The following is a 55,026-nucleotide window of genomic DNA, read 5'->3' on the forward strand; positions in this document are numbered from 1 at the left end:
TCTAATTCTCCGCTTAAAAATTGGCATTCAAAGATTTTGTTTTCACCCACATAGGAAGAAATCATCTTTTTAATTTGTTTATTGGCAAGTAATAGGCCGAGTCCCCAATCATCAACACCACAGTTATTGCTGACAATCGTTAGGTCCTTAACTCCCTTATCTCTTAAAGCTAAAATAGCCTTTTCCGGTATACCGCAAAGACCGAACCCGCCAACAATGATGGTGGCTCCGTCATGAATATCATCGATTGCCTTTTCAAAAGAATCGATTACTTTTCCACTCTTCATTCCGTTCTCCTCCATTAATAAAGATTCACGCATTCGAAAAAAGCGGTGGCCTTTTTCGAATGCGTGATAGCTTAGACAATGCCTGTTAAAGAATAGATGGCAATGATAAAGAACACTGCTAGTGTTTTGATGATGGTAACAGCAAAAATATCACGATAGGATTGCCTATGAGTAAGTCCGGTAACAGCAAGAAGTGTGATAACTGCACCGTTGTGCGGAAGAGTATCCATACCACCGGATGCCATCGATATAACTCTGTGCATCACTTCAGGCGGAATGTTAGCTGCCGCGATCGCTTGATTATATTTTTCAGCCATTGCACTTAAGGCGATTCCCATGCCGCCTGATGCGGAGCCGGTAATCCCAGCGAGTGTGGAAGTAGTTACAGCACCATTTACAAGAGGGTTTGTAAATGTATTAGAGATCCCATCACTAATGGCTGTGAAACCTGGCAATGCAGCGATGACACCGCCGAAGCCATATTCCGCGCCCGTATTCATCGTGGCAAGTAATGAACCCCCGATACTTGTGTTTAACCCCTCTTTAAAGTTTTGCGTGACTCGCTTCCAGTCAAATAAAATAGTAGAAATAATACCAACAACCAATGCCATTTCAACAGCCCAAATCGCCGCAACAGCCCCTACATCTACTACACCAAAGGCTTTTAAACCAATTTGCGAAAAATCAAATCCATTTGGATACCACTTCGGTATATTGGTCACAAATACTTTGTTCATGACCCCAACAAGAATGAGCGGAACGAAGGCGAAAATTTGCCGGGCTATTGATTGATCTGTTGAAAAGTTTGCTGCTGGTTCTTCGTTTTTAGCGAGGTTTTCAGCGGCAGAGGCCGTTTCGGTACCAAATCCAAAATAACCTTCCCCTGCTTTTTCTGCTTTTCTTCTTCTTGACTCTAAATATAAAAGTCCAAGTATTAGGACAAATACTCCGCCAATGATTCCAAGGAGCGGTGCAGCATAAATATCCGTTTTAAAAAAGGCAATCGGAATAACGTTTTGAATTTGCGGCGTCCCCGGTAAGGCATCCATTGTAAATGTAAAGGCACCTAATGCAATCGTTCCAGGAATCAAGCGTTTTGGAATATCTGCTTCCCTGAAAAGATGGGCAGCAAATGGGAAAACGGCAAATACGACAACAAATAAGCTTACTCCACTATAGGTTAGGATGGCTCCCAATAAAACAATGGTCAAAATGGCTCGTTTGGCGCCGATTAATTTTACAATCGTTTTGGCAATCGACTCAGCCAATCCTGACATTTCAACGACCTTGCCAAAAATAGCTCCTAATAAAAAGACAGGAAAATAATTTTTAATAAATCCGACCATCTTCTCCATAAAAACACTAGAAAAGAAAGGCAACACATAGCTAGGCTCGGTTAATAAAACGGCAAATAGTGCACAAATGGGTGCAAATAAAATAACAGAAAAACCCCTGTATGCAACAAACATTAATAGGCCTAGGGCCAAGAATATAACGATTAAATCCATGAAAATCCCCCTTGTTCGATTATTATTGGAAAGCGTTTACAAAACAAATCGAACCTCCTTTACGAAAATTCCCTTGCATTGATTAATAGTTGCAAGTTCTGTGCCATTTTAAAATTATTTGAAAATTAAGGTTTTTATAAGTTTTTTAAGTGAGGGTATTCCGTTTTTGCGGAAAAATTTTAATATGAAGATTCCGGAAAACAGGAAAATTCCGTTTTCACGGAATAATGAGAGGGTATTCTACAATTTTGAAAAGATATTCTACAAATTTAAGGGGGCATTCTACAATTTTGAGAAGACATTCTACAAATTTAAGGGGGTATTCTACAAAATTCAAAGAACATTCTACAATTTTCAGAGAGTATTCTACAATTTCTAATTGTTACTCCCCTTCAATAAAAAAACATGTCCAGTTAATCTGAACATGTTTTACCTATCCGGACTATTTACCATAATTCCGGCTACTTGGGTTAAGCGGTCATAAAACGCTAAACCTGCTGGGTTTTGATCAAGGCCAATTTCCTCAAAGGCTTCCTTCATACAGCGGAGCCAGCACTGTGCTCTTCTAGGAGTCACTTCAAATGGCAAATGACGCTCTCTCATCGCCGGTGGTCCGAATTCCTGGCTGTATAGGGCAGGTCCACCTAAGAATTGCGGCAAGAACATCCGCTGCTTCCACTTGATTTCTTCCATATCCCCTTCAAATAACGGTCTTAATTCCGGATCTGAGTACACCCGTGGATAGAAAGCATCGACTAGTTTATCAATTGTCTCTTGTCCGCCGATTTCACTATAGAGTGTTTTAAATGCGTATTCCATACTCCTTCACATCCCTTTTGGTTTTGCTCCTTGTTCCCATTATTATAATGATAAAATAAATGAAGTTTCGTGATTTATATCACACTTCCATATAAACTTACATAAATTTACACCGTTCTAAAATAGTTTTTTGAAAGGGTTATGGTATTCTAATATAGGTTTAACCGAAAGATAAATTTACATGATATGGTTAGTCATAAGGGGTGCGTTTGAATGAATAAAGCTTGGATATATGTAGCATTAACCTGTTTGTTTGAATTGATGTGGGTGTACGGTTTTAATGTGGCCAAAACCTGGTGGCAGTGGGCGATTATTATTGGAATCATTTTAACTGATTTTCACTTTTTGCCTAAAGCTTGTAAAAGTCTTCCGACCGGAACAGTTTACGCAATATTTTCAGGGGTAGGAACTATTGGAACTGTCATGATGGATGTCTTCTTTTTTGGCGAGAGTTTTAGTGCAGGGAAGCTTTTGTTTGTTGCTATTATTATTTTAGGCGTGATTGGCTTAAATCTGGCTGATAACCAACAGGTAAAAGAGGAATTGAAAGGAGCTGCTTAATTTGGGCTGGTTTTTGGTTGTTTTAGCAGGTGCAAGTGAAATTATCGGAGCAGCTGGTTTAAAATTATATAGTCAACAGAAAACACTCCGCAATGGGGTTCTTTATATTGGGGGCTTCGGTGCTTCCTTTGGCTTCTTGTATTCATCTTTTCACTTTTTGCAGGTTAGTATCGCCTATGCGGTATGGATTGGAATCGGGACCGCCGGAGCAGTTTCAGTTAACATGTTCCTTTTTGGGGAATCCAAAAGCTTGGGGCGAATTATCAGTGTTTTGATGATTATCATTGGTGTCGCAGGATTAAAGGTACTTTCATAAAAATAAGCTGATATGAACAATTTGTTAATATCAGCCTATTTCTCTCAGGTAACCTTATTTAATTTTTCCTAACTCCTCCACAAAAGCCGGCCGCCTTTTATATTTTTCTATCAATTCTCCGATTAATTTATGTGCATGGATAGTTCCACAGGCATTTTTGAATGTTTTAATCACACGGCAGACGTTTCGGTAACTTCGTCTTTCAGAAGCTTCTTCTGATGATTGTTCGATATATTTAATAAACAATGTTATTACCTCATCTAAATTATCCTTTATTAAATGTGGATATAAATCCGTGATTTTAGAGACGTGATGGTTACAATATATTAATAGTTGAGCAGTCAAGTTTTCCTCTTGTAATATGGTAAGGTACACAGAGGGCTGGAAATTCATTCTTTCAAATTCGTCCAAAATATTTTGCAAAATTACTTCCCATTCGTTTTCATCATATAAGTTTTTTAACTTCAAATAGTATTGATATTCATCTTTAAATAAAAGTTCTCTCGCCAGCTGCCTTTGATTTTCAACTTCTCCAAGCAATTCGTACGCTTGATATCGGAATTCTCGCCATTCGTGAACAAGTCCTCGGTAATCTTTATCGGCTTCTTCTCCATCCAAACACAACTGAACAACTTTCTTATATCCGCCTTTCTTAAACTCCATTTCAATCGCTTTTTTACGGAACTCGCTATGATGGATATATTGGTATATAAATCTCTCTGCCTCTTTGACTCCGTCACATCTTTCAATAATGTTAAGCCGCAGAAGCAATACTTGTTCTTGGTTATAATTTGCACTCCAGGAAGATCCCTCTTGTTCATAAAGGGTATCTAACTGTTTTTCCAGTTTTTTTCTCAAGTCCTTATTCGCCACAAAATAGGTGCACGCCTCTAAGAGATTAAAGCGAATATCATTCCAGTCACTATATTGACTTTTTAAAGCTTCTTTTAATACTGCCTCAAAAAGCTTTTTTTGTTCTTTTACATTTAAACGGCTTAAACTCTCTCCTGCCGCTTCATCAATCATTTTTACAGCCCAATGGATGACCGATCCCACAGAACCATTGGAGTCATCCGAATATTTGAGCATTCTAACGACTGGGTTTAATACAGCCAAAGATAGTAAAATGGCACTCTCGAATTCATTGTTTTGTAATTTTCCCTCTGCTTTTTGCAAAGTAAGTTCTGCACCTTTTAAAGCATGATCGACATGCCGCCAATCAATAAATCCGTTTCTTTTGGCACTATTTATATATTCTTGAATGAGCTTTTTACTTGAGGAAATTTCGTCTTGATTTGGTGCATACTTAAACAACAAACTTTTTTCAATGTCAGGGTATTCGTTTGCCAGATTAAGAAGGATAGTAATTAATTCATTTTTGTCTTGATTTAAGAGGACAGACTTTAAATCTTGCTTAATAATTGGAAGTTTCAATTTCTCTCACCCCAAAGTCTTCATTTCTAATCATTGTACCATTTGCTAACATAATAAATAATAAAAAAAGCCAGTCCCTAGCACAGTATTTTGGTACCGTGCAGGGCAGGCTCTAGAAAAATTATAATTGCTCCCCATTTGAAGCTATAACATCTTTATACCAGTAGAAGGATTTTTTCTTTTTTCTTTCCAATGTACCATTACCATAATCATCTTGGTCCACATAAATAAATCCATACCGTTTTGACATTTCTGAGGTGCTTGCACTGATTAAATCAATACAGCTAAAATATTAGTTAATAAAATATTAGCATCTTTTAAATAAGCAAGCAATTTATTTTCTCGTCCAATAGGCTAATCCAAATAAAATGATTGCAAGAACTCCAATCCATCTAAACAGTCCATCCGCATCTCCTGCAAATATAGCTATGCTCGGTAATAATAGAGCAATTCCACTCCATAAAAATGCTTTCCAAGATTTTTTCAAAAGACCCCAAATGAATAATAAAATGGAAGCACCGATTAATAGCCAATAAACAATTCCCACCAAGAAGAAATCCATCTCTTCTCCCCCCGTAAAATTATCTATTTGTCTATTTATCATATGCGCGTTTCATTTTGTCTGAGAATAAGTATCCGTAATAAATAAACACCACATGTTAATCGATTATTTTTGTGGTGTTTATAGCTTATGAAAAAATTTTTTGAATGATGGATTTAGGTTTTTTTCGTAATTTATCAACCGATTTTTGGAACCCATACATTAATACCGATTTTGCAATAAATAAAATCGTCATTTGGTAATGTTTTAATCGAACAAGCGACACAATTCCCAGTTTTCGTAAGAAGGTCATACCTAAAAATGAAAGTAGGACGGCCGTAATTAGATTCACGATTAGATATCGAAAAAAGTTACCAAAGGTCAATTTGAAAATCCATAATGATCCCACAAAAAAAGGACCCAAGAAAAAAGGAATTTCACCCATTACACCTGGAATCAGTTTCTCGTAAAACTGCCACCAGATCCTTTTTTTAGCAAATATACTTTCTACTGTAATCCAAGCACCCATGAAAAGTGCTCCTGGATAAAAGCGCTTTATTGCCCTCTTTCCTAAAAAGGGTACGGACAGCCACGGCAATAACATCATAACCAGCAGTATCATTTTTTTATGTTTCATCTATAGACATTCCTTTTTTATCTTTAATATGCACAAATTGGATGTATATTATTTATGTTTTTTGAGAAAATATCTTGCCTGAAATTTAAGATATTTATAGAACTTCCATTATTTCAATTTTCATAAAAATCGTGTAGGATTGATATGTAATTTTCAAGAATAGAGGGGAGAGAATGTTCATGCTTCAACGACCACAAGAAAGTGAGTATCCAGAGTATTATGTGCCCTATGTAAATTCAGTTCCAGAAGGGGACCTATTAACGCATTTAAAAGAAAATCTTACGAAGATTACGGAGCTTTTTGAAAATATTTCAGAAGAAGATGCAGATTTCCGCTATGCCTCTGGGAAATGGAGCATCAGGGAAGTTCTTGGACATATGACAGATACCGAAAGAATCATGAGCTACCGCTTGCTGCGAATTGGCCGAGGCGATCAGACAGCTTTAGCTGGTTTTGAAGAAAATGATTATGTTGCCGCCTCTCAAATCAACAGGTTACCAGTGAAAAATATCCTTGATGACTTTGTTGCAACTAGAAAAGCTACCATTACCTTGATTGAAAATATGCCGGAGGGGGCGTGGGCCAACGTAGGCAATGCCAATAACACTGAAGTTACTGCCCGGGCTGTCGCCTATATCATTGCCGGACACGAAATCCACCATCGAAAAATTATTAATGATAGATACCTTGCAGCCCTTTAATGGGTGTCATGCACTATTATTAGCCAGAGCCCGTAAGTACCTTTTTTACGTAGAGGTCTTTTTTTTAAAAAATTTTTCCTTTATAACCAAATTTTTATTTACGAACAAATGTTCTTTGTTTTATAATTGAAATATCGGTAATAATAAGAAGTGGGCCTGGATGCTAACCCGGCTGCTCAGTCTCTATGTTATCGTGCATAGAAAGATAAATACTTATAAACTAAAGGAGAGATTATTAATGACTGTAAAATTGATTCCTTATTTAGTGATGGACGGAAATGCAAAAGAAGCAATCCGATTTTACCAAAATGCGTTGGACGCTCAAGTTCTATTTAGTCAATCTTTCGGTGAAATGCCAGAGAATCCGGAATTCCCACTACCTGCAGAAGCAAAGGATCGTGTAAGTCACGCAACGATAAAAGTTGGTGAGACTGAACTTATGTTTTCTGATACTTTCCCGGGGCAACCACATCAAAGCGGAAATCAAGTTACCATTTGTATTTCAACAAATGATGCGGATCAAGCCCGCAAATTTTTTGATGCACTTCAAGATGGCGGTCAAGTGAGTATGCCACTTCAAGAAACTTTCTTTAGTCCGGCTTATGGCAGTTTAACAGACAAGTTTGGTGTTAACTTCCAAATTTTCACTGAAGGTCAGCATCAATAATTTCCTACATAGGAAAAAACAGCTCTGTCTTGATGTAGGGACAGAGCTGTTTTTACTTTAAAGACGATAGTTGGAGATGAATTTTAGAAATTCTTTTTGTTTGGAATGGTCGTATTTCATTATCGCGTATGTGTTTGCTTCAGGCAAATGGATGGTATGGCAATCTACTTCTAGCAGACTTCCCTCTAAAAGTTCCCTTCTTACCGTTGATGTCGGCAGGAAGGAAACACCCAACCCTTCTATAATAAACCGTTTCGTGATATGCACTTGCGAAACTTTCATCATTCGAACATTTGGATATTTACTTTTTACTTCTCGTGAAAGACTTTCCCAATACCCTGGATGATTATGCGTTAATAAATAATTTGTTGATAAAACCTCTTCCTCATCCAGAGGAGGGGCTGTTTCCGCGTCCCTTCCGTCATGGGGAGCAACAAATATGACTCTATCTCTGTATAAGAGCTCACAAATTAGATTTTGGTTTGTGCTTCTTAAACATGACAAACCGAGGTCAACTTCTTCTTTTAATACTGCTTGTTCTATTTCTTCAGACTCTATTATTTTAACGGTAATCTCTACTTCCGGATGCTGTTTGGTATAGCTTTTTAAGACATATGGCAGGATGGTATCCGCAATCAACGGCGAAATGGCGAGTGTTAGTTGTGCCGTATATCCTTGGGTAAAGGAATGTAAATCCTCAAGTCCCCCTTGATAAACCTCTAGCAATCTCTTTGTGTGGACTAAATACCTCCTTCCTGCTTCTGTCAGTTTAATTTTTTTCCCCTCTCGGTCAAATAATTGAATTCCAAGTTCTTTTTCAAGTTGTTTAATATGAACCGTTACCGATGGTTGCGATATATATAAGAGTTCTGATGCCCTTCGAAAGTTTCCACACTCCGCAGCAGTTATGAAGGTGTTGAGCCAATCAAATTCCATGTTCCACCTCTGATTAAATATATTAATCAATCTCTTTAAGAACATTCAATATTCTTAATTATATTTATTTTATAAAATATTACTAAATAAGGGAAGGAGCGATTTCTTTATGGAGGTTCAAAAAGGATTAAAAGGGATTGTTGCTGCTGAAACAATGATTAGCCATGTTGATGGAGAAATTGGTCAGTTAATTTATCGGGGATATGAAATTAGAGAGTTAACAAAAAGTTATTCTTTTGAAGAGGTTGCTTATCTACTTTGGTTTGGTTATCTGCCGGATCCGGAGCAGTTATCTGAGTTGAAAACGGAGATGAAGCGTAATCGAAAACTTCCGAAAAATATGGTGGACATTATCGATTTGCTGCCTCCCAGCATGGATTTAATGAGTGTCATAAGGACGGCTATTTCTTCAGAGGGCGGAAATTTCGAATATGAATGGGAACCAAAGATTTCACAGGCAATTCGGCTTACGTCACTTGTACCGACCATTATCGCCTATCGAAAAAGACAGATTGAGGGCCGATTGTTCGTCCAACCTCGGGATGATCTAGACCATGCTGCAAACTATCTTTATATGCTATCAGGATCAAATCCAATAGTTGCCCATGTAGAAGCACTTGAAACGTATATGATTTTGACTCTTGAACATGGAATGAATGCATCCACTTTTTCTGCCAGAGTTACTGTCTCCACTGAGTCAGATATGGTGTCTGGAGTGACTTCAGCTATCGGAACGATGAAAGGCCCACTACATGGCGGGGCACCATCAGGAGTGATTGAACTTCTAAATGAGATTGCCCTTGTAGGAGATGCCGAAAAGGTGATTAGAGAAAAGCTATTGCATGGGGAAAAATTGATGGGGTTTGGCCATAGAGTCTATAAAACTCGTGATCCTCGAGCTATTGCTTTAAAGACGAAATTACAGGAGTTGGTTGGCGAGGATAAATGGTTCGATCTAGCAATGGAGGTAGAAGAGATTGCTATTAGAGTGTTGTCTGTGCTGAAGCCCGGACGCTCCCTATATACAAATGTAGAATTCTATGCGGCTGCTATCATGAAAGCCATTAACATGGATACAGACCTCTTCACTCCCACCTTTACCGCAAGCCGCATGGTTGGGTGGACCGCTCACATCCTAGAGCAGTCCGAAAATAACAGTATCTTTCGACCACAATCGAAGTATATTGGAGCATTGAAATAACGGTGTCAATAACGGTGTCAGGCACCGTTTGTGGACATATCCTTAACTTTGTACACTCCACACGGACAATACATTAAATTATATTAAAAGCGTGGTGCCCCACGCTCTTTTTTTCTCTTTTCTGTCTATAATATTGTGCCTTTTTATGATTCGCCGATAAAATCGAAAATTCGCCGATAAAGTGGCTAGATTCGCCGATAAAATCGAAAATTCGCCGATAAACTGGTTTAATTCGCCGATAAAAATTTCTGATGCTCTAATATATCATATTAACACTCTAAATCAGTGTAATATTACACTAAATTAGGCGATTAACCATAGTATCATAACAAAAAGTCCTTTTAAATTTCTAGGTACCCAAGTTTTTCGCTGAGGAAGTGCCTCTCTCTGCAAAAAAAGTGCAATTTTTGTTACTAAATCATCAATTTCTATACAATTGGCTTTGAAAAGGACTTTTCAATCTGTTCTTTTATTAAATTATTAGGTTGAGCGTATCCAATTGGTGAATAAATAAGTCCGTTATTAAATTTATTTATTTCTATAGGGTTTTTCGCCATGATTTCATTACCGGATTGATATATATTTTGAATCATTTTGACCATTTCAACCATAGCCCCCACTACACTTCGGTTATGCGTTTTGGTGAAAATAATCTCGTCACCATGTTCTATAAATTTTTCGATAAGAGAAGTATCTAATCCATCAGCCTTTAGGTTTTCTGCTAAGTGGCGGGTTAACAATTCACCAATTTTAGCAAAATCCTTCTTTTTAACACCAGGAATTACCAAACTATAAAGAGTTAGGTCGTTAACTAGAATTAAACATTGGTAGCGTCCAATCTTAAATAGATTCATATGCCAAGCATTAAGGCCGTCGAGTATTTCTACATCGCTATTTGCTTCAACCTGTAATTCTTTTAAAACCTTCTGAGTCGCACCAATAACGAACATTACTTCACCTACTTTTCCAAGATTGAATCATCACAATTATTAACTACAAATGAAAAAATAAACCTAATCAATGGTTGATTAGGTTTTAACCCATTTTAGTTCCTGAAGAAGCTGGCTGATATTTTCTCATTGGCCCATAATCTACAACCTCTTGAAGATAAAGGTTTCCATTTGGACTGGATTTCTTGAGCAGTTCCATTAGGTATGTAATATCGTCCATTGCTCTATGTGTCTGATAATTTGTTATTTGGTGTGCTTCTAAAAGTGTCAGGAGCTTGCCATTTGGGAAACCATAGTTTTTCCAAGGGATATTTCTCATTGTACAATACCACTTCAACTCATTGACTTCCGGATACATATGAAAAAGAAAGCTTCGATCGAAAGAGGCATTATGAGCAAAAACTGAATCAGCCCGGTGGAAATAGGTTTTGATTTTTCCATCCTCGAAGCTCTTCCCCTTTACCATTTCATAGGGAATACCATGAACTCTATAGGCACGGTCATAATTTCTTAGTGCTGATTGCTTAAGCGGCTCCCTCAAAAAAGAGTCTTCCTCAATAATTTCAATTATCTCACCAGTATCAGGTCGATAGGAAAATAGCTTTAAAGCGAGTTCAATAACCTCATCCGTTGTAGGACCTAAACCGGTCGTCTCTACGTCTAATATCAAACCGAATTTCTCTTGTTTCAGCAATTGGATCATTCCTTAACAATTATGTTTATCCTATTATATCAGAGCTTAGCATAGTATCCTATCTCCAAAATGTCCCTTATAAATTGCTCGATAATATTTTAGGCAGACATTCCTTTTAAAAAAGCCCTGATTACGATTGAAAGGCTTTCATCTAAATCCAGCGCCATTTTAAAACCGCCCTTTTGCTCCAAAGAAGAAAATCCATGTAGAATGCTTCTTAAACCTCTGACGGCATGCAGCGCTTGATTCCCTTCAAGTTCAAACGCCTGTAAAACTCGAATAGTCAAATCAACTATTTTCGAGCCAGCTTGCTGGACTTCCTGATCTTCCGGGTCGGGTGCCAATAAGGTCGCTTCATAGATACCTGGATGCTTACGTGCAAAATCGACATATGCCTTACTTAGAGCAAGAACGGCATCAGTGCCCGACACCCCGATAGCTGCCTCGGCTAATTCTTCGTAAAGCATTTCGATTCCGTAGATAGCTAACTTCTTCCTCAGCCCTGGCAGGCCATCAAAATGATTATATAATGAAGGCGGGCGGATATTTAATTTTTTTGCGAGATTTGCCAAGGTAACCTCATGCATACCATATTGGTCTGCCAGTTCCCCTGCAACTTCAAGTATAGTCGGTATTTCGAGTCCAATTTTAGGTCTGGGTGACATCTCTTATGCTCCTTATTTCAATTTCTGCTGAAAATTATTAATAGCCTGTTTCATTACCTTAACGGGACTTTCCACCATTTCACCATGTCCTACGGCAAGTATACTTGGTTCAACCTCCACTAATTTCTTCGCACTTTCTAAAGCTGTCTTTTTACTCCATGTACCAAATGCAGGAAATGGGAACCACGGCTTTATATCGCCTGCCACTGCGATTCCGCCTCTTGTTTGGAAAGCGTCGCCGGTAATTAATGCTTTGGTCCGATTATCTAAAAAAGACATTGAACCTGGTGTATGGCCTGGTGAAGCTATTGCTTTTAAGGAACCCACTTGGTCTCCGTCGTTTAATACTATAGAAGCTCTCGTTTTTAACTTTTTAGGGACGCCACCTTTAATTGGTGTTTGGTCTTCATGCTGATCAAGAGAGCGGTCACCATTCATTAATCGGTTATCTCGGACAGAAATATAAACGGGTACCTCTGGAAGTGTTTCCTTTATTAAATCCAATGCACCGACATGATCCTCGTGCGCATGTGTCAAAACAATTTTAGTGATGGGCTTTCCGATTGTTTCCGCGGCCTGTAGTATCCCTTTTGCACAAAAGCCAAGAGCCGCATCAACCAAAGTCAATCCATCCTGTTCCTCTACCAAATAGCAGTTGACCGGAAACACATTAGCCATAAACGTCACTTGATACAAAAAGCCTTTTTTAATCAATCTCATTATAGCCATCCCCTTTTAACTAATATCGTTAGTTTTATTTTAACTAATGGAATTAGTTTTATCAAGCGCTTTTTCTCTAATATTTGGAAAAAATAAATTAGTTATATAAATTTGGTATTTTCCAAATGATACTAAGGAGAAATCACACTATTTAAGTTGACACTTAATTAAGTATAGACTAAAATAAAATCATGATTGAAAAAGTCCTTCATGCATTAGCAGAACCAAGACGTAGAGATATTTTGTATCTTGTTCGTGATGGAGAACTTACCTCCAGCACGATTGCCTCACATTTTGATATTTCCGCACCAGCAGTTTCGCAGCATCTCAAAGTTCTCGAACAATCCGGCCTAGTAGTTGTCCGGAGAGACGGAACAAAACGGTACTATGGTATTAGAAGGGACGGTTTTGCTGAATTAAAACAATACATCGACCGTTTTTGGGATGATAGTTTACTTCGCTTGAAAGAAGCTGCCGAAGAGGAAGAAAGGAGAAAAAATGACTCAAACAAGCAATGATACCATCGTAAAAGAAATCTTTATTGAAGCACGCCCGGAAACATTATTTTCGTTCTTTACTGATGCTGATAAAATGGTTCGCTGGATGGGCAGACAGATCCTTCTAGAGCCAAAAATCGGCGGTAAATACCGGATTGATGTTAATGGCAGCGATATTGCCATGGGGGAATACGTTGAAATTGTGCCTTATGAAAAAATTGTTATGTCTTGGGGCTGGGAGAAATCAAAGATTGTCCCTCCAGGTTCAAGTAAGGTTGAATTTCGTTTGACTCCAAAAGAGAATGGAACAAACTTAGTCTTAACACATTATGATTTGCCAGTCGAAGAAATTCCGTCACATCAGCAAGGCTGGTCTCACTACATGCCCCGCATTAAGGATTTTGCTGAAGGAAGAGACCCTGGTGTTGATCCTTGGTCCGAATTGTCTATGCATTAATATTTATAAAAAAAAGCTACTGAAAAATAATTATATTTGAGGAGGAATTTTAACAATGGCAAATACAATCCATCAGGAAGTAGAATTCAACGCAAGTCCCGGCCGCATTTATGAAATTTTGACAGGTTCAAAAGAGTTTAGCGAGGTTACAGGCGGTGCGCCGACAGAGATTAGTCCAGAAGCTGGCGGCACATTTTCTTGCTTTGGCGGGATGATTTTAGGGAGAAATATTGAACTAGTTCCAGGTGTACGAGTTGTTCAAGCATGGCGTGTAAAGAACTGGCCAGAGGGTGTATATTCTATCGCTAAATTCGAACTTACAGAACAAGGTTCGAAGACTAAGTTGGTTTTCGACCACGTTGGTTTCCCTGAAGAGGAAGGCGAGCATCTTGCAGCAGGCTGGGGAGCGAATTATTGGAGCCCAATTGAAAAATATTTAGGATAATACGGAAAATCACATTATTTCAGTTGTGAAATAATGTGATTTTTTTGCATTTGCCGATATATTTCATCTTACCTTAGTAAGTAGATTCACAAAACCGCCCTATTACAAAGAACTTTTAGAGATCAATTACCAATTTCTCCGATTTTGCTCTAGAAACACATGATAAAATCACATTTTGCGCGGTTTTTTGTTTTTCACTCAAAAAAGAATCGTAGTGATCGACTTCTCCTTCAATCACCTTTAACGCGCAAGTCCCACAGGACCCTACTCGGCAAGAAAAAGGAGCCTTGACCCCTGCTTCAAGTAACGCCTCCAACAAAGTCTGGTCCTTTAAGACATCTACCGTCAAACCATTTGAAACTTGAACCTGAAAAGAATTAGCGCTTTTAGGACGTGGCGAAGTAAACCGTTCAAAGTGAATACTCGAACTTGGGTAACCGTTTTTTAGCGCGAAATCCGTAAAAGCTGTAATAAAAGATTCTGGCCCGCAAAAATACGCATGAGTTCCAATTTTATGTTCTAGTAGCGAATCAGCACTAAGTCGCTTAGCCCCTTCTCCCTGTGAAAAATAAAATTTACATTGCTGTGGATAATTTTGCTGCAAATAATCATAGAATGCACATTTCTCTTTAGATTTTGCAGTGTAGTGCAGTTCAAATGAGCTATCTAAATCAGCCATCATTGATATAAATGGAGTAATACCTATACCTGCAGCATAAAAAACATGGTGCTTAGCCTTAAAACTTATAGAAAAATGATTTTTTGGATAACTAATTTTTAGCCTGTCCCCGATTTTAACATGCTGATGCCAATAAAGAGACCCGCCAGTGGAAACATCACTAAGGCCTATGGCAATTTGATAGTATTGCCGGTTATCCGGATGGCTCGTTATAGAATAATGTCTTTCCAGTAAGCCGCTGTTTCCTTCTATATATGTAGTGATATTTGAACCGCCGCTAAAAGATGGCAACCCCCACCCATCCAATGGAGCAAGCGTAAACCGTTTAACATTTGGGGTTTCCTGATGAATTTCTTTTACAACAACAGGTATCGTTTTTTCCTTATACATGCTGACCATCCCTTTAAAGTTTTGCAACATAGCCCAGATAGGCATTTTTCAGCGAAGAATAATGATCTGAAACCTCGAGCAATAAATCACAATGACGACAGTTAATTTCAAGCTTTTCCTGCCATATTGTCTCCGTTATCCCATGGCATCGGCAGCAAAACACATTCTCACTCTGCCCACCATAACCAATGTACTGCATTTCTTCCGCTGAAAAACCTACCTCTTCAGCCAATTGCTTCATAGCATGCAGCTTATCCCATTCCATAGCAACATAAAGGAAACTCCCCATCTTCTGCTTACTCAACCATTCAAAAACTGGATGTTCTATAGAAAACAATTCAAAAGGTAGTTTTTTCTCAATGACCAAATCTATAACTGGTTGTAAAATTTCCATCCCCTGCTTGTCAGCACAAAATAAATATTTGCGTTTTCCAGGAACAAACGAAACTTTCTCCATCACCATACTCCTCTGCTTTCCAACCTATCCTTCAAGTAATCGATTACTGTATTCCTGAAGAGAGCAAGGCCCTTATACTCGACAATATGATCCGGCAGCTCGCGGAGGATTTTGTAAAATTGTTCAGCCCATTCCGTATTGGATGTTAATTTTTCTAATGAAATCAGGTGTGTATGAATGGTAAAAAGAAGACCTCCTGAGCGCGGTAAACGGAAAAGCTTCTGTACCTCCACACGTAAATGAACAAATTTACCGGCATTTGCTAAGGTTACCTCTTTCCTACCTTTCCCCCAGACGTCAAAGGTTTCAAGAGAAGTATCAAGGCGATTCCCGGCCATCAAGGACCAGTTTTTCCGCCACCATGGATTACCCGCTTCCAGCTTTAACAAGAACTGAAGGATTCGCTCATCCAATTCCTCCTCCTTAAAGCCAGGAATCGGACGATGAATTTCTTTAAAGCTCATTCCCAGATCGAAGGCCAACGACCAATTGGCAGGGAAGCATAATTGACCGGCATCCAAGAACAAATCCCCATCTTTTTGCATCATGAAAATAAGATCCTCTTGCACATGCCTTCCAATAAAATCGAGGGGCTCACATGGTAATGTAGATTCATCACCAAATATAAATGTCTGGTTCTCTTGTAAAATTTTATTTTCGAATGTCCAATTTTCATTTTTTTTATCAAGATGAAAATTATTAGGATAATAGGTTGTTAGATGCTCCATTATTATCTCAAGGATTTCCCACTGACCTTGAAGCGTATGGGGCAATGACTGATAGCATCGTTCAGGATGCTTTTTAAGTAATCCCCGCTTAAGGTTTATTTCAGTAATATAGCCCGGTGTTATTTCAATGCTCATTGGATAATCCATTGGAATCGAGTTATTAGAGTAACGATAAACCTCTCCCTTGAATGGGTAAGGAAATGTTTCTAACTCATCAGCCTTTTGCATGTAATCCCCACTTTACTGAAAATTCTATATTTTTATTTTAATAAAAAGAGTAATAGAATGTGAATACCTATTTTGTTTCTCTCATGACCGTGTTAACAAGTTGTTCAAATATTTTTTACGAAATTGTGAAATAGCGAACAATTTACTCTTAATTCAAAATAAACATGGTATATTAGCAATGTAAACAATATTTAAAACTTATTTTACTAAGGAGTGTTTCAAATGGTAGTCAATTGGTTAAGAGAAACCAAAGTTGCCACTGCGATCTTAACAGTTCTTCGCTTATATATCGGATATTCTTGGCTTACAGCTGGATATCACAAATTAGCAGGTGGGTTTGATGCTTCTGGGTTTTTAAAAGGAGTAATCGCGAATCCGGTAAAAGGACCTGATGGCAGCATCGTTTATGGCTGGTATGTTGATTTCTTACAGCACTTTGCTTTACCAAACGTGGATATTTTCAATACAATCGTTCCTGTTGGTGAATTTTTAGTAGGTCTTGGACTTATTCTTGGATGTTTAACAACTGCGGCAATGTTCTTTGGTCTAGTGATGAACTTCGCGTTCTTTATGGCCGGAACAGTATCACATATTCCAACAGACCTATTCATTGGTGCGATTATCTTAATCTCTGGATTTAACGCAGGCCGCATTGGTCTTGACCGCTGGGTAATCCCTTTTATCCGCAACACTGTTTATAAAAGTAAAACAATTAGCAAACAAAAGGCATAATCATTCCCGTTAAAAAATTGTTCAAAACTTTTTTACAAACTTGTGAAACATCGAACAATTTATCCTTAATTCAAAATAAACATGGTATTTTAACAATGTAAACAATATATAAAACTTATTTTACTAAGGAGTGTTTCAAATGGTAGTCAATTGGTTAAGAGAAAACAAAATTGCCGCTGGTATTTTAACAATTCTTCGCTTATATATTGGATATTCTTGGCTTACAGCTGGGTACCACAAATTAGCAGGCGGATTTGATGCTTCTGGATTTTTAAAAGGAGTGATCGCGAATCCGGTAAAAGGACCTGATGGCAGCATCGTTTATGGCTGGTATGTGGATTTCTTACAGCACTTTGCTTTACCAAACGTGGATATTTTCAATACAATCGTTCCTGTTGGTGAGTTTTTAGTAGGACTTGGACTTATTCTTGGATGCTTAACAACTGCTGCAATGTTCTTTGGTCTAGTGATGAACTTTGCGTTCTTCATGGCTGGTACGGTTTCTCATATTCCAACAGACCTTTTCATCGGAGCGATTATCTTATTCTCTGGATTTAACGCAGGCCGCATCGGTCTTGACCGCTGGGTAATCCCATTTATTCGCAGAGCAGCATTCAAAGGCAATCGAGCAGTCAAACACAATAGCTAATTAAAAAAGCGCCTATGCTTACGAGTTTCATACTCATTGACATGGGCGCTTTCTAATTAATAACTATCTTCACTTTCTTCTATACCAGTTCTGTTTTCGTACCAATTTGTTGCCTGTGTGAGAATCGCAAATACAACAAAGAAATTCATCGCCCAGACATTAATAAATGGAGCTAAACCGCCAAATTCAATCGTTTCATAACCTTTAAGCTTCATAATTATCATGGATTCCACAAAAATAAGAATAAACCCAACAACACCTGCTATCGCCGCTCTGATCATTATTTTTTCCTCCTATAACTTTTTATATGAATATCCTCTAAATCTACATTAATTAAATTGTAATTTTGACAATTTCTTGAACATTTATAATCCTATTATATTGCATTTTTCTTTAAAGCAAAACTGTAAAAACAAATAAAAATGGAGCTACCGCAGCAACCCCATGTAATGGATTTTTTTATTGATCATTATTTCTATTTTGTAAAACCTCAATGAGTAAATCCAATTTCTCATTTCGCTGTTGATCTAATTTTGTTTTCTCATTCATGAACTTTATGGTTCTGACTACAAAATAAATACTAAACACTAATATTACTAAATAAAGTAAAATAGGAATGATTGCAAAAAGACCAAAAATACTGCTGTTGCCCATCATCAAACCGCCTCCATTATTATGAAATAATTCCATTATTACACAATAATAATAGCATTTTATAAACAACTTTAGTTACATTTGGGAAAATTTTCTATACCCCGTCTTCTTATTTATTTAATCCAATGATCTGGAATCCTTAATGAAGCTGGTAATTTCGTTTTAATATCACCATTTGCTGAATTAATCTGTGCCTGGGTAAGAAAGATACATCCTGTTAGATTAGCACCGCTTAAATTTGCGTCTCTTAAATCTGCACCGATGAGGTCTGTCACTCTTATGTCCGCATCTCTTAAATCAGCGGCGATTAGCAAAGCACCTCTTAAGTTAGCTCCACGAAGGTTAGCACCTTTTAACTTTGCACCTATAAAGTCCCAACTCTTACTTATTTTTTTATTGTTTTTACGAGAAATTTTTGCCCGAACCAGTTCGCTTGTCCGTAAAAGTAAATCATTAACTGACGCTCTATGGGCTGGAACATCAAGTTCAAGTAGTAGTTTTGGACTTAGATTAGTGAGATTTTCCGTTTCCTCAACAGCAGCTTGCAATTCTTTTCTTATAGTCTTTGTATCTTCTAAACCAAGCGCTTCATTTAAGTAGCACAGCATTTCATGGAGCTGCTGCATAATTGGAAATAGCTCGAACATTTCTTTAGTCAGCTCTGGGTAATCCCGCCAATCGTTTCCACCATAGGTGACTTGAGATACCTTTTGACCTGCGCCAAAGCATTCATATACTGCACAGCCCCGAAATCCTTTATTTCTTAGATTATTATGAATACTGCAACGATAATCTGCTTGCAAATTACGACACGGGGTACCACCATCCTTATCAAAAGCAAAATCAGCGGACTTTGCATAAGGCAATGCTACACAGCATAATCCAAAACAGTTTTCACAGTCGGCACTTAAATGAATATTTTCATTTTTAGTTATTTGAGCAGTCAATAGTTTCACATCCTAATATTGCATAAAAAATTTATATCTATTGATATTTTTCAAAATTATAACTTTACAATAATACGACTATGAAAAAAATACAATTTTTCCATAAAAAAACGAGCCATACGGCTCACATGATAATATATATAATTATTTTACTAGTCCTGCCCTTAAATTTTTAATACCAAATTCCAAATACCCTTTTAAACAGGTCAGCATATAAACCCAGCCTTCTTTATTATCGATGATCTGACCTACAAACTCGTCGTCATTTTCGTTAAAACCTTCTTCAGTAACTTCAATAATTGTACTTGAATTATCTAGATCTTCCAGGTTAATGGTTACAATATGACCTTCCCCATTGGACCCCCACGCAAATACGATTTTCTTATTCTCCTCAATTTCTATTACTTCTATATCACCTTGAGCATTATATTCATCATATTTCAGTGTAATCGTTTTGCCGGCTTCCCATCTTTCTGAACTCGATGAGAACCAAAAATTCCCGATTTTCGCTGGGTCAACGAATGCTTCATATACTTCATTAGCCGGTACTAGGATTTTCATTTTCGTAAGGTTGTTCATATGATTTAATCGACTCTCTTTCCATTATTTAATTGGGAGAATTTCAATCATGCTTTTCTTTTATTTGCTCACGGATCATTTCAAGTTCTTTCAATGAAAGTTCGCCGAGGGATTTTTTTATTTCCTCTTCAAGCAGCTTTCTGTTGCTTTCTCGGTATCTATCCCACCATTCTCTAAGACCATCTGTATGATCCAAGAGGTATTCGATATCTATTTCTTCCACTTCATCGTCTGAAAGATAATTTAATGTAGCTGCTAACATACGATTAAGGTTACCAATTTCATCTTCGTTTTTTTCACTTATTTCATTTGGCAATAGCTCGTCCGTTTCCATGTCTTCAGTTTCGTTGCTTGTGGTTACAGCCTTTCTTGGCATCGTTTCCCTCCACTTTATAATGATAATATACATTTCAGTATTGCCATATAAAGTAAAATTAATGACCTTTAACTTCTAATTCCTACTCATTAAACCTTCCCATTAAAATAGTATTATAGTAATTTCCATCCGAAAGAACTTTGTCTTTTTTTAAAATCCCTTCCACCTCAAACCCATATTTTTCATAAAGCATTCTCGCTTTATCATTGGTTTCAAGAACATTCAAAGTTATTTTCTTAATTCCATTTGAATCTGCCCAATGCAGTGACTCCTTTAATAAGTTTTTTCCTATCCCGTATCCCCAATATTTTTTCAACACACATATACCAAATTCAACTTTATGTGAAGTTCTCTTCAACTTATTTCCTTCACATCGAGAAAAACCTACAATTTGTTCATTAGCTTCTGCCACTAAAAATAGGTTACTATTACTTTCTGTATCTTCTTTAATGATTTGTTTAAATCCTAATTCATCTATGTATGCCTCGCCTTGCTCTCGGTCTAAGTTTTCAGTTTCCCCATCTATCTGTACTCTTACTTCAGATAAGGTTTTTGCATCCTCTTCTAGTGCAGACCTAACCAAATACCGTAAATTATGAATATAAAATTCTTTTGGATTTACCTTCATTACAATTCCCCCCACAAAATCCTTATACCAAAGCACTGACCTTGATTTTCCAAATCATATGATCAAATCCTTCGCCCCAATAATCTTTTAACAAGTAATCCGGATTTCCAAATTTCTTTTTCCAGATTTTTTGTGCGCTAGTATATCCACTATCTAAACAAACCTCTTTTATTCCTTTATTTTGCAATACAAAATACATATCTTTCAATAACTGATTCCCAATCCCCATTCTCTGGTAATCCGGATTAACAAATACTGTACCTACTTCCATCAGCCCTTTAAATACATTGTTGGTACAATCGCAAATTAGTTCACTTGCTGGGCCGTATTCAATGGAACCGACAATTTTGTCAGCGTGGATACCAACCAAAAAATAACGTTCTGCGCCTAGACTTTCAAAATCATTCACTAAATATTTATTCTTCACCTCGATTTCTTTTTCAATATCATCTACCTTCTCCTCAATACCTTCTTTAGTAAAGGTGTCTGTAATCACTGTTCTAAACAATTGATTCAACTCATTGATATCCTCAACTATTGGCCTTCTTATCTCAATATTTAGCACCCCAAAACCACTCCAAACTCCTATTCCCTTCGAATAGGATAATGAAAAAAGAGTTGCCGCAACAACTCATGTTTTTGCACATTACATATCTAATTTTTCTTTTTTTCCTTTACTGTCATCCTCATAGAAGCTGTCTTCCATGTCCTCCTGGTTATCTCGAGTCACTTTTGCAACCATGAAGGATGATACAATAATGCCGATTGTACCCATGAAATAATAGCCTTTAACAAATAATGGTTCTTCCAAGGTGTAAAGTCCTACCAGCATAAGTGCTGTAAATATAGCGAATGCTGCCCAGGCTAAAAACGTAAAGTGTTGAGTATTACGCCTTCTTTTTTTCAAGGAATTTCCCCCAATTTATAATTTATTACATTAATATTACCATAAAAAGACAATAAACAAATTAGATTATTTCAAATATACGGATAATCGAGATTTATTAACTCATAACAAAAAGGCTGCTATTTTAGCAGCCAGTTCTTTAAGGAGATGGGGACTTATTAAATCCATTTAGCGAACCATGCAACATAATATGCAGCTGGAATAAACAAAAGTTGAGCAACGATGGTACCCAAAAATTTCGAACTAATCATTGTCAAGGAATAACTCTTCAAATAAATATAATCACTTTGTTTTTTCATTACTCTATCCGCCAAAACCGATGCTTTAGGGTCAATAAACAATGTTAATAAAATGGTTGCGATGCCATTTATGATGCCCGATGACATTAATGCCGCCTGTGCATAATCTTTAGGAACCAACATTGATGCGTATATAGAAGAAAGTACCCCAATGGTAAAAACTGCCGAAATAATAACATTCATCACAAAAAGACGCTTAGGAATTGTTTTTAACGTAATTCCTTTTAAGTATGTTAATCTTGGGCGTCTAAAACACATTACTATCTTTTTAATGCCGTTTCGATTAAATTGATTCCTAAATAACGCTATTACTGACCCACGTTGATTGGAAAGTTGAACAATGGCCCGAGAAAAGATATTGATGAATGTAGGAAATAGCAGGATACCAAACAACACTCCGATAGATGTTACCCCAATCAATATCCGATATTGTTCTTCTATGTAGTTTAATTTATTTAAATTTGGTGCCTCTGCAATTAGTTTTGCTGTTAGTGGTTGTTGAATCATGGTTGAGAACCTTGAAACAATAACTAGAGTACTAAACAAAGATAATGCTGTTGCAATTAGTTTTACTCGTGCACCTGAAATCCTAGTTGAATAGGCTAATGTCTCAATCATTGTTATGATCAATAAAAATATTGAAATTATTATAACCTTACCGGTAATTAGCACCATAAAATCCCCTTAAAAATTTCTATAAAATAAGTATCAAATGTCTTTAATTTTTGACACAAAAAATATCACTCCCAAAGTTACCTATGATTGAATCAATTCCCATAAACTATTCTACTCCGAACTTCGATAAAAAGCGATTCCTCGATAATTAAGAGCCCACCTCAATACCTAAAAGTGACAAAATATCAAACTTTGAGAAACAAGTGGTTTCTATCACACCTTTTTTAAATTATCGATTATACAATCGTATTGAATTCATTAAAAGAAAAGGGGATGAAGTAAACATCGGAGCTCAAAAGAGTATAAATCATACATAGTAATCTTTCACTTATACGAATCTTTGGAAAAAATGGAGGAGGAGTTCTATTGCTAAAATTATTAGTTTTCGTTCTAATTGCTATTACTTTGATTTTATTGAGTGTTTTTATTGATGGTCTTATGGAATTACAAAAGCAAGAATTGGAAGAGAAAAAAAATATTATCAGAGAAGGAATTGAAGGATATTTAGATCGAACGTTTGGATTTGGAACAGTTAAAATTTTCAAATCGCTACTTGATGCCGAGGGCAATTTAGGATATTTAGTTTATTTACCGCATTACGAATGGTTCAAATCTCCACAATACAAATGGTATGAAGTGTTCGCTACCCAAAAAGGATTCCAGCATGACGAAGTAGAACGATGATTACGATTACTTAAACAAAGAACACCCCGCAGGGTGTTCTTTGTTTAATAATCTATTAATTTTTAAAACCACAATCTTTTATGATAATCATAATCTGAGATATCGAAATTCTCTTCCGTTTCTATTTTTGGGGAACTTTCTTCACCAGCTTCTTCTGATTGGTTATGATCACTTTGTTTCATTAATTGTTCCATAGTTAGTATCCCCTCTCCTATTTCTTACTTCTATTTTAATGTAAGCGGTTACAAATGTCAGGTGTTATTTACTGGTAATTAGTAATTATAAATCATTAGTCCCTTTTGAACATGAGAGAATGGTATGCATGATTCTGGTAAAAAAGAATCATTTTTACACGATTGACATATTCGTAATATCATTGACATATAATTTATCAATCACATAGGAAGGAGGAGAAACCCATGGATAATAGGATTTTCTTATTCCTTGCTACAATTTTATCTGGTTTTGCACTTATTAGAGTTCCTTTAGACGGTTCATTTCTTGAAGGCGTTTCACCGGTTACTGATATCATTGGCTTCCTAACGGTAATAATATTCTCACTCGTTTTAATTTATAAGGGAGTAAAAGGTTTGTTCAGTAAGTAAATAGGATGAACGTGAAAAGCACCCAAATAGGGTGCTTTTTACTTTGCCACGAAGCGTATATGAATAAACTTCAACATTTTTAATAAATCTACCACCCTCACCATGACACGGGTTGCACCCTCCCACTTCTTGCTTGCGGGTATACCTTTGAAGTATGGTTCACAGGTAAGTACCTTGATTCGTGATGACCATCCCTCAAGTACTTTTGGATTGTTAACATAGAAATACATTTTTGCACCTTTGTTCCCCGTTTTTTCCACTGTACGATTTGAAATATTTATGGCAAATTTCGATTCTGCATCGAAGTACAACTCCCCGCATGGAAAGCGATTCGCCATCTCCTGTAAAATTCCTTTGAGCTGATCTTCATGAAAATAGTAGAAAACTCCCGCGGATATAAAAAGGATACCGTCCTCTTCATTAAAAATCACCTCATCAAACCATGAAACATCAAAAAAGGACTTGGCAATACTAATATTCCTCGGAGAGTCAGTGATAAAATTTTGGCGGAAAGCAATCGCATCTGGCAAATCGAGACTATACCAGTTAATGGTGCCATTATCTACTCTTGAAAAGGTCGTATCAAGTCCCGCACCAATGTTGACAATGGTGGCCCGTGGATGTTTTTCAATAAAGGCTCGGATGGTATCGTCAATCTTTCGTGCTCGTACTATATAGCTGATACCACCGTATTCACCAAAAGTCTTAGCTATTTCTTTAAAATCAAAATCGCAGCCTGCAATGATGTCTATCGCTTCCTTGTCATACAAAATTTCAGGATTTTCCTTACTCGCTGTGGCGCGTCCCCAAAGAGGAATGAGCATTGTAGCTTGAACGGATTGTAAATTTAAGGACATATTTATCTTTCCTCCATTTGCTTCAGCAGGTAATTCACTTTATGCAAAGCGTATTCAAGATCCAACTGCTCTTCCCTATCTAAACTTTTAGTCAAAAAAATAGAACTGATAAATATCAGTCCTTTCACGATTTCATGGAAGTAATTTTTAAGTAGTCATCCCAAGGGATTTTCAGCATACCTTTCCCATAGCAAAGGAAATTTTTCTCTTAACCCCTCTTCATCATCTTCATCCCAATCAAATTCCATTGTAGGCTGGACATAATTATCACCCGAGAGTTTTTTGTATAAATTGTAATATTGCTCATCATCAAATCCAGTTTTTTCTTCATAAGCCATACTTGCAACATAAAGCAAATCCTCAAATTCTGGTACGTCCCCTTCCTCTTCTAACTCCCTAAGATGAGGAATCATTTTTTCCGGATCAGTTAAAATAGCTTCATAAGAGTCTTTTCCTAGATATAGCAGCCAAGCCCTAAAATAATCGAAGGAATCATCTGAGCACCCACCCATGACTATGTAAGCTGCTGCCCATAAATTTGATATATAAGATTTATAATAAGCTTGGTTAAAAAAGTAGTCAAACATGACAATATCCATTACCGGTCTTTTGGATAAGTGGTTTCCTAACCACTCAAGCTGTTCCTCTAGGTCTTCCCCTTTTTTCTTAGTAGTCTCAAGTAGTTCCCAAAAAAGAGCTTCTGTCATATCACTTTCTTTAATCACTCGTCTAGATGAATCTGCCACGACATATCCTTTTTTTAACTTAGATTGAATCAGTTTATTGGCTTCTTTTTGGCAGATTTCTTCCGAATCAAACTCCTTTGATTTAACAGCTCCAACCTTATCGACTTTACCATATGTAACAGTATACGATTTTCCGGTAACGTTAATTTTCCAAAATTTATTTGATGAACCGTCTGTATAAATAAGTAACATTTGCATGAACCTACACTCCTATGTTAATTCATTTTCCTAAAAATTAATTCGATTATTATTAAGGAAAACCCTTTTAGTATCCTTGGCAAAAAATAATTTTAAACAGATTAAGGACATATGTCCTATCCAATAAACCTGGATATGTTTTTTAATAAAGGAGAGAAACAAATCGAGGTGAGAAAAAATGAGAGGGATTTTATTTGCATTCTTAGGTGGAGCCTTTATTACACTCCAAGGTGTTGCAAATACTCGGATTAGCGAGGATATTGGTACTTGGCAGGCGGCGACGATTACCCAGTTAACTGGATTTATAATGGCCTTGCTTATCCTATTTTTCGTAGGGGACAGAAAATGGAAAAGGTTTAAACAAGTGAAACCGTTATATTTGGCTGGCGGCTCCTTTGCAGCGATTGTTATTTTCGGTAATGTCACGGCTATCCAGAAAATAGGTGTTACCCTAACGGTTTCCGCCCTCCTGATTGCCCAGTTGGTTCTGACCTATATTATTGATAGTAACGGTTGGTTCGGTACAGTAAAACAAAAGATCACGCTATCTCAATTCATCGGTATCGGGATGATGATAGCTGGGGTGATTATCCTACGGTTTTAATGTAAATGGTAATGGATAGAGGTGATTGGGCTTATGAAAGAAATTAACAATCAGGACCTAGTTAGATCTTATTTACAAACCCATCAAATTGAGTCGGTATTCAATGAACCATTAATACCACATTTGTCCCTTTACAGTTATGAACAAGGGGAATTCATCTGTTCTCAAGGCGAGTCTTCTCAGTATTTATATGTACTTGTCAAGGGTAAGATCAAGGTCTATACCACATCGGCGGAAGGTAAAACGCTTATTCTCTCCTTTAAGACACCGCTTGAGGTGATTGGAGACATTGAATATGTACAGGATATTAACATTATTAATACGGTTGAAGCCGTATCGTCTGTTCACATGATTGGAGTTCATCACCGCTGGTTGAAAAAATACGGTAGTGATTATGCTCCTCTGCTGAAATTTTTACTAGAAATCATCACACAAAAATTTCATCTTAAAACCAATACAATGAGCTTCAATTTGTTGTATCCGGTGGAAGTACGATTTGCCAGCTATTTATTGTCTGTCTCCTTTGAGGATTCCGATTCCATGAATAAAGGGCAGCTGCGCATCAGTATTAAGGATGCTGCGAACTTTATTGGAACAAGTTATCGTCATCTTAATCGGGTTATTGGGCAGTTCTGTACGAATGGGCTCATTGAGCGAAATAAAGGATTTATTCTAGTTAAGGACAGAGATGGGCTAAGAGCGCTGGCAGGAGATAATATTTACGAATAGTCATCGAGTGCGGAAATTTTATAAATGAAGGAGTTGAGAGTATGATTCTAGGATTATTATTTTCGATTGTCGCGGGTTCATTAGTCAGCTTGCAAAACATTTTCAACAGTAAGGTAAATGAACGGGCTGGTACATGGGCAACCACTACATTAGTTTTAGGTTTGGGATTCCTAGCATCACTGACAATTGGTCTCATCTTTGATGGGAAACAACTTTTTGTCCTGCAAAATATGAAGACCTGGTATTGGTTCAGCGGTATGATTGGAGTAGGTGTGGTAACTTGTATCGTCCAGGGGATGAAGCTCCTTGGTCCAACGTATACGATCTCAATCGTTATGACCTCACAGCTTGGTATAGCATTACTGATGGACTCACTTGGCTGGTTTGGTTTAAATCAAGTCCCTTTTACAGTCAACCAGTTGATTGGTGTGTTAGTCATAGTCGCAGGTATTTTTGTTTTTAAATTAGGCGGTTCCAGTGAAAAGCAAATGGCGGCTAAGATGGTTCAATAATTTTGCCGCCAATCTTTTTAATGATTATAGGTAATTCCGCTAATATTGACCTCCATAACGGTTTTTCTTGGCTGACGGGCTTTATGAAGCTATTGTATTTCCTTTCCCTTGATGCGTTCTTCCAATATTGAAAGAATTTCAAAATATACCCATTTAAATGAGCGATAATGGTAAAATTATACTACCTAGGATAATTTAGTTGTGTCCGTTGCTCTTGTTAAAGATGTATCTAATATTTTCATATAAAATGGGGAGTTATTATGTTAAAAAACAAGAAATTTTTAATACTTGCTCTCATTCTTTTAATTGTATCGTTAATTTTAAATTTTCCTTTCCCACATGAATACCGGTATGGTGAATCATTGATGTCAGTATTTAATATACCAATCACCACGGTTAATGGGCCATCCCTTGTAGGAATTGCTTCCTTTTCAGTATTTATTGCGGGCTTATTTTTTTTAGCAAAATCATTAACAAAATATCAAGGCAGGTTAGTATTACTCGCAATACTGATTTCCACCATTGCACCAACTTATTTTGCTGAATTATTCCAAAGAACGATTGCAACCGGAATCTATGCGATTTCTTATAATCATGATGAAAGTAATTGTCGATTTGAAATGACCAATAAGACAATATTGCATGGGGAGTGTGAACTCCCTTTTGAAAATTACAGCAAAGACGATGACCAATTCTCCATTGAATTTTATGAAGAATATGCTTTCGAAAATGATGTCCCAATTCTATCTCTAATGAACAACAATGCTCCTTACAAGGTCAAGTTACGTGGGAAAGAGAGCAGACGTGTGAAAATCGAGACAAATATAAATGTCTCTAAGATGCCTCACCACATTGATAGCGGTGAAGCCAATGGGGTAAATATTATCATTAAATCAGGGAAAAACCATAGGAAATTATGAGGGCATTAAAAACTGAAGGTGTCAGGCACCATTGTGATAATTTCACATGGTGCCTGACACCTTTAAATTGTTGTTTTTCTGACCGCTAGGAAATAAATGATGAATGATATTCCTATTAATGAGGCCGAGCATGATAATAAAGTATTTCTAATTACTTCAGCACCCATCGAAGGTGAGTTAGACAGAAAGGTTGAAAGGAAAATAAGCAATGCCCCAATAATTCTTAAAAAATAACAAAACTTGTTCAGACTTCTTTTTAAAAATAAATAGCCTGATAGAATAAAAAAATATAGGCTGCTAAGAAGGAGGACGGTTGGGAAAACAGGCTTAAATTTCATCGCGTAGATAAAGTAGTCGAGTTGTGATATATCCTGCTTCCCATTTATTTCTCCATTTAGCATATTTGAAAAAGGAGCTGAATATTTCCATTCCCAAGGATTATCTATTATCTCACTGCCTTCATACCATGTTACGACGGCTGCAAATAAGATCAATGATAGTCCCAAAATAAATTGGAGAATGATTTTAAAGGACATACCCCCACTCCTTCTTATCCATTTAGTTTCACGATCATATCCCAGGATGTTCCATCGATACCGACCTTTTTAAATCCTAATCGATTATAAAGGCTCAATGCAGGATTATTTGGATCAACGCTTAACGAAACGGCACCAAATCCTGCTTCCTTTGTTATTCTTAGCATTTCCCCAAGGAGTGCTGTTCCAATACCATTTCCTCTGTATTCCGGAATAAGCGCCATACCTAAAAGCGGGGTTTGGTTATCAATGTAACCGTATGTCTTGTTAGATTCATCAAATAATCGAACCCAAACGGCCCCAATTGGAGTATTATTGGCATCGATTGCGATCAAGGCTGTATCGCCGTCTCTTCCCCAGCCTTTCAAAGATTTTTCAATATGAGGTTCTTTTAAGATATCCCTTGTTGGACGAGGCACTCCTTCGGGAATGAAAATAGCTTGGTACAACATTTCCCATAAAAAATCTTCGTCTGCTGTTGTGCCTAGTCTAAGATTAAATACGTTCGGTTTATCGGCATTCCCGCCAATTACTTGTAATACATGCTTCAGTGCCTTCTCACCCATTGAAGATAGTCTTAGACTATAGTCGTAAAAACCTAAATGAGCGGTAACGGGATTCGGTACAATCACACAATGAAGGCCAGCCGCCCGCGCTGCCTTCAATCCATTTAAAGAATCTTCAAAGGCAAGGGCTTCTGAAGGAGATACTCCTAGTGCTTCCACAGCTTTCAGATACAATTCAGGGTTTGGCTTTACCTCATGAACATCATCACGTGTTTTAATGACCTCAAAGTATTGGATAATACTAAGCTTAGTTAAAAAGCCTTCTACCCATTCCCGCCTTGAACTTGAAGCTAAACCAACTTTTAGCCCTAATTCTTTTGCTTCCTTTAAATATTCAGCAACGCCTTCCCTGAGCACAGGCAAGCCCAGTTTTACCTCTACAAGATCTTTTACAGATCCTTCTATTACCATTGGATCAACTGGGGATATTAAATTTTGTTCTATGTATGAGTATAACTCGGTATCATCGGTTCCAATTACCTTAGAAAATTGTTCTAATGAAAGTTCAATTCCATAGTTAAATAAAATTTCTTTATATGCCTCAAACCAAATGGTTTCAGTATCGACAATCAACCCATCAAAATCAAATATAATTGCTTTCATTATAATCACCTCAATAATGTTAGACGTACAAATAGGAAAAAAGTTTAACTTTTTTATTAGGCTCTGTTAAATTTAGCTGTTGATTTCCGCTCCAGGCGCTCGCTTTCCGCGGGCGTGCCGGGGAGCCTCCGCGGCGCTTTTGCGCCTGTGGGGTCTCCCCAGCCCCGTACTCCCGCAGGAGTCGAGCGCCCTCCGCTCCAATCAACAGAGTATGAAAAACAACAATATTGTTTAACAGAGCCTTTTATTAAAATCTTGGCGCTAGGCACTTTAAGCACAAGATGGCTGTCGATTATTGTATCGACAGCCATTTTTCTTTATTTTCTATAAAAATTACTCCTATTAGGTGAAACTTTGGATCATCTGTATTATGTTGTTTTGATAACGAGGGGGATTCTTCACTTCCAAGGTCGCTGCTGCAACCATTTGAGTTTCTATAATAGTTAATAAAGTAATGGCAAAGAATAAAGAGCGTATAATGCTAGATTTCAATTAAAATCGGATTCTCCTATAAAAGTATTTTATATACTGGAATTGAGAAGGCGATTTTTCTTACATTCGAGGTCTCCTTTTATATTATTTATTTGATTTTGATGATATCCTGGTCGAAGCTTTCTACACCTTTATCAAATGTGAGTTTCGTCTTGAACCGGTAGGAAATATTTTTGGACGATACAGGAACCGATTCAGGCAATTGAAAGATGAATTCCACCTTATTCGATGCTTCAGAATCAATTCGAGCTGATAGCATAATTGTGGTGCTATCAATAACCCTTTCTGTCCCGTTAACCTGATCCATTAACACCAAATCACAATCTATTTGTTTGATTTGCTGTTCGATTGTGCCGCCTTTAATCAAGAAATAACCGCCGACAGAATCCCCTGCCTTAAAGGTATCTTTTTGCAGGATTAGATCAATCTCCGCTGAACCAATGCCCATAAGTGACAAATATCTTCTAAGTATCAATGTAAAATCCTCCTGGTTTAATTCTTTATCGGATGAAACATTCCATTATATGCTTCTACATTTTTTTCATCCATCCGCTTTTCAATTATTTCGAATTATCTTTTTTAAAAACAAAAAAACCTTTACCAACGACCGGTAAAGGTTTATTAAAACAAATAAAGACCTTTACCAAATAGGCAAAGGTCTTGCTAACAACGTAAGGTTGCCAACAAAGCCGGGAGCAAATACTCCGTAATGACGACTTCATTGTGAAAGCTACTCCCCTTTAGGAGAACTATGAAATTTATAATATAAGCATACAGGAAACACTAGTAATCTGTCAATAAGGTCACTTTGCACACACTTACGGATATTATTTTCAATACAATTTTAACATATCCAAAACTTCCTCTGCCCTTTCGGATGCTATAATTAAGTAATATTTGGAAATAAAAGGAGTGAGTGAGTTGATTCCTAACTTTCAAGACTTTAATCATAATTTTTTTATGCAGGAAGCATTAAAGGAAGCAGAAGAGGCTGGAAGACGTGGCGACCGGCCAATTGGTGCGATTATTGTCCATGATGGAACCATAATTGCGCGAGGATCTAATAGGATTCATACAATGGATAGCGAGCTTGCTCATGCTGAAATTAATGCTATGAACCAATGTGCTTCCTATTTAAGAAAACATGCTCGCGAATGTATTCTTTACACAACAGTGGAACCTTGCATTATGTGTTTATCTACGATTACGTTAGCAAATATTCATAATGTAGTTTTTTCAATTAAAGATAATTACATGGATATGGAGCATTTCATTGATTCTACTATTTATATCAAAAAACGATTACATAATTATGTTGGCGGTATTCTGAGTGAAGAGTCGGCACAAATACTGAAGACCTACTCACCATTTATGGCGGAAGTCGTTTTGAACGGGCATAGGCCATCATAAATCTTCACAACTTCCACACAAGTTCTACCTAAGTTCTACACAAGTTTTCATTAATATAAGGGTAACTTAATTAAGAAATTGGTTCGATGAACTCATTTCTTAAAAACTTCCCATTTTGGATTGGTGCCTGCACCAATCTATTTTTTTGTCACAATAGTAGTCACCAATGTATTTGAATTTCCTTTTTTGGAAAAATAATTATAAAAAACTGGAGGCTTATTGTGACAAATTTTTTTGAATCGTTAAAGGATTACTTGCAAATGAATTTAGATAATGAACCCAAAAACCCGCTTCATGTAGGAGAAGTGATGAGCTGCTGGCTGTATCTAACAATCATGGACGAGTCCAGCATTTTTCTTCAAGTCAGTTTAAATATGTCAACAGATGATGATGTAGTCAGGATTATAAAAGAAAGTTTAAAACAATGTGATACCCAAGGACAAAGATTTAAGGACTTTTTGATCAAAGAAGGTGTTCAATTACCACCAACTAGTGAGCAGAGGCCTTTCTCAGACCCGAATGGAGTACCATTAGGCACCAAATTAACGGATGATGAGATCATGAACGGAGTGAGTATTAAAACGGTTGCGGCAATCGTTCATTGTGCGACCGCAGCATCACAATCAATCAGAAATGATGTGAGCGCGTTGTTTACCCACGCTATGGTAGAAAAAATGAAATTTGGGACATCCCTAAAAGAATTAATGAGAAAAAGAGGCTGGATCAAAGTACCTCCCTACTACTATCCACCAGGAGGACCTAGAGAATGAAAAGTCAGCCACCACAAATGTGATGGCTGACTTAAATTTTAGTATACTCCTACCGATGACCAAGCACTGGCAACTGCATTATATTGCGTGCTTCCTGAACCGTAAAGGTCAGCTGCGGCTGCAAGAAGGGCAGCACGAGCATCGCTGAAATCACTTTGTGGAGCAAGATATACCGTTAACGCACGGTAATAGATTTTCTCCGCGACAGATGTACCAAGGCTGTTGATAGTTAAATAAGCAGCCTTATTTGGTATACCGCTGTTTGTATGAACACCGCCGTTATCAGAGGTTGTATTTACATAATTACTCATATTATCAGGTTGTCCATAAAGAGGCGGATTGGATAAACTTCTTAAGGCATCCCCAGATTTTTGAGGTGTATACACATCCTCACCCATTAAATAATCGCCCTTATCAAGGAATACACCGAACGTATCAGAAATTGATTCATTCAATGCTCCTGACTGGTATTGATATTCTAAACCTGCTGTTCTCTCCGTTACAGCATGGGTTAGTTCGTGGGCTACAACATCAAGAGCGCCTGACAGTGGTCTAAACTGTACTCCATCTCCATCCCCATATACCATTTGCTGGCCATTCCAGAAGGCATTATTGTAATTTCTGCTGTAGTGGACCGAGGAACGAATAGTTGCCCCATTATTATCAAAACTATTGCGGTTAAAAGTATTTTTATAGTAGTCATATACTTTACCAGCATAGTAGTTAGCGTCAACATCTGCACCTTGAGAAACGGCATTGAATTGATTATCAGGGTCAACGGAATAATTGCCTGGTAAAACGGTACGATTTTGTGCTGTTCTTGTCTCAATAACTCCTGTCATCGGTTTTGTTACATCATACAAATAATAAGTACTGTTTGAAAAATAAGTATTAAATGTTTTATAGTCTCCTAATACACCATAGCCTGAACCGGTAGTTGCACCATCAGCAACAGCATTATAGGAGTTTAAGATATTGCCATTTACAGCATCTACATAAACGACCCAGTTTGCTCCGTATGGCTGAATGAATTGAAGATTTGTTTTGTAAGCCAGATAAAAATCATTAGCTTTTTTATAAACGACCAATTCTGCTTTTTCAGCCGTATCCTCTACCTTTTTGCCAGTAGGGTCCACTTGTGCATTAGTCAACGTATCATTCTTTGTTAGATTAATAGATTTCCAAGCTTTATCAAGTGCTTCAGATTTTGAAAGATTTGCTTTAAGGGCACCTTTAAAGTAGGAGGAAGCCTTTGGGAAAACGTCACCATTTACAGCTGTTACAATTCCATTTTTATCAGTATGAACCTTAAATTTCGCCCCATCCACAGGAATTCCTTGGACAGATTGCACAAAATTATAGTGAGTGCTGCCGAGTTCATCCGTCTCGACATTTAGTAGGGTCAAATCTTTATCTGTATCTAATTGGTAGAGTTCCTTATTTTCTTTCAAAAATTGTTTAATTGCTGTCTTATCTTTATATGCCTTAGTTGATAGTTTTCCATGAACAAAAGATGGAACTGTCTGCCCCTTTTTCCAGTTCACCTTTGCATCTTTTCCAAACTGATTTGCATCCTTGACCATAACATTGTATGGAACTGCGCTCTGTGTTTGTGCAGCAGCCGTAATCGGCAATATCGCCCCTACAGTTAGTCCCAATGCTAAAACTAGTGACGTTCTCTTTTTCATTCTCTCTGGCCTCCTAATAGATATAAAGATTTTGTTTGGAATTTAATCATAGCACGGTAAAACTATCTGCATAATTGGGAAAAAAGTCATTTGATAGAGTGTCAGGCACCATCTGATATTTTCGAATATATAAAAAAACCCAAGGCTTGTATCATATTAGCCTTGGGAAAAATTAAGTATTAGTGCATTTCATAGAAATGATTTTTGGAAAATGTTTTTCAGGTACCCAAGGGTTACCTACACGAAAACGAAACACTTCCCAGTTCGGCAAATTGTACGAGAATGGTATCTTTTGGTTCAAAGGCAATGGCTTCGGAAATGGCTCCGCTTAGAATGATATCCCCTTTTTTGATTCCTTTTCCACTTTCCCCAAGCTTATTTACCGCCCAGGCTACTGATGTGGCAGGATGTCCCAGCACAGCGGCACTCGAACTAGTTTGGGCTACTTGACCATTCATTGACATCACCATTCCGATATCAGCCAAGTTTAATACCTTTGGTGACATCCACTTGCTCCCAATAAAAAAGCTCGAGGAGGAACAATTGTCGGCAATCACATCGGTCAAAGTAAACTTAAAATTTAAGTAACGACTGTCAATAATCTCGATTGCGGGTGCTACATATTTGGTGACTTGTAAGACATCTTCAGCCGTGATATTCGTTCCTTGCAAGTCTTCACCAATCATAAATGCGATTTCCGGTTCTGCTTTAGGATGAATGAACCTGTTGTAATCAAGAGGTTCCCATTCAAGAGCAAGCATATCATCGGTTAAATAACCATAGATGGCTTCATGGACGCCCATCATCTCTTGTTTCGCCTTACTAGTTAGCCCAAGCTTTAATCCAATACGGCGCGCTCCATCTTTTTCTCTTCTTTGAATGAGTTTTTCTTGGATTAAATAAGCTTCATCGATTCTCAATTCAGGGTATTGATCCGTAACCTTAACCACTTCACGCCGTTCTTTTTCGGCAGCATACAAATACTCTACAATTTCTAAGTCAACACCGCTGGTTAACGTCATTTGTTATACCTCCAATTTGCGACCTATCACTAATTATGCAAAGTACGTCACATAGAATTCTTTACGTTACTCTTTTCTTGATTCCTGAACCCTTTCGGTCACGTAGACCCTTTCTACGTTACCCTCTTCTTGATCCCTGAACCCTTTCGGTCACGTAGACCCTTTCTACGTTACCCTCTTCTCGATTCCTGAACCTTTTCGGTCACGTAGACCCTTTCTACGTTACCCTCTTCTCGATTTCTGAACCTTTTCGGTAACATAGACCCTTTCTACGTTACCCTCTTCTCGATTTCTGAACCTTTTCAGTAACATAGACCCTTTCTACGTTACCCTCTTCTCGATTCCTGAACCCTTCCGGTAACGTAGACCCTTTCCACGTTACCCTCTTCTTGATTCCTGAACCCTTCCGGTCACGTAGTCTAGCTTGTGGATAATAATTTCTTATTCCAATTCTTATTCCATGTACAAAATAACATCTTCCTACTCAAAAGCAACCGAAACTGATCCCATTGAACCAAAATGGGCAGAAAATTGATCTCCAGCCTGGACAGGCAAAGCCTTCGTGAGAGCACCTGGCAGGATTAATTCACCCGCTTTAAGCGTAATGCCGAATTCATGCAGTTTATTCGCCAGCCAGGCGACTGCTTGCGCCGGATGTCCAAGAACAGCAGCTCCAGAACCCGTTTCCATCATCTCCCCATTTTGGTAAATCACCATTCCTACGGTTCGCAAATCAATACCATCAATAGAGGTCAATTGATTACCGACCACAACCATGGCGGAAGACCCATTATCAGCAACCGTATCAACTAATTGAATCTTCCAATCTTCAATTCGGCTATCAATGATTTCGAGGGTAGGTACCACATACTTGGTGGCCATGAGAACATCTAAAAACGTGACATTCGGTCCAACCAGATCCTCACCAAGAATAAAACCAATCTCTGCTTCGACCTTCGGACTAAGCAATTCGCCAACCTTGACGATATCGCCATCTTTCACTTTCATATCTTCTAATAAATGGCCATAATCAGGTTCATCTACCCCAAGCATTTGCTGCATGGCCACGCTGGTTAAACCAACCTTTTTCCCAATAACTTTACTGCCTTGGCCCACTTTTTTGGCTATGACTTCAAGTTGAATCTTATAGGCATCCTCAACTTTTAAATCTGGATACTGCTGTGTAAGGGGCGCGATACCCTGCTTCGTACGCTCTGCTTCTAAAAGACTTTCCGCAATTTTGTCCACTAACAGTTTCATACACTCACTCTTTCTATATGAACTCAGGTAAAGATTGCTATCAAAACACTCTTCGGTTTTCCTTAAAGCTTTAACGTAATGGTTTTCGCTTCTGTATAAAATTCAAAACTATGGCGTCCGCCTTCACGGCCAATACCGCTTGCTTTTGCTCCACCAAATGGAGTTCGTAAATCCCGGTAGTACCAGCAATTAATCCATAGCAAACCAGAATTCACTTTGGCTGCCACGCGGTGGGCACGGCGAAGGTCATTTGTCCAAACGACACCTGCAAGACCATAGATGGAATCATTGGCAATTCGAATCGCGTCATCCTCTGTTTTAAATGGAATGACGACAAGGACTGGGCCAAAAATTTCTTCTTGGGCCACACGCATTTTGTTATCCACGTCATAAAGAACAGTTGGCTCGAAGAAATTGCCTTCTCCTAATTCTAGCACTCTCTTTCCGCCAATTGCCAATTTCGCCCCCTCAGAGATACCAATCTGTACATATTGCTCAACAGTCTCCAAGTGACCTTTTGAAACCAATGCCCCCATATCGGTGTTTTCATCAAGCGGATTTCCGACTTTTATTTTTCGAACAGCCTTTAAAAATTTATCAAGGAACAGATCATAAACACTCTCTTGAACCAATAACCGCGAACCTGCTAAGCAAATTTCTCCCTGGTTTCGAAAAATCGCTTCAATCGATCCTGCTACCGCTTCATCCAGGTCAGCATCTTCAAAGACTATGTTCGCTGATTTTCCTCCTAATTCAAGTGAAACAGGAATTAATTGGGAAGCAGCATTTTGCATAACCGTCCGCCCCGTTGTGCTGTCTCCTACAAATGAAATACGGCGGACGGATGGGTGGTTGGTCATCGTTGTCCCAGCTGTTCCGCCAGGTCCCGTGATAATATTCAATACACCAGGCGGTAGTCCAGCTTCATTAGCGATTTCACCTAGCATAACAGCACTTAGCGGTGTATAAGAAGCCGGTTTCACCACTACCGTATTCCCTGCGGCCAAGGCCGCGGATGCCTTCCACGTCATCTGCATAAACGGAAGATTCCACGGAATGATCAAGCTGGTTACTCCTGCCGGTGCATATTTAGAATAAGACATATATTTTGCTTGGTCATAGTGTTCATGATGAATATAATTAGCCATTTCCGCGAAAAAACGAAGATTAGCAGCTGCCCTCGGGATATCAAAGCCACGGCTCTCTTTTATTGGTTTGCCGACATCTAATGTTTCAACGAGTGCCAATTCATCGACTCGTTCCATGACCAAATCAGACATTTCACACAAAATCTTTGACCGTTCAGCGACAGGCATTTCACTCCAAATCCCGCTCTCAAAAGTGCGCTGCGCCACTTCAATAGCATGCTTAGCATCCTCTTCACTTGCTTTAGCCACCGAAGCCAGCTTTTGATTGGTGGAAGGATCGATCGTATCAAAGGTCTCACCTGAGAAGGCATCTTTGTATTCGCCATTAATGAAAAGCTTTGCATCCTTAATCACTTGTTGCTGGGTTAAATTCATCAATTATCCCTCCTCCTACTCTACTTCTACCACCATTTCAACCTCCACTGCGTTGTTGTGTGGAAGCTGAGCATTTCCCACGGCTGATCTAGCATGTCTACCTCTTTCACCAAATACCTGTACAAGTAAATCGGAAGCACCATTTATCACTTTCGGCTGATCAGTAAATTCAGGTGTACTGTTGACGAACCCTAATACTTTTACAATTCGCTTCACTTTACTAAGTTCGCCAATTTCATTTTTAATCACGCTTAATAGATTTAGCATACATTGTCTTGCAGCGTCATAGCCCACTTCAATGGTTACATCCTTGCCCAGTTGACCACGATATTCATTCGTCCCCTGCCCTGAGGTAAAAATAAGATTTCCCGTTCGAACGCAGCTTACATAATTGCCTGAGGCCGGGCGAAGCGGCGGTAATGTCAGACCTAGCTCCACTAATTTGTCTTCTGGTGTAAGAATTTTATTTTCCATTATCGTCACACTCCTGCTTTTACCGGTATATTTAAGAATCGAAGCGCATTTTTTCCAAGCATGGCTTCAGTATGCTCTTGCGAGAGTCCAAGCGTTTCATCAATCACTTTTCCTGGCGGTACTTCTCTTAATAGGAATGGATAATCAGAACCCATGATAATTTTTTCATGTCCAAAATTTTCAATTAAATAACGGAGATTAATAGGGTCATTAACCAACGAATCAAAGTAAAAGTTTTTCGCATAATAGCTTGGCGGCTTATCCAGCAATCTTAAATGCGGCCATACTTTCCAGCCCTGATCAAGTCTTGGAAGCAGGTATGGAAGAGATCCTCCCCCGTGCGCGAAGCAAATTTTTAAGTTAGGGAATTTATCGATAACTCCTCCTAAAATAAGGCTCGCTCCGGCAAGCGCTGTTTCGCTCGGCATTCCCACCGTGTACATCAAATTGTGACGCGGCATCCGTTCTTTCCCTAACGTTTCCCATGGATGAATAAAGAGTGGAACCTCCCATTTTTCCGCCATTTCGAAAAATTCGATTAGAGAGGGGTCATCCAAATTATTGCCGTTTACATTTGACCCAATCTCAATGCCCTTTAAACCTAACTCGTGAATGCAGCGGTCCATTTCCCGAATCGCAATCTCCACATTTTGCAGCGGAACCGTCCCCAAACCAATAAATTTCGTTGGATATTGGTTAACTGTTTCTGCAATAAAATCATTTTGAATCCGTGCTAACCTTTCCGCTTCTTCAGCCGGTGCCCAATAGGAGAAAGTAACCGGAATCGGTGACAGCACTTGGATGTCTACCGATTCCCGCTCCATATCATAAATTCGTTTCTCCGGACTCCAAACCTGATCGGTAACTTCACGGAACACCTTTCCAGCGACCATTATATTGGCGCCACATGCACATGTCCGTTCAAGCTTCGGCCATTTTTCTCCCGTTAAATGCTGAGTAAGTTCTGTGAAATCTTCCGGAATGATATGCGTATGAAAATCTACTCGCATTTCCATTCACTCGCTTCTTCTGGCATTACGTGCCCACAGTTCATGCATGTTCTGATCTCCTTGTTGCCGTTAAACCCAGCAATTGCTTCTTTTACTTGCACTTCGATATTGGTTAATTGAATGGTTACTCGATGCATTTCCTGGTCGCACTCGTCACAGAACCAGACGAAATCTTCCAGCTCCCCTTGATCCCGATTCCGTTCAATCACGAGACCAATCGTATCTGCCACACGGTGCGGTGAATGCGGTACATTTGCCGGGAGGTGGAACATTTCCCCTTCTTTCACCTCTACTACCTCACGTTTTCCTTCCTGATTAATCACTTCCACGTAACAGCTTCCTTTTATTTGATAGAAGATTTCTTCTGAAGGATCGACATGGAAATCACGTCTTTTGTTTGGCCCGCCAAGCAGCATAACCATTAACTCGGCATCCTTCCAAATCACTTTATTATTAACAGGAGGCTTAAGCTGATCCTTATTCTCCTCAATAAATTTCATTAGATTAATAGGTAAAAACTGTGTTTTCGTCATTTCTGTTTCTCCCTTCCATTTCCGTAATGGTTAACCTATATATTTACATACTCACCTTTTAATGATTTCTGCATATGAACCACTTCATCTGCCAAAATTGAAATCCTCTGCAACAAATCAGCGTCAACGATTTCATTTTTCTGGTTAAAATGCTCATTATTCGCGTAGACATAACCTGGTGCAACAAAGGCACGAAAGTAACCGGCAATCGGTTTTAATTGATTTTCAATGACCAAATAATGCTGATAGGTTCCGCCATTTGCTACAAATCCCATCACTTTGTTTCGGAAATCGTTTGGATGGATTAAATCAAATAGGTTTTTTAACGGTCCAGGGATCGATCCTTGAAAAATCGGTGTCCCAATAATATAGAAATCAGCAGTAGAAACCTTTTCAATTACGGTCTTTGTATCCTCAGAATAGGCAGATGGATTCCGGCCATCACAAAATTGAATCTCGTAGTCCATCAAGTCTAAATACTCCACTTCAATCTCGGGATGCTTCTGCTTTACTTCATCTAGTACTTTTCTGACGAGAATTCCTGTTTTCGCTCCAATAATGGTGCCTGAAATACCTAATAATTTCATACTTGTTTCTCCAACCCCTTCTCTAATACACTTACCTGTAAGGCTTCTTCGACCATGTCAAGTGAATGAGTCCGCTTATAATTATTGTAAAAAATACCTCTTTTACGGATCGGGTCTCCAGTATAATATCGTTCATATTGAAGCAAACGCTGTCCGAACGCTTCGCCGCATAAATCCCAAGCCAGTTTAAACAGACTTACTCGGTCAAGCGAAGATACGCCTTCTCTGCCTACATAATAATTTTCCATTGCATCCTTTAATGGTTCCGCTTCAAAATCGGCACCGGTTGGTGACATTAACAGCCCGCCTGCACCAATAATCTGCATCACTTCAATGGCTCGTGGATACATGGTTGGCAGCAAGCCTCTGATGGTTTCAAGCGGAACATAACTAGGCATCGCTTCCCCATGAGTCGTCATTGTATACTCCATTTCAGCTACACGCAGCAAGGCCCGGATGGATTCAAGCGACTGAATTAATTCGCCGAGGTCATTTTGAACATTTAAATACACATCAACACCAATGGAATCTGCTAGTTTCATAGCAACTTCAGTAGCAAATTGCAGTTTAACAAGTCCTCGAACACCAGACTGATGAGCCGGCTGCTGCCCTGCTCCTGTCATAGGATAAAGCTGATTTGCCGCTTCCACATTGTTATATAAGAAGACTCTATCCCAAGGAACAACAACATCTTCAAACACAAGCAGTGCATCCATTTCCTCAAATCTTGATGCCAGCGGATGATCAAATATAGAACGAGTTCCGTCCTGCATCGGCTCACGGCAGATAATTTTTAGCCCTGGTGTGTCGATTGGAAGGGCAAACGCAAGCGCATATTTTTCATCACCCGGTTTAAAGCCAGGGAATGAATAAATGATGACTTCATCCGTTATCGGAGCAAGCGTTGCCAGCATTTTCGCTCCCCTTACGACTAATCCATCTGGTGTTTCCTTAACAGCACCTAGATGGGTATAGGTATCCTTTTGTTCATGTGATGTTTTACTTCTGTCATTTTGCGGATTGATAATCGCATGGGTTAAAAATAGGTCATGATCACGAAGGTATTTATAGTAATTACGAATATTCTCAGCCCAATTTTGATTGTATTTTTCAAAAAACCAAGCATTGTGGTACATCGATGTCACCACGACATTTAAAAAGTCCGGTGTTCTGCCCATTAAACCAAATGTCGCCTTGGCAAACACTTCAAAAACCTCTCTGCGCTTCATTAAATCTTCGTAGCTTCTTGGCACTAAAAAGGCGTTGTTGACTCTTTCGCCTGTTTCCTCGCAAATATGGGTGATTCTATCCTGATACTCTGGGTTATGTTGTAAGTCATATAACTTCGCAATTTCAAGAATTGGTTGTTTAAATACCGGTTCTTCAAATAAATTGACCACTTTTTTTCCATGTAGCCACACATCAGGTTTTCTGGATTTTACGGCTTCAATATATTGATTACCTGTTCTAATTCCCATTTTTCTTGCCTCCTTGATTTTTGGAAATTTACAACTGAATTGTAACCGCTTCCTCCAAATGAAAGTGTAGCCTATTTAACATATTTTTCGATTTAATATTTTAAATTATCGAAATAATTGGTCTACTATTGGCTTTTCACTTCGTTTTCCAATATGATTAAATTGCAAACCATTCATATTTTTGGGGGTAGTGTTATGACCACTTTGTATGAACAGGTATTTGATTGGAACAGCTATTTAGAATTTGGAACACGGCAATTTTTTAAAAGAAAGCAGGCTATCTATAGCCAAGGAACATGCGGAGATGGATTTTATTTTCTTCAAAAGGGATTAGTGCGGATTGTCAGTGTGAACGCAACAGGAAAAGAGAGAATCTTGAACATCGTCATACCAAACCAGCTTTTAGGAGTACAGTCTTTGGATCAAAAGAAACATTTTACGTCAGCAATTGCCGTGAAGGATTCCGTCGTCTATCATTTTTCGTGCGAAACTTTTAAAGAGCTTCTTAAAGAACATCCCAATCTGGTGTCCCTTTTTTCACGGACGGTTATTCATAAAATGAAAATCCTTTTAGACCGCATTAATTTGGATACGCTTACATCCGAGCAAAAAATTGCTTTACTGCTGCACAATATTTGCTATGAGTTTAAAAATTACGAGGTTCCTATTTCGCAGCAAGATATTGCCGGCTGTACAGGACTAACGAGAATCACGGTATATAAAGTCCTAAAGCAATGGCAGGAGGATGGCATACTCGAAATTGCCAACCGAAAATACTATGTAAAAAAACCAGATTTCTTAAGAAACCTGGTAAAATAGAATTTCTTTATTGTTTGGCGATGGCCTTGATTTTTTCCATATCCTTAATCACAATTTGCCGGTTTTGAAGAGTGATATATTCCTCCTGCTTCCACTTTTGAATCACCCGATTTAAAGTAATGCGGGAAATGCCTAAGTATTTGGCGAATGAGGTTTGATTCATAGAAGCGCTGCCATTTTCATCGGAAAGCTTTAATAAAAAATAGGCCATTTGCTGTTCTACCGGACTTTCGATAAGAGTAAGTATTTCAGCTAGTGTTCTAAATTTATAGATTAATGAATCCGTATAAATGACCGCGGCCTCAGGGTGTTTCTTGTAAATAGCTGCGACTGCCTCATCAGAAAAAAAATAGATAATCGAGGGGCAGGCTGCAGCAGCACTTGTCAAATAGGGCTCCTGCTGGACACCATGCTCTCCAAACAGCATCCCAGGCGGCACAACATTAATGATCCGTTCATCCCCTTTATCGGAAAGAAGCGTGATATTTATTTCTCCGATACTAAGATAATAAAAACCTCTGCCATTTTCCCCCTGGCGATAAATGACCTTATTCTTTCCTGCCTCAAACCGTTGACCATACTTTAAAAATGGCTCCCATTTAAAGCGAAGTTCTTTCATTGTATCCCCCTTCCCCTTTTTACAGATAAAGCCCCCTCGTGTAAACAGCCGTAATGGTATTCGTAATGTCATCTACAGAATCGTGATGTTCGTTCCGGACAATTTCCCATAAGTACATTTCATTGGTGAAAAACCAGCCCCTTGCGGCAAGCTTATGATTTAATTCTGGTCTCGCAAGTCCGGCCTTCTGGGCATAGGCAATATCCTCTGAAATTCGTTGGATAAACTTTTCACGAATCGCCTTCCATTTGTTTGAAATGGATGAAGAAATCCCAATCGCCTGCTCGAAGACCTGCATCATGTTCCGTTCTGTTTCGGCCATTTTTAAGAAGGCAGTGGCTTGCTTTAGGATAATTTGCTCAGCATCCTTTTTTGTTTTAGGTAAAAAGGAAATCTCGGCAATCTCATAGAATTTCTCCATCACCTTCTCCATCAGCACAATTAATATTTCCTCTTTGCCTTCAAAATGGACGTATGCCGTCCCATACCCGATATTAGCCTTTTTGATCATCTGTGAAATCGTCGCCTTTTGAAACCCTTCTTCTAGAAAAACCTCTTTTGCGGATTCTAAAAGCTTTTCACGAGTTTTTAACGAGCGTAGATGTCGTTTATCGATTATTTTTTCGTCATTCATTTTAATATCCTCCAGTACCTACAACACATGCAAATTAGGGTTTCTCTAGTAATAAAAGGTCTTGAATATATTTTATCAACATTTCTAATTTTCTGAAATATATTATTGACATTATGTCATATTCCTTGTTATGATTCACCTTGAATTATTGGATAAAGGAGGATTTTTATGAAGGCAGCATTTCAACCAACACAAGAATACGCACAAAAGCTCGATAAAGAAGACATCCTAAGAAATTTCCGGGACGAATTTTATCTACAACCTGATTCGATTTATATGGATGGGAACTCTTTAGGATTGCTTTCGAAACGAGCAGAACAGGCACTCCTTACAGTTTTAGCCTCTTGGAAGGACTATGGAATTGATGGCTGGACAAAAGGAAATCACCCATGGTATTTCTTATCAGAAAAATTAGGCGAAATGATGGCACCATTAGTCGGAGCTTCTGCAGAAGAAGTGATTGTAAGCGGTTCCACAACAGTAAATCTCCATCAACTTGTTGCTACTTTTTATAAACCTCACGGAAACCGCACAAAAATTTTAGCAGATGAATTAAATTTTCCAACCGATATTTATGCACTACAAAGCCAGCTTCAAAGCCGTGGATATGATCCGGATACTCACCTTATCCGAGTTAAAAGCAGAGATGGTCGAATCATTGAAGAAGAGGATATTATCGAAGCGATGACCGATGACATTGCCTTAATTATTTTGCCAACTGTGCAATATCGCAGCGGTCAAATACTGGATATGAAACGACTAACAGATGAAGCCCATAAAAGAGGAATCTTAATCGGGTTTGATGCATGTCATTCCATTGGCGCCATCCCTCATTCCTTCAGTGAATGGGATGTTGATTTTGCCTATTGGTGCAATTATAAATATTTAAACGGCGGCCCTGGCAGCGTCGGCGGTTTATACGTCAATCAAAACCATTTTGGGACAAAACCTGGTTTAGCTGGCTGGTTTGGCTCAAGAAAAGACAAACAATTTGATCTAGAGCATACCTTCACACCAGCAGAAACAGCAGGAGCCTATCAAATCGGGACACCACATGTGTTAAGCGTGGCCCCTTTAATCGGCTCTTTAGAAATTTTTGCAGAAGCTGGTATTGAAAATATTCGTGAAAAATCACTTCAAATCAATCAATATTTCATGAACTTAATTGAACTTGAACTTGCCGATATGGGCTTTGAAATTGGAAATCCAGAAGAAGATAAACGCCGCGGTGGTCATGTCTGCCTTGAGCATCCGGAAGCAGCACGCATTTGCAAATCCTTAAAGGAGAACCATATCATTCCCGATTTCAGGGCTCCGAACATTATTCGCCTTGCTCCGATTGCACTTTATACCTCTTATGAAGAAGTTTGGAAAGTTGTTCAAACTCTTAAAGTCATTATGACAGAAAAGCAATATGAAAAATTTGCGAATGAGCGTGAAGTAGTGGCTTAAAAATAATCAATTGAACGAGGGAAAGGTGGGAAAGTATGACGAATATGAATACTAATGGACCAGAAAAGGGATTAAAAAGGGAATTAAAAACAGGCCAGCTTACGATGATTGCAATGGGGTGCGCGATCGGAACGGGGCTTTTCCTCGGCAGCGGACTTGCTATTCAAACAGCAGGACCAGGTGTTTTAGTCAGCTATGCAATTGGCGCCTTTATTGTACTCCTTTTAATGGGCTGTTTAGCTGAAATGACAGTTGCTCACCCGGCATCGGGCTCGTTTGGAGTTATTTCTGAAAAATATATTCATCCAATGGCAGGCTTTCTTGTCAGATATTCGTATTGGATCGCGAATGTGCTGGCTGTTGGGGTAGAAGTCAGTGCCATTGCGGTTTATATGAAATATTGGTTCCCGACTGTACCGGGAATGGTCTGGATTTTACTGTTTGGCGCCGTGCTCATTTATGTGAACGCTACAAGTGTCAATACCTTTGCTACATTCGAGTATTGGTTCTCCATGATCAAAATTAGTGCAATTGTTGGATTTATCATTCTTGGAGCCTATGTTTTATTTGGTACGTCTGATCATCCAAAAATAGGCGCAGAGAATTTTGTGAATGACGGAGGCTTTCTGCCCTTTGGCTGGAATGGCGTCTGGATCGCAATCTTTATTTCCTTATTTAGCTTCCTCGGTACAGAATTGATTGCTGTTACCGCTGGAGAAGCAAAGGATCCTGATGTCGCCGTTCCAAAGGCGTTAAAAGCAACGGTTTTCCGTTTGTCTACTTTCTATGTCTTAACACTTGCGATCATGCTAATGATTGTTCCATGGAAAGCGGCCGGAGTTGATAAGAGTCCGTTTGTTAAAGTAATGGAAATTTTGAATATCCCTGGTGCATCTGGAATTATGAATTTTATTATTTTAACGGCAGCATTATCCGCTATGAACAGCCAGTTGTATGCCTCTACACGGATGGTATTTTCCTTATCACGCAGTAACTTTGCCCCTGCCATTTTAGGCAAATTAAATAAAAAAGGCGTTCCGTCAACTGCTCTTGCCGTATCCACTCTTGGAATTGTTGTGGCTGCAGTGGTAAGTGCGTTATTCCCAGGTACCTCCTATGCCTTCATGATGGGTATTTCGATGTTCGGTGCTTTATTTACTTGGTTAATGGTGTTCGTTTCACATTTATTTTTCCGAAGAACGTGGGAAAAGTCAGGCGGCCGCAAGCTTCCGGTAAGGATGATGGGCTTTCCTTATTTGACCATTTTAGGAGCAGTACTTCTTGTCAGTTTAATGATTACTACTTGGTTTACTGATTTCAAGATTTTACTGCAGTTCGGTGTTCCTTGGTTAGTTTTTTTATGTGTAGCGTATTTCTTTTTTAATAAAAAAAAGCGGAATGATGCTTCACAGCAGGATTTTCTAGAAGAACAGATTAAATAGATGACTTGAAATGGAGATGAATGGAATGGGAAACTTGGATAATCTACAAGAAAGCAAGTCGACTAATCTCGAAAAAGAAATTCAATTAGATTTTAAAAAAGATATGTCTTATGGTGACTATCTCCACCTTGAGCAAATTTTATCAAGCCAGCACCGCCTTTCTGACCATCATGATGAAATGCTCTTTATTATTATTCATCAGACAAGTGAGTTATGGATGAAACTTATTTTGCATGAAATGAATGCGGCAATTGAGTGTATCCGCCGTAATGATTTGGAACCATCGTTTAAAATGCTTTCACGCGTTTCCAGAATCCAGCAGCAGTTAATTCAATCATGGAGCGTCCTTTCCACTTTGACGCCATCTGAATATATGCAATTCCGGGACAAATTGGGCCATTCCTCCGGTTTCCAATCCTATCAGAACAGGTTAATTGAATTTGCGCTAGGAAACAAAAACGCTCATACTCTAGCAGTCTATCAGCATCAGCCAGAGCTTTATGCCCGTCTGTTGGAATCTCTTCATGCACCTAGTATTTATGATGCTGCCATTTCCGCGCTTGTGGCCCGCGGCTTATCTGTGGATGAAGCTGCTCTGAATAGAGATTGGTCTGAGAACTATGAGCCTAATGCCAGTGTCGAGGAGGCATGGCTGCACGTTTACCGCAATACTGAGCAATACTGGGATTTATATGAACTGGCAGAGAAGCTTGTGGACATCGGCAACCAGCAGCAATTATGGCGATTCAATCACATGACAACAGTCGAAAGAATTATTGGGCATAAAACGGGAACTGGCGGCTCTTCTGGTGTGACGTACTTAAAACGAGTTCTAGACCAGCAATTCTTCCCGGAGCTATTGAGTCTCCGCACTAAGTTGTAAGATAATGAAGTTGATGAATTTGTAGAGTTGGAGGCTGGATAAATGAGTTCTTGGATTGATGTTTCACAACGCCTTGATAACAATATCGTAGTTTGGCCGGGGGATACCCCCTTCAATTACCAAGTCAGTTGGAGTAAAGAAGAGAGCGGTTCTGTAAACGTTGGCCAAATCACAATGAGTGCTCATACGGGAACCCATATTGATGCACCCTTTCATTTTGATAATGATGGAAAAAAAGTGATTGAATTGGATTTGGATCTATATATGGGCAAAGCGCGGGTCATCCATCTACGGGATTTGACTAGTATTGGCGTTAAGGAACTCTCCAGTTTAGAACTTGAAGGTGTAACCCGGTTGTTAATTCGTACGGATGCTTGGAAGGACCGGAGTGTATTTCCATTGTCTATCCCTCCTATCGAACCTGAATTAGCTTCCTATTTATCTGAACTTGGGGTGCGTTTGATTGGGCTTGATTTGCCGTCTGTCGATCCGATTGATAGCAAGGAGCTTTCCGCGCATCATGAACTTGCCCGTCATAACATTCACATTTTGGAAGGACTCGTGCTAGACGATGTATCGCCAGGTGATTATGAACTGGTCGCTCTCCCCCTTCCATTAGTGGAAGCAGACGGCAGTCCGGTCCGTGCGGTTTTGCGAAAAATGGATTAGTAAATGAAATGACGTGTGCTCTGATGCACACGTCATTTTTTTTGAACTGTAGGTTGGATTGCTAGCAAAATATAGGTTTCGCAGAAAAATTGCGGGTTTTCACAGATAAATTGCTGGTTTTCGCAGATAAAGTGTAGGTTTTCGCAGATAAAGTGTAGATTTTCGCAGATAAATTGTTAGTTTTCGCAGATAAAGTTCAATTTTCCGCAGATAAACTTACAGATCACTAGTTGATAAGTTAATTTTAAGTGCTCGAAACAGCATTTTGTTCGAAAACTGCCTATAGTATCAATGAAATAATTCGAATAGCTCATTTTAACCAAATTCTCATCATTTTTTAATCCTTTTTATCACTAATATCTAACATTAGTCTGAGAAAATGGTATAACAATAAGTCTTTGGGGGTGTGAACCATGAACAGCTTTGATTATCTTAAGATCATTGAGGAACTTGGAAGGCTGTTTAGAGAATATTACCATTGCAATGATACAAAAATCCGTGAGGAAATTTATGAAGAAATTCAACGGTTAGGTAAAGTGATTGCTCTATAGATTCTACTCTTCAAACCAGCATTTAATTTCAACCCATAATTTCTCTCTCGCTATTTTCTTCTCTGTTTCCAATCATTCCACACTTCAACATTAACGCTGCGCTTCTGCAAACCATCGTAGTGCTGCCTGCTCCAATTCCTTAACGAATGTTTTTTTTGCTGGGCTATATTCACTGGTGTTTTCATATCGCCCAGCTAACTCTTCTTTAAAACGACTATACCTCGCCACTTCTTCAGGATGGGACCTTAGATAATCACGAAATATTAAATGCCGTTCAATTTGTGGATTATCGGATTGATAAAAATGAATGTGATGGGTTCTGTTTTCCCCGCCTTTTCGAAATAATCTTCTACCCTGAATGCCCCATTCTCCAGCAACATCATATCCTAGTTCATTCATTTTTTCGTTGAAAGCATCAATCTTCTCAATATCTTTTACGACACACATCATGTCAATTACAGGTTTAGCCTTTAAGCCCTGAACGGATGTACTCCCAAAATGCTCAAATTTGATAATTTCATCTCCAAAAATTGTTTTTAAAAATTGAGCCTCTCTATTAAACATTAGAGCCCAACTTTCATTAAAGCTGCTAAGTCGAACTTTCATCCCATTCTCCTCCACAAAACTCTGATTTAACTATGTCTATTTTAGTGAAACAATTTAAAAAAGTAAAAATTTTGGAAACAATTAAGGTTGTAATTCCGTCTAAATAAGTACCTATAGTTCAGGGGATGGTGTGTACATGACCTGGTTTTATGTAGTATTAGGCTTTATTGGGATTATTGCCATTATTACAATAGAGGAAAAGGCAAAAGAGTATCTAATCGAAAAAGGTCATAGACTCTCAAAGCCCTTTCAATTGTTGTTAGCTATGATAGGAGCTGGTCTCATTTCACTAGCTATTTTTTACATAAGGCATTAAACTTAATCCCCCACAAAATGTGAGGGACTTTTGATTATGCGACTTTAATTGCTTTACCAAATGGAACCCGTGGTAAAAACGCACCTGGAACTAACCAAAATAATTCAAAATCTACCTTTTCCATCTCTTCAGAAAAAAATCCGGTCACATCTGTAATATAAAACAGTGTATCTACTTTCTCTTCTTTTGCCCACTCAAGCACTAATGTATAGGAAGATTTCCCGTGTGTTTGATATTTGATCGTATCACTTTTTACGGGAGTAATACTTCTAATTTTAAAATCCGCTTGAACCAATATCGTATCTGGCTTTAGCTGTTCAAACAGTTTTACTATGTTATTAATAAGGATGGTTGGAGCTTCGCTTGTGGAAGTATCCACCGCTAAAGCCACCTTTTTATCTTGACGCTGTTGAATCATTGAAAGTATTGACTTGTGCCATTTCAACGCCATTTCCCCCTTTGTTTGAATGAGCGAGCCATATTATTTTCGACTAAAAGGAAACGGCTTATGATTGGATAATTGCGGTATTAGTTTCAACTGTTTCTTCGATTGAATCAAATAGTTTGTAATTGAACAATCTATTTATGATGATTATTTTTGGCCTTTTTTTAGTGTAATACTACACTTTAACTATTATTTTAAAATTTTATCGGCGAATTTTTATTTTTTTCGGCGAATTTTCAATTTTATCGGCGAATCGAAAAATATTACTTCTTTTAATAAAATTAATCCAATTCTCCGATTAATATTATTCCATCTTGAGAAAAGTCACCGTAGAATTTATATCCCTTAACGTCTAATTCCGCGGGTACAATTAAACCCCATTCAGAAACATTCTCTGGAGAGAAAGCAGTAAGTTGGGCCCCAACTGATTCCTCTTCTCTACTAAACAATCCTTTATAAAAACTTTCTAAACCTTTTTTTGTATATAATACCGCAATGTGTGCACTCATTAATCCTCTTGAGGAGATAATACAAAAGATACGATATTCACGCTGAAGACCTGTTTTTGAATTAATTAAATGTATAGTTCGATTAATAATTGTCTGTACAAATAATTTTCGTACAGAGTTTGGAATCTTTTGAGAATCAGTAAAGAAATCTTCAAAGGAAAGTGACAGGGCTGAGTACCCCTGATAATTTGGATCACAATTTTTGGGGATAGGTAAAGAGTCAGTTTTTTCATCTAAATATTTAATAAAGGTACGGCACCTTCTTTTTAAGCCACGTACTTTCTTCTTGGAAAAGTTTTCAATAACCCATCTTTTCATTATGAAATATCCTCCGAATCATCTCATTTAAAACCTGGTTAGAACCGGATTTTGTCATTTCTACATCAGTGTATTTTAGTCACATCTGTATTGCCTAACTCCGTCACAATCACTGCCTTCATTTGTATTCCCCCATTTTAATTAAATTCCTGCCTCTAAAATAATATCTCCTCAAAAAATCTGCTTTAAAATATAAAAAGGGCTCTACATTTCATGTTTGAGCCCTTTTTTACTCTACCTAATCGAATTCTTTGTATTTTCATAAATACCGATTACGGCTTCGTCTATTTCATCTCTCGACATCCGCAATGCTTTTTCGGATCTGGCAAAACCAATTTCGATTTTGCCTTCTTCCAGTCCTTTAAAAATCGCATCTGCAAATTCATCTAAATTAGCGCCAAAAGTATGTAACCCAACACCGCCTAAATCCGTATTGACCGCCGGAGGCGCTACTTCAATCACTTTAATAGAGGTATTCGAAAGCTGTAATCTTAGACTCACTGTAAATGAATGTAAAGCAGCCTTAGTAGCTGAATAAATCGGCGCAATTGCCATTGGAGTGAATGCAAGACCCGAAGTTACATTGATAATGGCTGCGTTATCTTTGCTAGCAAGGAATGGTGTAAATAGCATAGCTAGATGAATAGGTGCTTCAAGGTTTGCTGTAATTTCATTATTATAGTAAATCCAGTCCTCTTTAGGGTTTGCTTTTAAAATATTAAACCGTTGCTGAATGCCTGCGTTATTAAACAAGGACATTCAATTTTGGGTATTCATTCGTTACCCATTCAAATAATGCCAATCGATCCGATTCAACCGTAACATCACAAACGCGTGTCACAATTCCTGGGAATTTATCCTTTGCCTCTTGGAGCCTCGTTTCCCTTCTTCCACATACAATAACAGTGCTCCCCGCTTTAATAAATCGTTCGGCAAAAGCTAATCCAATTCCGGATGCACCGCCAGTAATCAAAATTGTATTTCCTGATAGATTCATGGTAATACCTCTTTTCACGTTAATTAAATATATTTAAAATGACTGCTACTACAAAGGTAAGGATACAAGAACCAATAATGAAATACCCAATATAGCGAATTCCTTTTGGCAAGGAACTTATTTTTAGGCTGTTTCTTCTATAAACACCTCCAGCAGTTATCTTTTGCAAATCCTCAATCGGTGTATACAATTTATCATCTTCTGTATGTTTAAATTCTTCACTGGGTTGAGATTCATGCGTTTTTTCCATATTTATCACCCACTTTTATAATAATTTAGCCATGTAATACTCATTGAAAATAAAAAACGATACAAATAAAAAAGTATCGCGGCTACTGATTAATGAAAATAAAACCAAGCCAAGTAAAAAAAAGAAAAATTGGGACCACATGTAAAATGGCTAGCCAACGGATCCCCTGAAGCCTTTCATTTTATATATATTCAACATTTTGGATCAGCTATCCTGCCATCTTTCCACAATTAGGAAAATCACAAAAAACTTTTTCTCCGCCCACAAGTAAACGCTGATCTCACTTTCATAAAGTCGTACATGAGTGCCGCTTTTCGGCCTTTTTCTGTTTCCCGATTCATTTTATTGCGGAGACAATCCATGAATTCTTCATCACATTGACAAGGTGATATTCCTCTTTTTAGACATTGGTCATGTTTTTGGCAGCAGGCATCCACATCATTAATCGGAGCGCCTGGTCCGCTGCACCCGGGACCGCACCAACGATATCCAGGAAAAATGCACAAGGAAAAAGGATTTCTCTGATCACTATTTTTCAAAACTTACCACCTCCAGAATAGTTACTATACTAATAAAATATGATTGTCCAAAAAATATGAATTGGCAGGGGCCCAAATTTACCGTTAGCAATCACTTAAAGTTATACTCCAATAACAAAAAGGTGTAGAATAGAATTATATGCATTTTAGGAGTAGGTCTCTTTGGTATTCCTTCAACGATTAAAATTAGTTTTGAATAATAAATGGCTCATCTACTTACTGGTTACTTTGGTCCCTTCAATAGTGATTAGTGCTTATTTAGCGGAGTACAAGGTAAATGTGGATGAAAGTGAATATAAAAGTAAAGCCCAGGACTATGCCAACTTTCACGCGATGAATATTGAGCATTTTCTTGGCGAAACGGTGGGCAGACTAGAAATGCTCGCTACCTCGATGAAGGTTCAGGATAACAAACTTAATGATGTCGTAAAAATACTTCAAGAAACGATGGGAAAGGATCCTCGTTTTTCAGGTTTCTACTGGGCGAGCGCCAATGGGAACCTTTTAATCGACACGAACCCTACCAATTCCACGGTGAATGTTAGTGACCTTCTTTATTTTCAGGAAGCTATAAAAACGAAGAAAACTAGTATTTCAGAACCGCATTATGGCCGTGTATCAGGAAGATATATCATTTCAATCGCTGCACCGATTGTCAATCATGGGCAAATACAGGGTGTTCTTGTTGCCAGCTTAAGAATAGATGAAATAGAAGCAGAGATTCAGAGTTTACTAAAAGATGAAATGATTATCGTCGATGATGGAACAGGACATCAAATAATTAAGGCTGGTTCCATTCCTAAAGATGACTCAGTTATGGCCAGCATGAATATTTCTCAAGTACCTTGGACCATTTCTGCCTTCGTCACTTCAGATAACGAACTCATTTTTTGGCGAAATTTTTTAAAGTCCATTATCTTACTCTTAGCCATAACAAATATCTTATTTTTATCCGCAAAATATGTGCACTTACATCAAAAATTGAAAAAAGAAAAAGAACAAACAGAGATTCATAAGCTAGAACTAATTGGCAATCTAGCTGCTAGCACGGCCCATGAAATTCGAAATCCACTTACCGGAATCAAGGGGTTAGTGAAGCTTTTAAGTGAGGAATATACGGATAAGAAAGCACAAGATTACTTCGGTGTAATTCAAACGGAAATTGATCGAATCAATGCGATTGTTAGTGAATTATTGGTGCTTGGA

Annotated in this window: 71 protein-coding genes and 3 pseudogenes (2 of these 74 running past the window's edge); 26 read left to right on the forward strand and 48 right to left on the reverse strand. The window is 38.2% G+C overall.

What is annotated here, in order from left to right:
* From ABES02_RS14250 to ABES02_RS14260, 3 genes are all read right to left on the reverse strand, one after another.
* Positions 1-287, reverse strand: the beginning of a protein-coding gene (locus ABES02_RS14250; RefSeq protein ID WP_430135870.1) for a CoA transferase subunit A. 415 nt of this gene lie to the left of the window's left edge; 287 of the gene's 702 nt are visible here — the first part of the coding sequence; it begins with the start codon at positions 285-287; the stop codon falls past the left edge of the window.
* Between the two features lie 71 nt (positions 288-358).
* On the reverse strand, positions 359-1,795 hold the full coding sequence (locus tag ABES02_RS14255) for a GntP family permease (protein ID WP_430135873.1): 1,437 nt from the start codon (positions 1,793-1,795) through the stop codon (positions 359-361).
* A gap of 429 nt (positions 1,796-2,224) precedes the next feature.
* The gene (locus ABES02_RS14260) at positions 2,225-2,614 is read right to left on the reverse strand and encodes a globin (protein ID WP_430135874.1); all 390 of its coding nucleotides are present in this window, start codon (positions 2,612-2,614) and stop codon (positions 2,225-2,227) included.
* A gap of 213 nt (positions 2,615-2,827) precedes the next feature.
* Here ABES02_RS14260 and ABES02_RS14265 point away from each other — a divergent pair, with 213 nt between their 5' ends.
* Together ABES02_RS14265 and ABES02_RS14270 are read left to right on the forward strand one after the other, a co-directional pair.
* Positions 2,828-3,175: a DMT family transporter gene (locus tag ABES02_RS14265; RefSeq protein ID WP_430135876.1), complete on the forward strand. Its 348-nt coding sequence runs from the start codon at positions 2,828-2,830 to the stop codon at positions 3,173-3,175.
* Position 3,176: 1 nt separating this feature from the next.
* On the forward strand, positions 3,177-3,491 hold the full coding sequence (locus ABES02_RS14270; RefSeq protein ID WP_430135879.1) for a DMT family transporter: 315 nt from the start codon (positions 3,177-3,179) through the stop codon (positions 3,489-3,491).
* A 54-nt stretch (positions 3,492-3,545) separates the two neighbouring features.
* On the opposite strand, the gene ABES02_RS14275 is transcribed toward ABES02_RS14270, so the two are convergent.
* The 4 genes and pseudogenes from ABES02_RS14275 to ABES02_RS14290 form a co-directional block, all read right to left on the reverse strand.
* Positions 3,546-4,925, reverse strand: a complete 1,380-nt coding sequence (locus tag ABES02_RS14275; protein ID WP_430135882.1) for a hypothetical protein — start codon at positions 4,923-4,925, stop codon at positions 3,546-3,548.
* Positions 4,926-5,046: 121 nt separating this feature from the next.
* Positions 5,047-5,214: pseudogene (locus tag ABES02_RS14280) on the reverse strand (family 1 glycosylhydrolase); the annotation flags it as partial.
* A gap of 45 nt (positions 5,215-5,259) precedes the next feature.
* The gene (locus ABES02_RS14285) at positions 5,260-5,487 is read right to left on the reverse strand and encodes a hypothetical protein (RefSeq protein ID WP_430135885.1); all 228 of its coding nucleotides are present in this window, start codon (positions 5,485-5,487) and stop codon (positions 5,260-5,262) included.
* A gap of 127 nt (positions 5,488-5,614) precedes the next feature.
* The gene (locus ABES02_RS14290) at positions 5,615-6,103 is read right to left on the reverse strand and encodes a hypothetical protein (RefSeq protein ID WP_430135888.1); all 489 of its coding nucleotides are present in this window, start codon (positions 6,101-6,103) and stop codon (positions 5,615-5,617) included.
* 179 nt (positions 6,104-6,282) lie between these two features.
* Between ABES02_RS14290 and ABES02_RS14295 the strand changes: the two genes are divergently transcribed.
* Together ABES02_RS14295 and ABES02_RS14300 are read left to right on the forward strand one after the other, a co-directional pair.
* Complete coding sequence (locus ABES02_RS14295) at positions 6,283-6,804, forward strand: DinB family protein (protein ID WP_430135891.1); 522 nt, start codon at positions 6,283-6,285, stop codon at positions 6,802-6,804.
* 238 nt (positions 6,805-7,042) lie between these two features.
* Positions 7,043-7,471, forward strand: a complete 429-nt coding sequence (locus tag ABES02_RS14300; protein ID WP_430135894.1) for a VOC family protein — start codon at positions 7,043-7,045, stop codon at positions 7,469-7,471.
* A 57-nt stretch (positions 7,472-7,528) separates the two neighbouring features.
* Here ABES02_RS14300 and ABES02_RS14305 read toward each other — a convergent pair whose 3' ends face one another.
* Complete coding sequence (locus tag ABES02_RS14305; RefSeq protein WP_430135897.1) at positions 7,529-8,407, reverse strand: LysR family transcriptional regulator; 879 nt, start codon at positions 8,405-8,407, stop codon at positions 7,529-7,531.
* Positions 8,408-8,516: 109 nt separating this feature from the next.
* Here ABES02_RS14305 and ABES02_RS14310 point away from each other — a divergent pair, with 109 nt between their 5' ends.
* The gene (locus ABES02_RS14310; protein WP_430135900.1) at positions 8,517-9,608 is read left to right on the forward strand and encodes a citrate synthase/methylcitrate synthase; all 1,092 of its coding nucleotides are present in this window, start codon (positions 8,517-8,519) and stop codon (positions 9,606-9,608) included.
* Between the two features lie 428 nt (positions 9,609-10,036).
* Here the strand turns inward: ABES02_RS14310 and ABES02_RS14315 are convergent, their stop codons facing one another.
* The 4 genes from ABES02_RS14315 to ABES02_RS14330 form a co-directional block, all read right to left on the reverse strand.
* Positions 10,037-10,558 carry a DUF6933 domain-containing protein gene (locus ABES02_RS14315; protein ID WP_430135902.1) on the reverse strand — a complete coding sequence of 174 codons (522 nt, stop codon included), beginning with the start codon at positions 10,556-10,558 and terminating at the stop codon, positions 10,037-10,039.
* Positions 10,559-10,643: 85 nt separating this feature from the next.
* Positions 10,644-11,252, reverse strand: coding sequence for an exonuclease domain-containing protein (locus ABES02_RS14320; protein WP_430135905.1), 609 nt, complete (start codon positions 11,250-11,252; stop codon positions 10,644-10,646).
* 98 nt (positions 11,253-11,350) lie between these two features.
* Complete coding sequence (locus ABES02_RS14325) at positions 11,351-11,917, reverse strand: TetR/AcrR family transcriptional regulator (RefSeq protein ID WP_430135908.1); 567 nt, start codon at positions 11,915-11,917, stop codon at positions 11,351-11,353.
* A gap of 12 nt (positions 11,918-11,929) precedes the next feature.
* Complete coding sequence (locus tag ABES02_RS14330; RefSeq protein WP_430135911.1) at positions 11,930-12,637, reverse strand: MBL fold metallo-hydrolase; 708 nt, start codon at positions 12,635-12,637, stop codon at positions 11,930-11,932.
* Between the two features lie 191 nt (positions 12,638-12,828).
* On the opposite strand from ABES02_RS14330, the gene ABES02_RS14335 reads away from it, so the two are divergent.
* The 3 genes from ABES02_RS14335 to ABES02_RS14345 are packed head-to-tail and all read left to right on the forward strand — an operon-like array spanning position 12,829 to position 14,036.
* A complete protein-coding gene (locus tag ABES02_RS14335; RefSeq protein ID WP_430135914.1) occupies positions 12,829-13,155 on the forward strand; it encodes an ArsR/SmtB family transcription factor in 327 nt (108 codons plus the stop codon).
* The gene (locus ABES02_RS14340) at positions 13,136-13,591 is read left to right on the forward strand and encodes an SRPBCC family protein (RefSeq protein ID WP_430135917.1); all 456 of its coding nucleotides are present in this window, start codon (positions 13,136-13,138) and stop codon (positions 13,589-13,591) included. Before ABES02_RS14335 ends, ABES02_RS14340 begins: the two co-directional genes overlap by 20 nt.
* Before the next feature lie 55 nt (positions 13,592-13,646).
* Positions 13,647-14,036 (forward strand): SRPBCC family protein, encoded by a 390-nt coding sequence (locus ABES02_RS14345; protein WP_430135919.1) that lies wholly within the window; start codon positions 13,647-13,649, stop codon positions 14,034-14,036.
* A gap of 115 nt (positions 14,037-14,151) precedes the next feature.
* Here ABES02_RS14345 and ABES02_RS14350 read toward each other — a convergent pair whose 3' ends face one another.
* From ABES02_RS14350 to ABES02_RS14360, 3 genes are read right to left on the reverse strand one after another with little or no spacing between them, the layout of a single operon-like run.
* The gene (locus ABES02_RS14350; protein ID WP_430135922.1) at positions 14,152-15,105 is read right to left on the reverse strand and encodes a PDR/VanB family oxidoreductase; all 954 of its coding nucleotides are present in this window, start codon (positions 15,103-15,105) and stop codon (positions 14,152-14,154) included.
* Between the two features lie 13 nt (positions 15,106-15,118).
* Positions 15,119-15,562, reverse strand: coding sequence for a dimethylamine monooxygenase subunit DmmA family protein (locus ABES02_RS14355; protein ID WP_430135924.1), 444 nt, complete (start codon positions 15,560-15,562; stop codon positions 15,119-15,121).
* Positions 15,562-16,518: a heme-dependent oxidative N-demethylase family protein gene (locus ABES02_RS14360; RefSeq protein WP_430135927.1), complete on the reverse strand. Its 957-nt coding sequence runs from the start codon at positions 16,516-16,518 to the stop codon at positions 15,562-15,564. The genes ABES02_RS14355 and ABES02_RS14360 overlap by 1 nt, the downstream gene beginning before the upstream one ends.
* A 222-nt stretch (positions 16,519-16,740) precedes the next feature.
* Here ABES02_RS14360 and ABES02_RS14365 point away from each other — a divergent pair, with 222 nt between their 5' ends.
* A complete protein-coding gene (locus ABES02_RS14365; protein WP_430135930.1) occupies positions 16,741-17,250 on the forward strand; it encodes a DoxX family protein in 510 nt (169 codons plus the stop codon).
* Between the two features lie 139 nt (positions 17,251-17,389).
* Positions 17,390-17,899 carry a DoxX family membrane protein gene (locus tag ABES02_RS14370; protein WP_430135933.1) on the forward strand — a complete coding sequence of 170 codons (510 nt, stop codon included), beginning with the start codon at positions 17,390-17,392 and terminating at the stop codon, positions 17,897-17,899.
* 56 nt (positions 17,900-17,955) lie between these two features.
* Here ABES02_RS14370 and ABES02_RS14375 read toward each other — a convergent pair whose 3' ends face one another.
* From ABES02_RS14375 to ABES02_RS14415, 9 genes are all read right to left on the reverse strand, one after another.
* Positions 17,956-18,180 carry a hypothetical protein gene (locus ABES02_RS14375; protein ID WP_430135935.1) on the reverse strand — a complete coding sequence of 75 codons (225 nt, stop codon included), beginning with the start codon at positions 18,178-18,180 and terminating at the stop codon, positions 17,956-17,958.
* A 178-nt stretch (positions 18,181-18,358) separates the two neighbouring features.
* Positions 18,359-18,556 (reverse strand): DUF4083 family protein, encoded by a 198-nt coding sequence (locus ABES02_RS14380; RefSeq protein ID WP_430135938.1) that lies wholly within the window; start codon positions 18,554-18,556, stop codon positions 18,359-18,361.
* A 110-nt stretch (positions 18,557-18,666) separates the two neighbouring features.
* Complete coding sequence (locus ABES02_RS14385) at positions 18,667-19,500, reverse strand: pentapeptide repeat-containing protein (protein ID WP_430135941.1); 834 nt, start codon at positions 19,498-19,500, stop codon at positions 18,667-18,669.
* A gap of 144 nt (positions 19,501-19,644) precedes the next feature.
* Positions 19,645-20,079: an SRPBCC family protein gene (locus ABES02_RS14390; protein WP_430135944.1), complete on the reverse strand. Its 435-nt coding sequence runs from the start codon at positions 20,077-20,079 to the stop codon at positions 19,645-19,647.
* 43 nt (positions 20,080-20,122) lie between these two features.
* Positions 20,123-20,455 (reverse strand): hypothetical protein, encoded by a 333-nt coding sequence (locus tag ABES02_RS14395; protein ID WP_430135947.1) that lies wholly within the window; start codon positions 20,453-20,455, stop codon positions 20,123-20,125.
* 82 nt (positions 20,456-20,537) lie between these two features.
* Positions 20,538-21,083 (reverse strand): GNAT family N-acetyltransferase, encoded by a 546-nt coding sequence (locus tag ABES02_RS14400; RefSeq protein WP_430135950.1) that lies wholly within the window; start codon positions 21,081-21,083, stop codon positions 20,538-20,540.
* Between the two features lie 22 nt (positions 21,084-21,105).
* Positions 21,106-21,648: an N-acetyltransferase family protein gene (locus tag ABES02_RS14405; protein WP_430135953.1), complete on the reverse strand. Its 543-nt coding sequence runs from the start codon at positions 21,646-21,648 to the stop codon at positions 21,106-21,108.
* Between the two features lie 81 nt (positions 21,649-21,729).
* Complete coding sequence (locus ABES02_RS14410) at positions 21,730-21,990, reverse strand: YiaA/YiaB family inner membrane protein (protein WP_430135955.1); 261 nt, start codon at positions 21,988-21,990, stop codon at positions 21,730-21,732.
* A 158-nt stretch (positions 21,991-22,148) separates the two neighbouring features.
* Positions 22,149-22,964, reverse strand: coding sequence for a lipid II flippase Amj family protein (locus tag ABES02_RS14415; protein WP_430135958.1), 816 nt, complete (start codon positions 22,962-22,964; stop codon positions 22,149-22,151).
* 366 nt (positions 22,965-23,330) lie between these two features.
* Between ABES02_RS14415 and ABES02_RS14420 the strand changes: the two genes are divergently transcribed.
* A complete protein-coding gene (locus ABES02_RS14420) occupies positions 23,331-23,648 on the forward strand; it encodes a hypothetical protein (RefSeq protein WP_430135961.1) in 318 nt (105 codons plus the stop codon).
* Between the two features lie 62 nt (positions 23,649-23,710).
* Here ABES02_RS14420 and ABES02_RS14425 read toward each other — a convergent pair whose 3' ends face one another.
* Positions 23,711-23,842: a hypothetical protein gene (locus ABES02_RS14425; protein ID WP_430135965.1), complete on the reverse strand. Its 132-nt coding sequence runs from the start codon at positions 23,840-23,842 to the stop codon at positions 23,711-23,713.
* A gap of 225 nt (positions 23,843-24,067) precedes the next feature.
* On the opposite strand from ABES02_RS14425, the gene ABES02_RS14430 reads away from it, so the two are divergent.
* On the forward strand, positions 24,068-24,253 hold the full coding sequence (locus ABES02_RS14430; protein WP_430135968.1) for a hypothetical protein: 186 nt from the start codon (positions 24,068-24,070) through the stop codon (positions 24,251-24,253).
* Between the two features lie 38 nt (positions 24,254-24,291).
* On the opposite strand, the gene ABES02_RS14435 is transcribed toward ABES02_RS14430, so the two are convergent.
* Together ABES02_RS14435 and ABES02_RS14440 are read right to left on the reverse strand one after the other, a co-directional pair.
* A complete protein-coding gene (locus tag ABES02_RS14435; RefSeq protein ID WP_430135971.1) occupies positions 24,292-25,110 on the reverse strand; it encodes a class I SAM-dependent methyltransferase in 819 nt (272 codons plus the stop codon).
* A 155-nt stretch (positions 25,111-25,265) separates the two neighbouring features.
* Positions 25,266-26,054, reverse strand: a complete 789-nt coding sequence (locus tag ABES02_RS14440; protein ID WP_430135973.1) for a DUF4240 domain-containing protein — start codon at positions 26,052-26,054, stop codon at positions 25,266-25,268.
* Between the two features lie 178 nt (positions 26,055-26,232).
* Here ABES02_RS14440 and ABES02_RS14445 point away from each other — a divergent pair, with 178 nt between their 5' ends.
* From ABES02_RS14445 to ABES02_RS14460, 4 genes are all read left to right on the forward strand, one after another.
* Positions 26,233-26,658, forward strand: coding sequence for a DMT family transporter (locus tag ABES02_RS14445; RefSeq protein ID WP_430135976.1), 426 nt, complete (start codon positions 26,233-26,235; stop codon positions 26,656-26,658).
* A gap of 33 nt (positions 26,659-26,691) precedes the next feature.
* Positions 26,692-27,387, forward strand: coding sequence for a Crp/Fnr family transcriptional regulator (locus ABES02_RS14450; RefSeq protein WP_430135979.1), 696 nt, complete (start codon positions 26,692-26,694; stop codon positions 27,385-27,387).
* A 41-nt stretch (positions 27,388-27,428) separates the two neighbouring features.
* Entirely contained in the window at positions 27,429-27,899 is a 471-nt protein-coding gene (locus ABES02_RS14455) for a DMT family transporter (RefSeq protein WP_430135982.1), read from the forward strand.
* Between the two features lie 260 nt (positions 27,900-28,159).
* Positions 28,160-28,819 (forward strand): hypothetical protein, encoded by a 660-nt coding sequence (locus ABES02_RS14460; RefSeq protein ID WP_430135985.1) that lies wholly within the window; start codon positions 28,160-28,162, stop codon positions 28,817-28,819.
* A gap of 62 nt (positions 28,820-28,881) precedes the next feature.
* On the opposite strand, the gene ABES02_RS14465 is transcribed toward ABES02_RS14460, so the two are convergent.
* The 4 genes and pseudogenes from ABES02_RS14465 to ABES02_RS14480 all read right to left on the reverse strand — a co-directional run bounded on the left by ABES02_RS14465 (position 28,882) and on the right by ABES02_RS14480 (position 31,491).
* Positions 28,882-29,355, reverse strand: a complete 474-nt coding sequence (locus ABES02_RS14465; RefSeq protein ID WP_430135988.1) for a YjdJ family protein — start codon at positions 29,353-29,355, stop codon at positions 28,882-28,884.
* Between the two features lie 14 nt (positions 29,356-29,369).
* Positions 29,370-29,807: a GNAT family N-acetyltransferase gene (locus ABES02_RS14470; RefSeq protein ID WP_430136144.1), complete on the reverse strand. Its 438-nt coding sequence runs from the start codon at positions 29,805-29,807 to the stop codon at positions 29,370-29,372.
* Between the two features lie 75 nt (positions 29,808-29,882).
* Positions 29,883-30,524 (reverse strand): annotated as a pseudogene (locus ABES02_RS14475) (HAD family hydrolase); the annotation flags it as partial.
* 580 nt (positions 30,525-31,104) lie between these two features.
* Positions 31,105-31,491, reverse strand: a complete 387-nt coding sequence (locus tag ABES02_RS14480; protein WP_430135991.1) for a sporulation protein — start codon at positions 31,489-31,491, stop codon at positions 31,105-31,107.
* A 446-nt stretch (positions 31,492-31,937) separates the two neighbouring features.
* On the opposite strand from ABES02_RS14480, the gene ABES02_RS14485 reads away from it, so the two are divergent.
* Together ABES02_RS14485 and ABES02_RS14490 are read left to right on the forward strand one after the other, a co-directional pair.
* Positions 31,938-32,426, forward strand: coding sequence for a nucleoside deaminase (locus ABES02_RS14485; RefSeq protein WP_430135995.1), 489 nt, complete (start codon positions 31,938-31,940; stop codon positions 32,424-32,426).
* A gap of 221 nt (positions 32,427-32,647) precedes the next feature.
* Positions 32,648-33,196, forward strand: a complete 549-nt coding sequence (locus ABES02_RS14490) for a DUF3231 family protein (RefSeq protein WP_430135998.1) — start codon at positions 32,648-32,650, stop codon at positions 33,194-33,196.
* 38 nt (positions 33,197-33,234) lie between these two features.
* On the opposite strand, the gene ABES02_RS14495 is transcribed toward ABES02_RS14490, so the two are convergent.
* The 9 genes from ABES02_RS14495 to ABES02_RS14535 all read right to left on the reverse strand — a co-directional run bounded on the left by ABES02_RS14495 (position 33,235) and on the right by ABES02_RS14535 (position 42,771).
* The gene (locus ABES02_RS14495) at positions 33,235-34,884 is read right to left on the reverse strand and encodes a M4 family metallopeptidase (protein WP_430136001.1); all 1,650 of its coding nucleotides are present in this window, start codon (positions 34,882-34,884) and stop codon (positions 33,235-33,237) included.
* A gap of 233 nt (positions 34,885-35,117) precedes the next feature.
* Positions 35,118-35,906, reverse strand: a complete 789-nt coding sequence (locus ABES02_RS14500; protein ID WP_430136003.1) for a 2-keto-4-pentenoate hydratase — start codon at positions 35,904-35,906, stop codon at positions 35,118-35,120.
* 480 nt (positions 35,907-36,386) lie between these two features.
* On the reverse strand, positions 36,387-37,166 hold the full coding sequence (locus tag ABES02_RS14505) for a 2-keto-4-pentenoate hydratase (protein ID WP_430136006.1): 780 nt from the start codon (positions 37,164-37,166) through the stop codon (positions 36,387-36,389).
* Positions 37,167-37,228: 62 nt separating this feature from the next.
* Positions 37,229-38,689, reverse strand: a complete 1,461-nt coding sequence (locus ABES02_RS14510) for an aldehyde dehydrogenase (RefSeq protein WP_430136009.1) — start codon at positions 38,687-38,689, stop codon at positions 37,229-37,231.
* A gap of 15 nt (positions 38,690-38,704) precedes the next feature.
* The gene (locus ABES02_RS14515) at positions 38,705-39,163 is read right to left on the reverse strand and encodes a RidA family protein (protein ID WP_430136011.1); all 459 of its coding nucleotides are present in this window, start codon (positions 39,161-39,163) and stop codon (positions 38,705-38,707) included.
* Between the two features lie 5 nt (positions 39,164-39,168).
* On the reverse strand, positions 39,169-40,179 hold the full coding sequence (locus tag ABES02_RS14520) for an amidohydrolase family protein (protein WP_430136014.1): 1,011 nt from the start codon (positions 40,177-40,179) through the stop codon (positions 39,169-39,171).
* Complete coding sequence (locus ABES02_RS14525; RefSeq protein ID WP_430136018.1) at positions 40,164-40,706, reverse strand: 3-hydroxyanthranilate 3,4-dioxygenase; 543 nt, start codon at positions 40,704-40,706, stop codon at positions 40,164-40,166. Before ABES02_RS14525 ends, ABES02_RS14520 begins: the two co-directional genes overlap by 16 nt.
* 35 nt (positions 40,707-40,741) lie before the next feature.
* Complete coding sequence (locus ABES02_RS14530) at positions 40,742-41,293, reverse strand: NADPH-dependent FMN reductase (protein WP_430136020.1); 552 nt, start codon at positions 41,291-41,293, stop codon at positions 40,742-40,744.
* Entirely contained in the window at positions 41,290-42,771 is a 1,482-nt protein-coding gene (locus ABES02_RS14535) for a 4-hydroxyphenylacetate 3-hydroxylase family protein (protein ID WP_430136023.1), read from the reverse strand. Before ABES02_RS14535 ends, ABES02_RS14530 begins: the two co-directional genes overlap by 4 nt.
* Before the next feature lie 195 nt (positions 42,772-42,966).
* Between ABES02_RS14535 and ABES02_RS14540 the strand changes: the two genes are divergently transcribed.
* Entirely contained in the window at positions 42,967-43,590 is a 624-nt protein-coding gene (locus ABES02_RS14540) for a Crp/Fnr family transcriptional regulator (RefSeq protein WP_430136026.1), read from the forward strand.
* Between the two features lie 7 nt (positions 43,591-43,597).
* Here the strand turns inward: ABES02_RS14540 and ABES02_RS14545 are convergent, their stop codons facing one another.
* Both ABES02_RS14545 and ABES02_RS14550 read right to left on the reverse strand, forming a co-directional pair.
* Positions 43,598-44,209, reverse strand: a complete 612-nt coding sequence (locus ABES02_RS14545) for a Crp/Fnr family transcriptional regulator (protein WP_430136029.1) — start codon at positions 44,207-44,209, stop codon at positions 43,598-43,600.
* A 19-nt stretch (positions 44,210-44,228) separates the two neighbouring features.
* On the reverse strand, positions 44,229-44,843 hold the full coding sequence (locus ABES02_RS14550) for a TetR/AcrR family transcriptional regulator (RefSeq protein WP_430136032.1): 615 nt from the start codon (positions 44,841-44,843) through the stop codon (positions 44,229-44,231).
* Between the two features lie 168 nt (positions 44,844-45,011).
* Here ABES02_RS14550 and kynU point away from each other — a divergent pair, with 168 nt between their 5' ends.
* From kynU to ABES02_RS14575, 5 genes are all read left to right on the forward strand, one after another.
* Positions 45,012-46,295 (forward strand): kynureninase, encoded by a 1,284-nt coding sequence (gene kynU / locus ABES02_RS14555; RefSeq protein ID WP_430136034.1) that lies wholly within the window; start codon positions 45,012-45,014, stop codon positions 46,293-46,295.
* 35 nt (positions 46,296-46,330) lie between these two features.
* Positions 46,331-47,737: an amino acid permease gene (locus tag ABES02_RS14560; RefSeq protein ID WP_430136038.1), complete on the forward strand. Its 1,407-nt coding sequence runs from the start codon at positions 46,331-46,333 to the stop codon at positions 47,735-47,737.
* Between the two features lie 25 nt (positions 47,738-47,762).
* On the forward strand, positions 47,763-48,620 hold the full coding sequence (kynA, locus tag ABES02_RS14565) for a tryptophan 2,3-dioxygenase (protein ID WP_430136041.1): 858 nt from the start codon (positions 47,763-47,765) through the stop codon (positions 48,618-48,620).
* Between the two features lie 42 nt (positions 48,621-48,662).
* The gene (gene kynB / locus ABES02_RS14570; protein ID WP_430136043.1) at positions 48,663-49,289 is read left to right on the forward strand and encodes an arylformamidase; all 627 of its coding nucleotides are present in this window, start codon (positions 48,663-48,665) and stop codon (positions 49,287-49,289) included.
* Between the two features lie 413 nt (positions 49,290-49,702).
* Entirely contained in the window at positions 49,703-49,840 is a 138-nt protein-coding gene (locus tag ABES02_RS14575) for a hypothetical protein (protein ID WP_430136045.1), read from the forward strand.
* Positions 49,841-49,930: 90 nt separating this feature from the next.
* Here the strand turns inward: ABES02_RS14575 and ABES02_RS14580 are convergent, their stop codons facing one another.
* Complete coding sequence (locus tag ABES02_RS14580) at positions 49,931-50,446, reverse strand: GrpB family protein (protein WP_430136048.1); 516 nt, start codon at positions 50,444-50,446, stop codon at positions 49,931-49,933.
* Between the two features lie 136 nt (positions 50,447-50,582).
* On the opposite strand from ABES02_RS14580, the gene ABES02_RS14585 reads away from it, so the two are divergent.
* Positions 50,583-50,762, forward strand: coding sequence for a hypothetical protein (locus ABES02_RS14585; protein ID WP_430136051.1), 180 nt, complete (start codon positions 50,583-50,585; stop codon positions 50,760-50,762).
* A gap of 34 nt (positions 50,763-50,796) precedes the next feature.
* On the opposite strand, the gene ABES02_RS14590 is transcribed toward ABES02_RS14585, so the two are convergent.
* The 5 genes and pseudogenes from ABES02_RS14590 to ABES02_RS14610 all read right to left on the reverse strand — a co-directional run bounded on the left by ABES02_RS14590 (position 50,797) and on the right by ABES02_RS14610 (position 53,820).
* Positions 50,797-51,213: a VWA-like domain-containing protein gene (locus ABES02_RS14590; RefSeq protein ID WP_430136054.1), complete on the reverse strand. Its 417-nt coding sequence runs from the start codon at positions 51,211-51,213 to the stop codon at positions 50,797-50,799.
* A gap of 275 nt (positions 51,214-51,488) precedes the next feature.
* Positions 51,489-52,034 carry a DUF3916 domain-containing protein gene (locus ABES02_RS14595; protein WP_430136057.1) on the reverse strand — a complete coding sequence of 182 codons (546 nt, stop codon included), beginning with the start codon at positions 52,032-52,034 and terminating at the stop codon, positions 51,489-51,491.
* 234 nt (positions 52,035-52,268) lie between these two features.
* A pseudogene (locus tag ABES02_RS14600) lies at positions 52,269-53,031 on the reverse strand (SDR family oxidoreductase).
* A 19-nt stretch (positions 53,032-53,050) separates the two neighbouring features.
* Entirely contained in the window at positions 53,051-53,281 is a 231-nt protein-coding gene (locus ABES02_RS14605) for a hypothetical protein (RefSeq protein WP_430136060.1), read from the reverse strand.
* Positions 53,282-53,520: 239 nt separating this feature from the next.
* Complete coding sequence (locus ABES02_RS14610) at positions 53,521-53,820, reverse strand: phospholipase (protein ID WP_430136063.1); 300 nt, start codon at positions 53,818-53,820, stop codon at positions 53,521-53,523.
* A gap of 162 nt (positions 53,821-53,982) precedes the next feature.
* Between ABES02_RS14610 and ABES02_RS14615 the strand changes: the two genes are divergently transcribed.
* Positions 53,983-55,026: the 5' portion of an ATP-binding protein gene (locus tag ABES02_RS14615; RefSeq protein ID WP_430136066.1), read on the forward strand. Its footprint extends 474 nt past the window's final position; 1,044 of the gene's 1,518 nt are visible here — the first part of the coding sequence; its start codon is at positions 53,983-53,985; the stop codon falls past the right edge of the window.

The organism is Neobacillus pocheonensis, assembly GCF_050477905.1.
Classification (GTDB): domain Bacteria; phylum Bacillota; class Bacilli; order Bacillales; family Cytobacillaceae; genus Neobacillus; species Neobacillus pocheonensis_A.

Bases quoted from the DNA above. Each gene is read 5' to 3' on its own strand.
- ABES02_RS14255 (WP_430135873.1), bottom strand. From the start codon at position 1,795: ATGGATTTAATCGTTATATTCTTGGCCCTAGGCCTATTAATGTTTGTT.
- ABES02_RS14260 (WP_430135874.1), bottom strand. From the start codon at position 2,614: ATGGAATACGCATTTAAAACACTCTATAGTGAAATCGGCGGACAAGAG.
- ABES02_RS14265 (WP_430135876.1), top strand. From the start codon at position 2,828: ATGAATAAAGCTTGGATATATGTAGCATTAACCTGTTTGTTTGAATTG.
- ABES02_RS14285 (WP_430135885.1), bottom strand. From the start codon at position 5,487: ATGGATTTCTTCTTGGTGGGAATTGTTTATTGGCTATTAATCGGTGCT.
- ABES02_RS14290 (WP_430135888.1), bottom strand. From the start codon at position 6,103: ATGAAACATAAAAAAATGATACTGCTGGTTATGATGTTATTGCCGTGG.
- ABES02_RS14295 (WP_430135891.1), top strand. From the start codon at position 6,283: ATGCTTCAACGACCACAAGAAAGTGAGTATCCAGAGTATTATGTGCCC.
- ABES02_RS14300 (WP_430135894.1), top strand. From the start codon at position 7,043: ATGACTGTAAAATTGATTCCTTATTTAGTGATGGACGGAAATGCAAAA.
- ABES02_RS14305 (WP_430135897.1), bottom strand. From the start codon at position 8,407: ATGGAATTTGATTGGCTCAACACCTTCATAACTGCTGCGGAGTGTGGA.
- ABES02_RS14310 (WP_430135900.1), top strand. From the start codon at position 8,517: ATGGAGGTTCAAAAAGGATTAAAAGGGATTGTTGCTGCTGAAACAATG.
- ABES02_RS14315 (WP_430135902.1), bottom strand. From the start codon at position 10,558: ATGTTCGTTATTGGTGCGACTCAGAAGGTTTTAAAAGAATTACAGGTT.
- ABES02_RS14325 (WP_430135908.1), bottom strand. From the start codon at position 11,917: ATGTCACCCAGACCTAAAATTGGACTCGAAATACCGACTATACTTGAA.
- ABES02_RS14330 (WP_430135911.1), bottom strand. From the start codon at position 12,637: ATGAGATTGATTAAAAAAGGCTTTTTGTATCAAGTGACGTTTATGGCT.
- ABES02_RS14335 (WP_430135914.1), top strand. From the start codon at position 12,829: ATGATTGAAAAAGTCCTTCATGCATTAGCAGAACCAAGACGTAGAGAT.
- ABES02_RS14340 (WP_430135917.1), top strand. From the start codon at position 13,136: ATGACTCAAACAAGCAATGATACCATCGTAAAAGAAATCTTTATTGAA.
- ABES02_RS14345 (WP_430135919.1), top strand. From the start codon at position 13,647: ATGGCAAATACAATCCATCAGGAAGTAGAATTCAACGCAAGTCCCGGC.
- ABES02_RS14350 (WP_430135922.1), bottom strand. From the start codon at position 15,105: ATGTATAAGGAAAAAACGATACCTGTTGTTGTAAAAGAAATTCATCAG.
- ABES02_RS14355 (WP_430135924.1), bottom strand. From the start codon at position 15,562: ATGGAGAAAGTTTCGTTTGTTCCTGGAAAACGCAAATATTTATTTTGT.
- ABES02_RS14360 (WP_430135927.1), bottom strand. From the start codon at position 16,518: ATGCAAAAGGCTGATGAGTTAGAAACATTTCCTTACCCATTCAAGGGA.
- ABES02_RS14365 (WP_430135930.1), top strand. From the start codon at position 16,741: ATGGTAGTCAATTGGTTAAGAGAAACCAAAGTTGCCACTGCGATCTTA.
- ABES02_RS14370 (WP_430135933.1), top strand. From the start codon at position 17,390: ATGGTAGTCAATTGGTTAAGAGAAAACAAAATTGCCGCTGGTATTTTA.
- ABES02_RS14375 (WP_430135935.1), bottom strand. From the start codon at position 18,180: ATGATCAGAGCGGCGATAGCAGGTGTTGTTGGGTTTATTCTTATTTTT.
- ABES02_RS14380 (WP_430135938.1), bottom strand. From the start codon at position 18,556: ATGATGGGCAACAGCAGTATTTTTGGTCTTTTTGCAATCATTCCTATT.
- ABES02_RS14390 (WP_430135944.1), bottom strand. From the start codon at position 20,079: ATGAACAACCTTACGAAAATGAAAATCCTAGTACCGGCTAATGAAGTA.
- ABES02_RS14395 (WP_430135947.1), bottom strand. From the start codon at position 20,455: ATGCCAAGAAAGGCTGTAACCACAAGCAACGAAACTGAAGACATGGAA.
- ABES02_RS14400 (WP_430135950.1), bottom strand. From the start codon at position 21,083: ATGAAGGTAAATCCAAAAGAATTTTATATTCATAATTTACGGTATTTG.
- ABES02_RS14415 (WP_430135958.1), bottom strand. From the start codon at position 22,964: ATGGTGCTAATTACCGGTAAGGTTATAATAATTTCAATATTTTTATTG.
- ABES02_RS14425 (WP_430135965.1), bottom strand. From the start codon at position 23,842: ATGGAACAATTAATGAAACAAAGTGATCATAACCAATCAGAAGAAGCT.
- ABES02_RS14430 (WP_430135968.1), top strand. From the start codon at position 24,068: ATGGATAATAGGATTTTCTTATTCCTTGCTACAATTTTATCTGGTTTT.
- ABES02_RS14435 (WP_430135971.1), bottom strand. From the start codon at position 25,110: ATGTCCTTAAATTTACAATCCGTTCAAGCTACAATGCTCATTCCTCTT.
- ABES02_RS14440 (WP_430135973.1), bottom strand. From the start codon at position 26,054: ATGCAAATGTTACTTATTTATACAGACGGTTCATCAAATAAATTTTGG.
- ABES02_RS14445 (WP_430135976.1), top strand. From the start codon at position 26,233: ATGAGAGGGATTTTATTTGCATTCTTAGGTGGAGCCTTTATTACACTC.
- ABES02_RS14450 (WP_430135979.1), top strand. From the start codon at position 26,692: ATGAAAGAAATTAACAATCAGGACCTAGTTAGATCTTATTTACAAACC.
- ABES02_RS14455 (WP_430135982.1), top strand. From the start codon at position 27,429: ATGATTCTAGGATTATTATTTTCGATTGTCGCGGGTTCATTAGTCAGC.
- ABES02_RS14460 (WP_430135985.1), top strand. From the start codon at position 28,160: ATGTTAAAAAACAAGAAATTTTTAATACTTGCTCTCATTCTTTTAATT.
- ABES02_RS14465 (WP_430135988.1), bottom strand. From the start codon at position 29,355: ATGTCCTTTAAAATCATTCTCCAATTTATTTTGGGACTATCATTGATC.
- ABES02_RS14470 (WP_430136144.1), bottom strand. From the start codon at position 29,807: ATGTTGTACCAAGCTATTTTCATTCCCGAAGGAGTGCCTCGTCCAACA.
- ABES02_RS14495 (WP_430136001.1), bottom strand. From the start codon at position 34,884: ATGAAAAAGAGAACGTCACTAGTTTTAGCATTGGGACTAACTGTAGGG.
- ABES02_RS14500 (WP_430136003.1), bottom strand. From the start codon at position 35,906: ATGACGTTAACCAGCGGTGTTGACTTAGAAATTGTAGAGTATTTGTAT.
- ABES02_RS14505 (WP_430136006.1), bottom strand. From the start codon at position 37,166: ATGAAACTGTTAGTGGACAAAATTGCGGAAAGTCTTTTAGAAGCAGAG.
- ABES02_RS14510 (WP_430136009.1), bottom strand. From the start codon at position 38,689: ATGAATTTAACCCAGCAACAAGTGATTAAGGATGCAAAGCTTTTCATT.
- ABES02_RS14515 (WP_430136011.1), bottom strand. From the start codon at position 39,163: ATGGAAAATAAAATTCTTACACCAGAAGACAAATTAGTGGAGCTAGGT.
- ABES02_RS14520 (WP_430136014.1), bottom strand. From the start codon at position 40,179: ATGGAAATGCGAGTAGATTTTCATACGCATATCATTCCGGAAGATTTC.
- ABES02_RS14525 (WP_430136018.1), bottom strand. From the start codon at position 40,706: ATGACGAAAACACAGTTTTTACCTATTAATCTAATGAAATTTATTGAG.
- ABES02_RS14530 (WP_430136020.1), bottom strand. From the start codon at position 41,293: ATGAAATTATTAGGTATTTCAGGCACCATTATTGGAGCGAAAACAGGA.
- ABES02_RS14535 (WP_430136023.1), bottom strand. From the start codon at position 42,771: ATGGGAATTAGAACAGGTAATCAATATATTGAAGCCGTAAAATCCAGA.
- ABES02_RS14540 (WP_430136026.1), top strand. From the start codon at position 42,967: ATGACCACTTTGTATGAACAGGTATTTGATTGGAACAGCTATTTAGAA.
- ABES02_RS14545 (WP_430136029.1), bottom strand. From the start codon at position 44,209: ATGAAAGAACTTCGCTTTAAATGGGAGCCATTTTTAAAGTATGGTCAA.
- ABES02_RS14550 (WP_430136032.1), bottom strand. From the start codon at position 44,843: ATGAATGACGAAAAAATAATCGATAAACGACATCTACGCTCGTTAAAA.
- kynU (WP_430136034.1), top strand. From the start codon at position 45,012: ATGAAGGCAGCATTTCAACCAACACAAGAATACGCACAAAAGCTCGAT.
- ABES02_RS14560 (WP_430136038.1), top strand. From the start codon at position 46,331: ATGACGAATATGAATACTAATGGACCAGAAAAGGGATTAAAAAGGGAA.
- kynA (WP_430136041.1), top strand. From the start codon at position 47,763: ATGGGAAACTTGGATAATCTACAAGAAAGCAAGTCGACTAATCTCGAA.
- kynB (WP_430136043.1), top strand. From the start codon at position 48,663: ATGAGTTCTTGGATTGATGTTTCACAACGCCTTGATAACAATATCGTA.
- ABES02_RS14575 (WP_430136045.1), top strand. From the start codon at position 49,703: ATGAACAGCTTTGATTATCTTAAGATCATTGAGGAACTTGGAAGGCTG.
- ABES02_RS14580 (WP_430136048.1), bottom strand. From the start codon at position 50,446: ATGAAAGTTCGACTTAGCAGCTTTAATGAAAGTTGGGCTCTAATGTTT.
- ABES02_RS14585 (WP_430136051.1), top strand. From the start codon at position 50,583: ATGACCTGGTTTTATGTAGTATTAGGCTTTATTGGGATTATTGCCATT.
- ABES02_RS14590 (WP_430136054.1), bottom strand. From the start codon at position 51,213: ATGGCGTTGAAATGGCACAAGTCAATACTTTCAATGATTCAACAGCGT.
- ABES02_RS14595 (WP_430136057.1), bottom strand. From the start codon at position 52,034: ATGAAAAGATGGGTTATTGAAAACTTTTCCAAGAAGAAAGTACGTGGC.
- ABES02_RS14605 (WP_430136060.1), bottom strand. From the start codon at position 53,281: ATGGAAAAAACGCATGAATCTCAACCCAGTGAAGAATTTAAACATACA.